49 protein-coding genes and 1 pseudogene (2 of these 50 running past the window's edge) are annotated in these 57,671 nt (G+C 66.4%); 32 read left to right on the top strand and 18 right to left on the bottom strand.

What is annotated here, in order from left to right; genetic code table 11:
• The 7 genes from hemN to V8J55_RS03415 form a co-directional block, all read left to right on the top strand.
• Positions 1–803 carry the 3' portion of an oxygen-independent coproporphyrinogen III oxidase gene (gene hemN, locus V8J55_RS03445; RefSeq protein WP_336444397.1) on the top strand. It extends 553 nt beyond the left edge of the window, so 803 of the gene's 1,356 nt are visible here — the last part of the coding sequence; its start codon lies beyond the left edge, outside the window; its stop codon occupies positions 801–803.
• Between the two features lie 127 nt (positions 804–930).
• The gene (hemA, locus tag V8J55_RS03440) at positions 931–2,145 is read left to right on the top strand and encodes a 5-aminolevulinate synthase (protein ID WP_062185498.1); all 1,215 of its coding nucleotides are present in this window, start codon (positions 931–933) and stop codon (positions 2,143–2,145) included.
• A gap of 626 nt (positions 2,146–2,771) precedes the next feature.
• Positions 2,772–3,152, top strand: a complete 381-nt coding sequence (locus V8J55_RS03435; protein ID WP_336444396.1) for an OsmC family protein — start codon at positions 2,772–2,774, stop codon at positions 3,150–3,152.
• 50 nt (positions 3,153–3,202) lie between these two features.
• Positions 3,203–3,823, top strand: coding sequence for a TetR/AcrR family transcriptional regulator (locus V8J55_RS03430; protein ID WP_336444395.1), 621 nt, complete (start codon positions 3,203–3,205; stop codon positions 3,821–3,823).
• A gap of 462 nt (positions 3,824–4,285) precedes the next feature.
• Positions 4,286–5,557, top strand: coding sequence for an efflux RND transporter periplasmic adaptor subunit (locus tag V8J55_RS03425; RefSeq protein ID WP_336444394.1), 1,272 nt, complete (start codon positions 4,286–4,288; stop codon positions 5,555–5,557).
• Positions 5,558–5,713: 156 nt separating this feature from the next.
• Positions 5,714–8,905, top strand: coding sequence for an efflux RND transporter permease subunit (locus V8J55_RS03420; protein WP_336444393.1), 3,192 nt, complete (start codon positions 5,714–5,716; stop codon positions 8,903–8,905).
• An 11-nt stretch (positions 8,906–8,916) separates the two neighbouring features.
• A complete protein-coding gene (locus tag V8J55_RS03415) occupies positions 8,917–10,326 on the top strand; it encodes a TolC family protein (RefSeq protein WP_336444392.1) in 1,410 nt (469 codons plus the stop codon).
• A 6-nt stretch (positions 10,327–10,332) separates the two neighbouring features.
• On the opposite strand, the gene V8J55_RS03410 is transcribed toward V8J55_RS03415, so the two are convergent.
• Positions 10,333–11,736, bottom strand: a complete 1,404-nt coding sequence (locus tag V8J55_RS03410; RefSeq protein ID WP_336444391.1) for an aminotransferase-like domain-containing protein — start codon at positions 11,734–11,736, stop codon at positions 10,333–10,335.
• Complete coding sequence (locus V8J55_RS03405) at positions 11,693–12,133, bottom strand: DUF983 domain-containing protein (protein ID WP_037516963.1); 441 nt, start codon at positions 12,131–12,133, stop codon at positions 11,693–11,695. The genes V8J55_RS03410 and V8J55_RS03405 overlap by 44 nt, the downstream gene beginning before the upstream one ends.
• A gap of 375 nt (positions 12,134–12,508) precedes the next feature.
• Here V8J55_RS03405 and V8J55_RS03400 point away from each other — a divergent pair, with 375 nt between their 5' ends.
• From V8J55_RS03400 to V8J55_RS03385, 4 genes are all read left to right on the top strand, one after another.
• Positions 12,509–13,852 (top strand): PAS domain-containing protein, encoded by a 1,344-nt coding sequence (locus V8J55_RS03400; RefSeq protein WP_443030784.1) that lies wholly within the window; start codon positions 12,509–12,511, stop codon positions 13,850–13,852.
• Positions 13,853–14,039: 187 nt separating this feature from the next.
• Positions 14,040–18,740 carry an NAD-glutamate dehydrogenase gene (locus V8J55_RS03395; RefSeq protein ID WP_336444389.1) on the top strand — a complete coding sequence of 1,567 codons (4,701 nt, stop codon included), beginning with the start codon at positions 14,040–14,042 and terminating at the stop codon, positions 18,738–18,740.
• Positions 18,741–19,601: an ATP-grasp domain-containing protein gene (locus V8J55_RS03390; RefSeq protein ID WP_336444388.1), complete on the top strand. Its 861-nt coding sequence runs from the start codon at positions 18,741–18,743 to the stop codon at positions 19,599–19,601.
• A gap of 8 nt (positions 19,602–19,609) precedes the next feature.
• Positions 19,610–19,918: a hypothetical protein gene (locus tag V8J55_RS03385; RefSeq protein ID WP_336444387.1), complete on the top strand. Its 309-nt coding sequence runs from the start codon at positions 19,610–19,612 to the stop codon at positions 19,916–19,918.
• On the opposite strand, the gene V8J55_RS03380 is transcribed toward V8J55_RS03385, so the two are convergent.
• Positions 19,915–20,169 (bottom strand): ribbon-helix-helix domain-containing protein, encoded by a 255-nt coding sequence (locus tag V8J55_RS03380; protein WP_336444386.1) that lies wholly within the window; start codon positions 20,167–20,169, stop codon positions 19,915–19,917. The two genes, V8J55_RS03385 and V8J55_RS03380, sit on opposite strands and share 4 nt — an antisense overlap.
• On the bottom strand, positions 20,166–20,708 hold the full coding sequence (locus tag V8J55_RS03375) for a DUF7010 family protein (protein WP_336444385.1): 543 nt from the start codon (positions 20,706–20,708) through the stop codon (positions 20,166–20,168). The genes V8J55_RS03380 and V8J55_RS03375 overlap by 4 nt, the downstream gene beginning before the upstream one ends.
• 74 nt (positions 20,709–20,782) lie before the next feature.
• Between V8J55_RS03375 and V8J55_RS03370 the strand changes: the two genes are divergently transcribed.
• On the top strand, positions 20,783–21,322 hold the full coding sequence (locus tag V8J55_RS03370) for a helix-turn-helix domain-containing protein (RefSeq protein WP_336444384.1): 540 nt from the start codon (positions 20,783–20,785) through the stop codon (positions 21,320–21,322).
• A gap of 12 nt (positions 21,323–21,334) precedes the next feature.
• Positions 21,335–21,619, top strand: a pseudogene (locus tag V8J55_RS03365) (DUF4019 domain-containing protein); the annotation flags it as partial.
• Between the two features lie 196 nt (positions 21,620–21,815).
• Here the strand turns inward: V8J55_RS03365 and phbB are convergent.
• From phbB to V8J55_RS03325, 8 genes are all read right to left on the bottom strand, one after another.
• On the bottom strand, positions 21,816–22,538 hold the full coding sequence (phbB, locus tag V8J55_RS03360) for an acetoacetyl-CoA reductase (RefSeq protein WP_336444383.1): 723 nt from the start codon (positions 22,536–22,538) through the stop codon (positions 21,816–21,818).
• Between the two features lie 105 nt (positions 22,539–22,643).
• Positions 22,644–24,188, bottom strand: a complete 1,545-nt coding sequence (locus V8J55_RS03355; protein WP_336444382.1) for a DUF1963 domain-containing protein — start codon at positions 24,186–24,188, stop codon at positions 22,644–22,646.
• 93 nt (positions 24,189–24,281) lie between these two features.
• Positions 24,282–25,253: a ferrochelatase gene (hemH, locus tag V8J55_RS03350; protein WP_336444381.1), complete on the bottom strand. Its 972-nt coding sequence runs from the start codon at positions 25,251–25,253 to the stop codon at positions 24,282–24,284.
• Positions 25,250–27,538, bottom strand: coding sequence for a xanthine dehydrogenase family protein molybdopterin-binding subunit (locus V8J55_RS03345; RefSeq protein ID WP_336444380.1), 2,289 nt, complete (start codon positions 27,536–27,538; stop codon positions 25,250–25,252). Before V8J55_RS03345 ends, hemH begins: the two co-directional genes overlap by 4 nt.
• A 75-nt stretch (positions 27,539–27,613) precedes the next feature.
• Entirely contained in the window at positions 27,614–28,327 is a 714-nt protein-coding gene (locus V8J55_RS03340; RefSeq protein WP_336444379.1) for an SIMPL domain-containing protein, read from the bottom strand.
• A gap of 51 nt (positions 28,328–28,378) precedes the next feature.
• Complete coding sequence (locus V8J55_RS03335) at positions 28,379–28,975, bottom strand: hypothetical protein (RefSeq protein WP_336444378.1); 597 nt, start codon at positions 28,973–28,975, stop codon at positions 28,379–28,381.
• On the bottom strand, positions 28,972–29,394 hold the full coding sequence (locus tag V8J55_RS03330; RefSeq protein WP_336444377.1) for a CoA-binding protein: 423 nt from the start codon (positions 29,392–29,394) through the stop codon (positions 28,972–28,974). Before V8J55_RS03330 ends, V8J55_RS03335 begins: the two co-directional genes overlap by 4 nt.
• The gene (locus V8J55_RS03325; protein ID WP_336444376.1) at positions 29,394–30,383 is read right to left on the bottom strand and encodes an Mrp/NBP35 family ATP-binding protein; all 990 of its coding nucleotides are present in this window, start codon (positions 30,381–30,383) and stop codon (positions 29,394–29,396) included. The genes V8J55_RS03330 and V8J55_RS03325 overlap by 1 nt, the downstream gene beginning before the upstream one ends.
• A 91-nt stretch (positions 30,384–30,474) precedes the next feature.
• Between V8J55_RS03325 and hflK the strand changes: the two genes are divergently transcribed.
• The 7 genes from hflK (at position 30,475) to V8J55_RS03290 (ending at position 37,179) form a co-directional block, all read left to right on the top strand.
• Positions 30,475–31,632, top strand: coding sequence for a protease modulator HflK (gene hflK / locus V8J55_RS03320; protein ID WP_336444375.1), 1,158 nt, complete (start codon positions 30,475–30,477; stop codon positions 31,630–31,632).
• Positions 31,632–32,483, top strand: a complete 852-nt coding sequence (gene hflC / locus V8J55_RS03315; RefSeq protein ID WP_336444374.1) for a protease modulator HflC — start codon at positions 31,632–31,634, stop codon at positions 32,481–32,483. The genes hflK and hflC overlap by 1 nt, the downstream gene beginning before the upstream one ends.
• Positions 32,484–32,610: 127 nt before the next feature.
• Complete coding sequence (locus V8J55_RS03310; RefSeq protein WP_336444373.1) at positions 32,611–34,104, top strand: trypsin-like peptidase domain-containing protein; 1,494 nt, start codon at positions 32,611–32,613, stop codon at positions 34,102–34,104.
• Positions 34,105–34,224: 120 nt separating this feature from the next.
• Positions 34,225–34,593: a VOC family protein gene (locus V8J55_RS03305; protein WP_336445699.1), complete on the top strand. Its 369-nt coding sequence runs from the start codon at positions 34,225–34,227 to the stop codon at positions 34,591–34,593.
• A gap of 57 nt (positions 34,594–34,650) precedes the next feature.
• Entirely contained in the window at positions 34,651–35,028 is a 378-nt protein-coding gene (locus tag V8J55_RS03300; RefSeq protein WP_336444372.1) for a RidA family protein, read from the top strand.
• A 106-nt stretch (positions 35,029–35,134) separates the two neighbouring features.
• A complete protein-coding gene (locus V8J55_RS03295) occupies positions 35,135–36,730 on the top strand; it encodes a helicase HerA-like domain-containing protein (RefSeq protein WP_443030783.1) in 1,596 nt (531 codons plus the stop codon).
• Positions 36,727–37,179 carry a hypothetical protein gene (locus V8J55_RS03290; RefSeq protein WP_336444371.1) on the top strand — a complete coding sequence of 151 codons (453 nt, stop codon included), beginning with the start codon at positions 36,727–36,729 and terminating at the stop codon, positions 37,177–37,179. The genes V8J55_RS03295 and V8J55_RS03290 overlap by 4 nt, the downstream gene beginning before the upstream one ends.
• Positions 37,180–37,197: 18 nt before the next feature.
• Here V8J55_RS03290 and V8J55_RS03285 read toward each other — a convergent pair whose 3' ends face one another.
• Positions 37,198–39,897, bottom strand: coding sequence for a M1 family metallopeptidase (locus tag V8J55_RS03285; RefSeq protein ID WP_336444370.1), 2,700 nt, complete (start codon positions 39,895–39,897; stop codon positions 37,198–37,200).
• 125 nt (positions 39,898–40,022) lie between these two features.
• On the opposite strand from V8J55_RS03285, the gene V8J55_RS03280 reads away from it, so the two are divergent.
• Complete coding sequence (locus tag V8J55_RS03280; protein ID WP_336444369.1) at positions 40,023–41,309, top strand: cytochrome P450; 1,287 nt, start codon at positions 40,023–40,025, stop codon at positions 41,307–41,309.
• Between the two features lie 78 nt (positions 41,310–41,387).
• Positions 41,388–41,624: a hypothetical protein gene (locus V8J55_RS03275; RefSeq protein WP_336444368.1), complete on the top strand. Its 237-nt coding sequence runs from the start codon at positions 41,388–41,390 to the stop codon at positions 41,622–41,624.
• A 137-nt stretch (positions 41,625–41,761) separates the two neighbouring features.
• Here the strand turns inward: V8J55_RS03275 and V8J55_RS03270 are convergent, their stop codons facing one another.
• The gene (locus V8J55_RS03270) at positions 41,762–42,172 is read right to left on the bottom strand and encodes an acyl-CoA thioesterase (protein WP_336444367.1); all 411 of its coding nucleotides are present in this window, start codon (positions 42,170–42,172) and stop codon (positions 41,762–41,764) included.
• A 46-nt stretch (positions 42,173–42,218) separates the two neighbouring features.
• On the bottom strand, positions 42,219–42,689 hold the full coding sequence (queF, locus tag V8J55_RS03265; protein ID WP_336444366.1) for a preQ(1) synthase: 471 nt from the start codon (positions 42,687–42,689) through the stop codon (positions 42,219–42,221).
• Between the two features lie 129 nt (positions 42,690–42,818).
• Between queF and V8J55_RS03260 the strand changes: the two genes are divergently transcribed.
• From V8J55_RS03260 to V8J55_RS03245, 4 genes are all read left to right on the top strand, one after another.
• On the top strand, positions 42,819–44,159 hold the full coding sequence (locus V8J55_RS03260; protein WP_336444365.1) for a hypothetical protein: 1,341 nt from the start codon (positions 42,819–42,821) through the stop codon (positions 44,157–44,159).
• Positions 44,160–44,346: 187 nt separating this feature from the next.
• Positions 44,347–45,189 (top strand): 3-mercaptopyruvate sulfurtransferase, encoded by an 843-nt coding sequence (gene sseA / locus V8J55_RS03255; RefSeq protein ID WP_336444364.1) that lies wholly within the window; start codon positions 44,347–44,349, stop codon positions 45,187–45,189.
• A 69-nt stretch (positions 45,190–45,258) separates the two neighbouring features.
• Positions 45,259–46,464, top strand: coding sequence for a cystathionine beta-lyase (metC, locus tag V8J55_RS03250; RefSeq protein ID WP_336444363.1), 1,206 nt, complete (start codon positions 45,259–45,261; stop codon positions 46,462–46,464).
• Positions 46,465–46,468: 4 nt separating this feature from the next.
• On the top strand, positions 46,469–47,401 hold the full coding sequence (locus V8J55_RS03245) for a mechanosensitive ion channel family protein (RefSeq protein ID WP_336444362.1): 933 nt from the start codon (positions 46,469–46,471) through the stop codon (positions 47,399–47,401).
• Here the strand turns inward: V8J55_RS03245 and ppa are convergent.
• Positions 47,398–47,934: an inorganic diphosphatase gene (gene ppa, locus V8J55_RS03240; RefSeq protein WP_037516908.1), complete on the bottom strand. Its 537-nt coding sequence runs from the start codon at positions 47,932–47,934 to the stop codon at positions 47,398–47,400. The genes V8J55_RS03245 and ppa overlap by 4 nt on opposite strands.
• 211 nt (positions 47,935–48,145) lie before the next feature.
• Positions 48,146–50,080, bottom strand: coding sequence for a M61 family metallopeptidase (locus tag V8J55_RS03235; protein WP_336444361.1), 1,935 nt, complete (start codon positions 50,078–50,080; stop codon positions 48,146–48,148).
• 95 nt (positions 50,081–50,175) lie between these two features.
• Here V8J55_RS03235 and hisS point away from each other — a divergent pair, with 95 nt between their 5' ends.
• From hisS to V8J55_RS03205, 6 genes are all read left to right on the top strand, one after another.
• Positions 50,176–51,423, top strand: a complete 1,248-nt coding sequence (gene hisS, locus V8J55_RS03230) for a histidine--tRNA ligase (protein WP_336444360.1) — start codon at positions 50,176–50,178, stop codon at positions 51,421–51,423.
• Positions 51,423–52,490, top strand: coding sequence for a peptide chain release factor 1 (gene prfA, locus V8J55_RS03225; protein ID WP_336444359.1), 1,068 nt, complete (start codon positions 51,423–51,425; stop codon positions 52,488–52,490). Before hisS ends, prfA begins: the two co-directional genes overlap by 1 nt.
• Positions 52,483–53,307 (top strand): peptide chain release factor N(5)-glutamine methyltransferase, encoded by an 825-nt coding sequence (gene prmC, locus V8J55_RS03220; protein WP_336444358.1) that lies wholly within the window; start codon positions 52,483–52,485, stop codon positions 53,305–53,307. Before prfA ends, prmC begins: the two co-directional genes overlap by 8 nt.
• 276 nt (positions 53,308–53,583) lie before the next feature.
• Complete coding sequence (locus tag V8J55_RS03215) at positions 53,584–54,498, top strand: DUF4167 domain-containing protein (protein WP_443030810.1); 915 nt, start codon at positions 53,584–53,586, stop codon at positions 54,496–54,498.
• Between the two features lie 76 nt (positions 54,499–54,574).
• The gene (locus V8J55_RS03210; RefSeq protein ID WP_336444356.1) at positions 54,575–55,960 is read left to right on the top strand and encodes a DUF4139 domain-containing protein; all 1,386 of its coding nucleotides are present in this window, start codon (positions 54,575–54,577) and stop codon (positions 55,958–55,960) included.
• A 10-nt stretch (positions 55,961–55,970) separates the two neighbouring features.
• The gene (locus V8J55_RS03205) at positions 55,971–57,551 is read left to right on the top strand and encodes a DUF4139 domain-containing protein (RefSeq protein ID WP_336444355.1); all 1,581 of its coding nucleotides are present in this window, start codon (positions 55,971–55,973) and stop codon (positions 57,549–57,551) included.
• Positions 57,552–57,559: 8 nt separating this feature from the next.
• On the opposite strand, the gene V8J55_RS03200 is transcribed toward V8J55_RS03205, so the two are convergent.
• A protein-coding gene (locus tag V8J55_RS03200; protein ID WP_336444354.1) for an acyl-CoA thioesterase crosses the window boundary here: on the bottom strand, positions 57,560–57,671 show its end. 278 nt of this gene lie beyond the right edge of the window; only the last 112 of its 390 coding nucleotides appear in the window; the start codon falls outside the window, past its right edge; its stop codon occupies positions 57,560–57,562.

Genomic DNA, 57,671 nt, shown 5'->3' with positions numbered 1-57,671 from the left:
TCGAACGCGTCGTGGCCGGGCTTCGGCTGCGCGATATCGACGCCATCAATTTCGATCTGATGTACGGCCTGCCGGGTCAGACCCTCGCCGATCTCGATGAGACGCTCGAGGAAACGATCCGTCTCGCGCCGAGCCGGATATCGCTTTTCGGCTATGCGCATCTCCCGAACATGATTCCGCGCCAGCGCCAGATCGACGCCAGCAATCTGCCCGACCATGAATTGCGCTTCGAGCAGGCCCGGCGCGGGTATGAGCGCCTCACCGATGCGGGCTATGTTCCCGTCGGATTCGATCATTTCGCGCTGCCTTCCGATCCGCTTGCCGACGCCGCGCGCGACGGGCGGGTGAGCCGCAATTTTCAGGGTTTTACCGAGGACGACAGCCCGGTTCTGATCGGCATCGGTGCCAGTGCGATCAGCCGGTTTCCCGATCTCATCGTCCAGAATGAAAAACGCGCGGGCGTCTATCGTGACCTCATCGCGGCCGATCAGTTGTCCGCCGTTCGGGGCGTTGCGATCGACGCCGATGACCGCGAGCGCGGGCGGCTCATCAAGGAGTTGCTGTGCCACGGGACCGCTTGCCTCGACGCGCGCTGGCTAAAGTCTGCGCGGGCCGCGCTTGCGCCCTTCGAGCGCCTGAATATCCTTCGCTGGGAGGGTGAAAGGCTCGTCGTCGAGGACCATGGCCTGCCCTACGCCCGACTGGTCGCCGCGCAATTCGACCGTCATCGCGGCGCGATCACTCGTGAGGACCTCGAGCCTATGTTTTCCAATTGCGCAGATAGGACAGCAAGCAGGGCATGATATAAATCCTCCGCTAACTGCAGAAATCTGCAGCTTACCTGTACGTGTTATTCCTAATGGGAAGCGTATCCGCCCTGACAGATAGAAGCCTCATATCCCGGCTATTTCAACCTTTAGGGGCAGGCTCATGCGCTACGACCAGATTTTCAGCGATGCGATCGCGCGCCTGCACGACGAGGGACGCTATCGGGTGTTCGTCGATATCCTGCGGGACCGCGGCGCCTACCCCGGCGCGCGCTGCTTCGATGCCGATGGGGAAGCGAGGCCGATCACCGTCTGGTGTTCGAACGACTATCTCGGCATGGGGCAGCACCCGGCGGTCCTCGATGCAATGGAAGCCGCAATCGCTGATGTCGGTGCGGGCTCGGGCGGCACACGGAATATCAGCGGCAACACCCATTATCATATCGAACTCGAGCGCGAGCTTGCCGATCTCCATGGCAAGGAGAGTGCGCTCCTCTTTACGTCGGGCTATGTGTCGAACGACGCCACGCTCGCGACGCTGGGCAAGCTCCTGCCCAGCTGCGTGATATTTTCGGACGAGCTAAATCACGCAAGCATGATTGCCGGCATTCGCAATGCGGGATGCGAGCGGAAGATCTTTCGCCACAATGATCTGGCGCATCTCGAGGCACTGCTTGCCGAAACCGACCCCGCGCGGGCCAAGCTCATCGCCTTCGAGAGTGTGTATTCGATGGACGGCGACGTCGCGCCGATCGCCGCGATCTGCGATCTGGCCGATCGCTATCAGGCCCTCACCTATCTCGATGAAGTCCACGCCGTCGGCATGTACGGCTCGCGCGGTGGCGGTATATCGGAGCGCGATGAAGTGGCGCACCGCGTCAGCGTGATCGAGGGCACGCTCGCCAAGGCCTTCGGGGTCATGGGCGGTTATATCGCCGCGGACCGCGCAGTCATTGACTGCATTCGCAGCTATGCACCAGGCTTCATCTTCACGACCTCGCTGTCACCTGTTCTCGCCGCCGGCGCGCTCGCAAGCGTTCGCCACCTGAAAGTGTCGACATCTGAACGCGAAGGACAGCGGGCCGCTGCTCAGCGGCTCAAGTCGCTGTTTCGGGCCGCAGGGTTGCCGGTCTTGCCGAGCGACACGCACATCGTCCCGCTCCTCGTGGGCGACCCTGTCCGCGCCAAGGCCCTCAGCGACCATCTGCTCACCGAGCATGGCGCCTATGTTCAGCCGATCAACTATCCAACGGTACCGCGCGGAACCGAGCGGCTTCGCTTCACGCCGGGTCCGCTGCATGGCGAGGAGGAAATGAAGGCACTGACGGCGGCGCTTGCCGCTTGGTATTTCCCATATCGCATGCCGATTGCCGCGTGACGAACTGAGTGGGAATCGGCACGATTAGGGTACGCAGCCGGCCAAAAATCCGATGTAATCCAGTGGTCTAAGATTAATTTGGGGCCTTTTTGGGGGCACTGGACGATTTGCGAATAGAGGAATATCCCGGAAAACTGCCAATTTTTTCGCGTAATTAGATTCCGGCTCGGCCTCCAAACTTTTCCCAAAGTTGCGAAATCAGACTTCGCTTGCGTCGGTCCCATGGCGTCGCCCCTATCGCGCAATCTGTAGCGCCGGTTTCTGACGGTAACCTGACGACGCGCGACCGTGCGGCCGCCCCAAGGACAAAGGGCTGCCCCTTTCGGAGCAGCCCTTCCATTGTCGTGCCTGTTCGCGGACGATTATCCGAGCCGGACCCCCGCGAGGAAGGTCATGCTCAAATCTGCCGCATGCGGCGCGTGACAATGAGACATTCGACCACCTCCTTTCGCTTGTTGACGATGAAATCAATGTAGGATTCTTGGCGGCCGGTTCAAGATGTTTGCAGCGCCGGGCGCGCGGCGGACGATATGGAGCTTGTGAGTCCTCCAGTATTTCCGCTTGCCGTTTGCGCGTCGCGCCGGGACAGAAGTTTCTGTCGGACCCGTTTGATGAAGGACAGCAGCATGGCCCATGGCACCGCCCGCATCGGCAAGGATCATTATCGCACCGAGATCAATGTCGGCGGCCATGAGCTGATCGGCGACGAGGGGCCGGGGCTGGGCGGGCAGAATCTGGGGCCGGCGCCTTATGATTTCCTGCTCGCGGGCCTCGGCGCGTGCACCGCGATCACCTTGCGCATGTACGCCGACCGCAAGGGGTGGCCGCTCGAATCGGTCGAAGTGGGCTTGCGGCTCATCAACCAGGACGGCCTCCGGGTTGACCGGGTGCTGACGATCGCGGGGCTCGACGACGAACAGAAGGCGCGGCTCGCCGACATTGCCGAGCGAACGCCGGTGACGCTGACGCTGAAGGGCGGACTGCCGATCGACACGCGGCTCGCGTGAACGGCGCGCCACTGGACAAGTTGCGATCTACCACTTATATACCAGCCGTTATGGAAATCGAAACCGCCACCGCTGCCACCCCCCACAAGGGCCGTCCGCGCGAATTTTGCGTCGACATGGCGCTCGCGGCGGCGCTGCGCGTCTTCTGGTCGAAGGGCTATGAGGGCGCGTCGATGGCCGATTTGACCGAGGCGATGGGGATTACCAAGCCGAGTTTGTACGCGGCCTTCGGCAACAAGGAAGCGCTCTTCAACAAGGCGCTCGATCTCTATGAGCGCGAAAAAGCCGACTATATGCATGCGGCGCTCGAAGCGCCGACCGCGCGCGGCGTCGCCGAGCGGCTGATGTACGGCGCGCTCGACATGTACACCTGCCCCGAGAATCCGAACGGCTGCCTGGGCGTGATCACCTCGGTCGCGTGCGGCGCGGAAGCCGAATGTATTCGCCAGGCCGTGCTCGAACGCGGCGCGGCGGCGAAACGCGCGATGCTCGAACGCTTCGCGCGCGCCAAGGAAGAGGGCGATTTCCCGCCCGACACCGATGCCGCAGGCCTTGCCGCTTTCCTGACCGCGGTGAACCAGGGCATGTCGGTGCAGGCTGGCGCCGGTGCGACGCGCGCCGAACTCGAACGGCTCGTCGAAACCAGCCTGAAGCTGTGGCCCGGGCGTTGATCTGAGCATTTGCCGGCCGAAAATCCGGCGCCCATTTTTTCGGTAAGTGCCCTGAAAGAAAAATCTTACTGCCCGGTACAGAATGGTGTTGACGCAGCGCAACATGACTTATATACCACATAGTACACAACGATAGGCTCTCCCCCGAGACCGGCTGCGGCGTGACAAAGATCATGCTGCGGCCGGAAGTTTCACCATCGAATATTTCCCGGGAGCGGGTCTTGCTCCGGTCGGGCGCCCAAAGGCGCTTGCCCGCAAGATATAAACAGGGACCCCGCGCGCGCATGGGATGCGCGTGACGGGACAGGGCGGCCGTCCTCTTCGATGAGGGCCCTCTGGCAACAAGGACCATTTGCGACATCAGCCGGAGGCATGCGCTTCCGGCGCCGGCCGCCTGCGCCTCCCTCCCCCTCCCCCGGGGGCGCAGGCGGCCAAAACGAACGAAGAGAAGAGGGCATATCCATGACCGTCCACACCCCCATCGAAAAGATCGACCCCGCCGACGCGAAGGTCCGCCGCGAACTCAAGACCTTGCTCCACCCGGGCCGGGGCCGCCGCGCCGCGTGGATCGGTGCATTCCTCGTGCTCATTGTCGGCGCCTGGTGGCTGCTCCGCGACGGTCCGCCGCAGGCCGCCGCGGCGCCCGCGCCCGTGCTCACCGTCGCGACGCCGATCGCGCGCGATGTAACGCTGTGGGACGAATATATCGGCCGCTTCGAGGCGTCGAAAGCGGTCGAAGTGCGCCCGCGCGTTTCGGGTGCGATCACGGGCATCCACTTCACCGACGGCCAGATCGTGCGTCAGGGGCAGCCGCTCTTCACCATCGATCCGCGCCCCTATCGCGCCGCGCTCGCCGAAGCGCGCGCGTCGGCTGCCAGCGCGCGCAGCGACCTGGCGCTCGCACGCCTCGAACTCGAACGCGCCGGGCGGCTCGTCGATGTCGAGGCGGTGTCGCAGAGCGAGATCGATCGCCTCCGTGCGCGCGTCAACGCTGCGAATGCCGCGCTGGCCGGGGCCGATGCCCGCATCGCGGCGCGTTCGCTCGACGTCGAATTCACGACCGTCCGTGCGCCCTTGAGTGGCCGCATTTCGGACCGCCAGATCGACGCGGGCAACCTCGTGTCGGCGGGCGATGCCGGCGGCACGTTGCTGACGACGATCAATGCGCTCGATCCCGTGTACTTCACCTTCCAGGGATCCGAAGCTTTGTTCCTCAAGACCAAGCGCGAGGGCGGCGACAAGGGCGCGGCGGTCGAAGTCCGCTTGCAGGACGAAAGCGATTATCGCTGGAAGGGGCAGCTCGACTTTACCGACAACGGCCTCGACCCGCGTTCGGGCACGATCCGCGCCCGCGCCAGCTTCAGTAATCCCGAGATGTTCCTGACCCCCGGCATGTTCGGCAATATGCGCCTGACGACCGGCCAGACGGCGCGCGCGCTGCTGATCCCCGCCGCCGCGGTGCAGACCGATCAAGCGCGCAAGATCGTTTATGTCGTCGGCAAGGACGGGATGGTCGCGGCGAAGCCGGTCGAGCTTGGCCCCGAAGTCGATGGCCTGCGCGTCATCCGTTCGGGCCTGACGCCGACCGACCGCGTCGTCATCAACGGCTATCAGTTCGCGCGTCCCGGCGAAAAGGCGGTGGCTAAGGCCGGGAAGATCGTCGCCACGGCACCCCCCAAGGGTGCGGCCGCCGCGGTCGAACCGGTGTCGGCGCAGGCGACGTTCGCGAAGTGATCACTCTCCCCTCCCGCTTGCGGGAGGGGTCGGGGGAGGGGCTGTGACGTTCCACGGCCCTCCCCGCTGCGACTAGCGAGCAAAGCTCGCAGTCTCGCTACCCCTCCCGCAGGCGGGAGGGGATGACCAGAACCGTTTCCAGACAGGGGCTCTCCCATGCGCCTATCCCGCTTTTTCATCGACCGGCCGATCTTTGCCGCCGTGCTCGCTGTCATCATCACCATCATCGGTGCGGTCGCCTATATCGGGCTTCCCGTGTCGCAATATCCCGACATCGTCCCGCCAACGGTGACCGTGACCGCAACCTATCCGGGCGCGTCGGCTGAAACCGTCGCCGATACGGTGGCGGCGCCGATCGAGCAGGAAATCAACGGCGTCGACAATATGCTCTATATGAGCAGCCAGTCGACCGGCGACGGCGTCGTCACGATCACCGTGACGTTCAAGATCGGCACCGACCTCGATGCCGCGCAGGTCTTGGTGCAGAACCGCGTCGCGATCGCGACCCCGCGCCTGCCCGAGACGGTGCAGCGGCTGGGCGTCGTGACGCGCAAGACTTCGCCCGACTTCCTGTTGATCGTGAACCTCGTGTCGCCCGACAAGTCGCTCGATCGCGCCTATATCTCCAACTATGCGCTGACCCAGCTGCGCGATCGCCTCAGCCGCATCGACGGCGTCGGCGACGTGCGCCTGTTCGGCAGCCGCGACTATGCGATGCGCGTGTGGATCGATCCCGGCCGTGCCGCCGCGCTCGACCTGACCGCGGGCGAGATCGTGACCGCGCTGCGCCGCGAAAATGTGCAGGTTGCCGCGGGTTCGCTCGGCCAGCCGCCGCATGCCAACGGCAGCAGTTTCCAGCTGAGCGTCGAAACGCAGGGGCGCCTGACCGACCCCAAGGACTTCGCCAACATCGTCATCCGTACCGATGCCGACGGGCGACAGGTCCGCGTCTCCGACGTCGCGCGCGTCGAGCTCGGCGCATCGGATTATAATTCGAACACCTATTTGTCGGGCGACCCGACGGTCATCCTCGCGACCTTCCAGCGCCCGGGTTCGAACGCGCTCGCCGCGGCGCAGGCGGTCGAGGCCGAAATGGCGGCGGCATCGAAAAGCTTCCCCAAGGGACTCGAATATCGCGTCATCTATAACCCCACCGAGTTCATCGCCCAGTCGATCGACGCGGTGATGGAAACGCTGTTCGAAGCCGTCATCCTCGTCGTCATCGTCATCCTCGTTTTCCTCCAGAAATGGCGCGCGGCGATCATTCCGGTGCTCGCGATCCCGGTGTCGCTGATCGGCACCTTCGTGGTGCTCGCGGCGTTCGGGTACAGCCTCAACAACCTCTCGCTGTTCGGGCTGGTGCTCGCGATCGGTATCGTCGTCGATGACGCGATCGTCGTCGTCGAAAATGTCGAGCGCAACCTCGAAAAAGGGATGAGCGCGCTCGAAGCCGCGCGGACGTCGATGGACGAAGTGTCGGGCGCACTGGTGGCCATCGTGCTCGTGCTCTGCGCGGTGTTCGTACCGACCCTGTTCCTCACCGGCCTGTCGGGTGCCTTCTACCAGCAGTTTGCGGTCACCATCTCGACCGCGACGATCATCTCGCTCGTCCTCTCGCTCACGCTGTCGCCCGCGCTTGCGGCGATCCTGCTCAAGCCGCATGCCCCCGCGCAGGCCGACGGATGGCTGATGGCGCGTATCCACCGTGCCGGCGAACGCTTCAATGAGGGCTTCGAACGGCTCAGCAACGGCTATGCCTCGCTGACCGACCGGCTGGTGCGTGCGCCGAAGAAGATGATGGTCACCTATGCCGGGTTGATCGCCGCGACCGCGGGCCTGTTCTGGGCGACGCCGACCGGCTTCATCCCCGCGCAGGATCAGGGCTATTTCCTCGTCGTCGCCAAGCTGCCCTCGGGCGCTTCGGTCGAACGCACCGACGCAGTGCTGAAGAAGGTTGCCGCGCGCGTGCTGCCGATCGAGGGCGTCCTCGGCTCGGTGATGCTCGCGGGCTTCGACGGCCCGTCGCAGACGCTCGCGCCGAACTCGGCCGCCGCTTACTTCCCGCTCAAGTCGTTCGAGGAACGCGGGAAGCTCGGGGTCAATTTCGAGGACATCATGAACCAGGCGCGTGCAAACACCGCCGACATCACCGAGGCGCAGATCGTGATCATCCCGCCGCCGCTGATCCAGGGCATCGGCTCGGCGGGCGGTTACCGGATGATCGTGCAGGATCGCGGCGGGAACGGCTATGCCGCGCTCGCGAACGAGACGAACAATCTGATTGGCAAGGCGAACCAGACCCCGGGTCTCGCGAACGTCTTCACCTTCTTTGATCCGTCGAACCCGCGCGTCTATGCCGATATCGACCGCGCGAAGGCGAATATGCTCGGCGTGCCGCCCGAACGCGTGTTCGAGGCGTTGCAGGTCTATCTCGGCTCGGCGTTCGTCAACGACTTCAACTTGCTCGGCCGCACCTATCGCGTCACCGCACAGGCCGATGCGCCCTATCGCCAGACGGTCGCCGATATCGCGAACCTTCGCACTCGGTCGGACTCGGGCGCGATGGTGCCGATCGGGTCGGTTGCGAACTTCGAGGACCGCACGGGGCCGTATCGCGTCACGCGCTACAACCTCTTCCCCGCGGTCGAGATCGATGGCGACACCGCTCCGGGCTCGTCGTCGGGCGCGTCGCTGACGACGATGGAAAAGCTCGCGGCGGACTCGCTGCCTGCGGGTTACGGCACCGAATGGACGGGCATCGCCTTCCAGCAAAAGGCGGCGGCGAACACCGCGGGCATCGTCTTCGCGCTCGCGGTAGTCTTCGTCTTCCTCGTGTTGGCGGCGCAATATGAAAGCCTGATGCTGCCATTGGCGATCATCTTCATCGTGCCGATGTGTCTGCTCGCGGCGATGGTCGGCGTGAATTTGCGCGGCATGGACAATAATGTGCTGACGCAGATCGGACTCGTCGTGCTCATCGCGCTCGCCGCGAAGAATGCGATCCTGATCGTCGAATTCGCCAAGCAGGCCGAGGAAGAGGATGGGCTGTCGCCGATCGAAGCCGCGGTGCGCGCCGCGCGCGACCGTCTGCGCCCGATCCTGATGACCAGCTTTGCCTTCATCCTCGGCGCGGTGCCGCTGTTGATCGCAAGCGGGGCGGGCGCGGAGCTGCGGCAGGCGCTCGGCACCGCGGTCTTCTTCGGAATGCTCGGCGTGACGGCGTTCGGCCTCATCTTCACCCCGACCTTCTACGTCGTCGCCCGCGCGCTCAGCCACTGGTCGGCTGAGCGGCGCGCGCGGCGCGGGTCGGACGACCACGGGACCGCGCTGCCGGTCCCGGCGGAATAGGGAACAAGAATATGATCCTTCGCAATATCCTCACCGCGGCTTCGGCGCTGGCGCTCGCCGCCTGTGCGGTCGGCCCCAACTATGCCGAGCCCAAATCGGCGTCGGCGCCCGTCGCGACCGGGCCGTTCGTTTCGGCGAACAGTCCCGCGGTGTCGCTCGCGCCGGTCGCGGGCGACTGGTGGCGCCTCTATGACGATCCCGTGCTCGACGGGCTCGTCGGCGATGCGCTGGCGAACAACACCGACGTTCGCGTCGCGGTGGCAAATATCGCCCGCGCTCGCGCATCCTTGCGCGGCGCGCGCGCCGACCGGCTGCCGCAGGGCGAGATCGGCGCCGGCGCCAATTACGGCCGCAGCCCCGAAGGCCAGCGTCTGCCCGGTGCCGACCGCGAGGATTGGGCGGTCGATGTCGGGCTGAATGTCTCGTACGAGGTCGACCTGTTCGGCCGCGTCAGCCGCTCGATCGAGGCCGCGCGCGGCGACACCGCCGCTGCCGAAGCGAATGCCGACGCGGTGCGCGTGATCGTCGCCGCCGACACGACGCAGGCTTATGCCGATGCGGCGTCGGGCGCGGCGCGGCTCGACGTCGCACGGCGTATCGTCGGACTGCTCGATCAACAGGTAAAACTCACCGAACGCCGCAAGGAGGTCGGGATGGCGACGGGGCTCGACCTTGCGCGCATCACGACGCTGCGCGACCAGCGTTCGGCCGACATCCCTTCTATCGAGGCCGAGCGGCAGGCGGCTTTGTTCCGCCTCGCGACTCTGACCGGTCGTGCCCCCGCTGCGCTCCCCGCGATTGCGGCGGACCGCAACATCAGCCTCGAAATCACCGACCCCATCCCGGTCGGTGATGGGGCGGCGCTGCTCAAGCGCCGTCCCGACATTCGCGCCGCCGAGCGCCGCCTGGCCGCCGACACCGCGCGCATCGGCGTCGCGACGGCGGATCTTTATCCGCGCATCACCTTGGGCGGTTCGGCCGGGTCTACGGGCGCGGGCTTTGGCGATGTGTTCGGCGGCGGGCCGCTGCGCTGGCTGCTCGGGCCGCTGCTCAACTGGGCTTTCCCCAATCAGGAACCCGCGCGCGCGCGGATCGCGGCGGCCGAGGCCGATACGCAGGCATCGCTCGCCGAATTCGACGGCACGGTGCTGCGCGCGCTCGAGGAAACCGAGACGGCGCTGTCGTCCTACGCCCGTTCGCTCGAACAAAGGCAGGCGCTGCGCGCCGCGCGCGATCAGGCCGAACGCGCGGCGCGCATCGTGCGCGCGAAGCGGCAGGAAGGCGCGTCCGACTCGCTCGAATGGCTCGATGCCGAACGGACCTTCGCCGAGACCGAAGCGGTCCTCGCCGCGCAGGACGGGCAGATTTCGCGGCGGCAGATCGCGCTGTTCCGCGCGCTCGCGGGCGGCTGGTCGACCTAGGACCCGTTAGACGATATGGCTCGCCGCGCCGCCGGGCGTCCATAGCTGTGCCGCGAGCCGATGCAGCGCGCGCGAAAGCCCGCGGCGGTCGATCGTACCGCCGAGCGAGATACGCATCGCCCCCGGCGCGTCGGCCGCAACCGCGAAGCGGTCCGATGGCACCGCCGACAGCCCGTCGAGCGCGAGCGCGGCGGCGAGCGTGTCGGGTTGGCTGTCGCCCGCCAGTGGCAGCCAGAAGTGATAGCCTTGCGGGTGCGCGGCGTGACGCCCGTCGCCGAGCACGCTGTGTGCCAGCCGCTGCCGCCAGCTCGCCTCTTTGCGCACGGCGTCGATCAGCGTGTCGAGCGTTCCGTCGGCCAGCCATAGCGACACCATCGCGACGTTGAGCGGCGGCGCCATCACCGCGCTTTCATGCTGGCACGCCGCGATTTGCATGGCTTCGACCACCCCCGGCGCTCGGACAAAGCCGACGCGCAGCGCGGGTGAGACGATTTTGGCCATGCTTGTGACATACCAGCCGACCCCCGGCGCGAAGCTTGCGATCGCGGGGATCGGCGCGTCGGGGAGCAGGCCATAGGCGTCATCCTCGATAATCTGGACCCCCGTTTCCTCGGCCCACACGGCGATGGCGCGCCGGTCCTCGATCCCGATCGTCGCGGTGGTCGGATTGTCGTTGGTCGGCACGACGTAGAGCGCGCGCAGCGCCGCCGCCGCGTGCGCCGCCTCCAGCGCGTCGGCGGTCATTTCGGCGAGCGGAACGAGTGTGACCCCCATACGCCGCGCGATTGCGGCGAAGCCGGGATAGACGAAGCGCCCGCACGCAACGCGGTCGCCCGGCTTCAGGATCGTCGCGGCAACGGCGTGCAGGCCATTCTGTCCGCCGGCGGTGACGACGATCTGTTCGACCGAAGACGACAGGCCGGCGCGGCCAAGCAGTTCGGCGCCGCTTTCGCGATCCGCCGCGGCGCCGCCCGGCCGTTGGTAGTGCAGCCGCGCGAGGCCGTCGACGCGCCCCAGCTTGCCCAGCGCCGATGCCATCGCGTCGGTCAACCGGCTCTCGATCGGGATCGGCGGGCTGTTCATCGCGATGTCGCTCTGCGCTGCGGTTGCCACCTCGCCGGTCCGCACATCCTCGCTGATAAAGCTGCCCGCGCGGCCGCGCGCGACGATCAGGCCGCGCTGGCGCGCGAGGTCATAGGCTTTGGTCACCGTGGTGAGATCGATGCCGAGTTTCGCGGCGAGATCGCGCTGCGGCGGCAGGCGGTCGCCGTGGCGAAGCTCGCCGCGCGCGACCGCCGCCGATATCGCCGCGGTCACTGCCTTATATTTGGGACCTGCCGTGCCCGCGATGTCGGGCAGCCACGCGTCACCCGCCACGCCGTTCGTCCGCTTCGTGTTTCTCGCGCGCATTCAGCTTCGCCCACAGATGCTCGGTCCCCGATTCCTGCGCCTTGTTCACATATTGCGAGGCGACCAGCCAGCCCTTGATCGGGCGCAGCGGCAGCACGCAGCCGATGACCATGATCGGGATCGAAAAGACCAAGTGGACCCACAGCGGCGGGCTGTAGGCGATCTGCAGCCACACGATCACGAAGGTCAGCGGGAACGCCACGATGCATTGCGAGAAAAAGGCGGGGCCGTCGTCGGGCGCCGCAAAGCTGAAGTCGAGCCCGCAATTCTCGCAGCGGTCGGCAAGTTTCAGCCACGAGCGGAACATATGTCCCTTGCCGCATTCGGGGCATTTGCCGTGCCAGCCCGCCCACAGGATCCAGCGCAGCTTTTCGTTGCCAACATCACCGCTCGTCATATCCGACTCCAACAGAAGGCATTTCGAATGCCATGCAAGGGGCATATGGTGCGGAAGAGCGGACAAATGAATATGTAAGTTAAACATTTGAAATAGAACAGACATCGTTCTTGCGGGATTTATAGCATGGGGGTTTTCGATATTGAATCCATGCATGATGATGGAATTTCAGGTCGAAATCGCATTTGGATCCGCTTTTTGCCGGACAATCGCTCTGGCACTTAATGCGGCGCGTGCTTGCGGCCAAAGCCGGCGGGAGGAATGGAGAATATAGGGGCGGTCCGCTGGGCTTCGGGCCATCGCAGCCATCGTTTACGCCGCTTTTACCAGTCCCGGTGCATAAGATTTACCGATGTTTGCGACTGGGGACAAATGATGGACAGCATGCGCGGACTGCTTTCGGGCAGCCACGACCAGGATGATGGGGCGATCGATGCGCCCGCGTCCGTCGGCGTCGACGAACGGCGGATGCAGGTTCGGGCCTATAATTACTGGGCCTCGCTGCTCGCCGACCGCGCCTATCCGTCGGTCGAGGACCTCGATCTCGACGGAGCCGATTTCGGTTCGCACTCGGTCTTGCTCGACTTCACCGCGGGGGTCGAAAACCCCGGGCTCGCTTACCTCGGCGACACGCTGCGCGAAGAGTCGCAGATCGAGGAGGACGTCCACTATATCAGCCAGATTCCGGGCCGATCCTTGCTGTCGCGCCTCACCGACCATTATCTCCAGATCATCGCCAACCGCGCGCCGATCGGCTTCGAGGCCGAGTTCGTCAACGATCGCGGCACGACGATCATGTACCGCGGCATCTTGCTGCCCTTTTCGTCCGACGACGACACGATCGATTTCATCATGGGCGTGATCAACTGGAAAGAGGTGGTCACCGCCGACCAGGCCGAGGAATTGCAGCTTTCGGTCGAACAGGCGCTGCGCAGTGCCGCGCCGCTGACCGCGCCGGTGCCCGTGTGGGCCGACGGCCCCGACTCGGAGCATCTCGACGACGATGTCGTGGTCGATGCCGCCCCCGGTTTCGCCGCGCTGGGCAAGGATGACGAGCTTTTGCTGGATGCCGAGGTCGGCGCGGACGAGGGCGAGGTGTCGGCCGATCCGGGGCAGGATGCCGAACTCGCCGACTGGCTCGCGCTCGCACGCGAAACCGCCGAGCGCGCGATCGCGGCCGACAGCCGCAGTCGCGGTGCGCTCTATCAGGCGGTCGGCAAGGCATGGGATTTCGCGCTCGCCGCCGAGGAACAGCCCGAAGAATTTGCCGCGCTGCTCGACGACGCCGGGCTGGCGGTGCAAGACCGTGCGCCGATGACCCCGGTCGTGAAGCTGGTTTTCGGCGCGACCTATGACAAGACACGCCTCGCCGAATATGCCTGCGTGCTCGGTCATGCCAAGGACGAGGGCGTCGGGCGCGGCGAACTCAGCGCGTATCTCGATCGCTATCCGGGTGGGCTCAAGGGGCTGGTCAAGGATGCGCGCGCGCGCCGCAAGCCGGCCGACGCCGCCGAACGCTCCGACGACAAGCTCGACGCATTGCGCCGCGCGCATCCCGCGCTCATCCTCGAACATGATGCCGGCGACGCCGAATTCGTCGTGCTGATTGCGCGCGCGATGCCGGGCGGGCACATCGGGATCGTTGCCAAGGCGGCCGACGATCCGGCGTTGGTGGCGAAGCTGGCGAAGAAGGCAGTCCCGATCACGCCCGGCGGTTAGGTACTGACCCTAGGGGCCGACTGATAGCGCTCACGTAACAGAAAATCCGAAAATTGAAATTTTTTAACGTCGGCGCGCGAACGAGGTCTTGAGCCGCGCGCCGCTGAGGCGCATAGGGGGCGGCAGCGAACGGGCCCCCGCCGATCGTCGGCTGGGATCCCCTCTTTGGTTCGGGATGCTGCACTTTATGTCTCAGAATTTGTCCGACACGCCGGAAACGGACACCACCACCTCCACCGCCAAAATTCCTTCGAAAATCGCCGCCGCCTATCTGGCGGCGCTGCGTGGCAGCGCGCTGCCGGGCGAGGGCGACGATATGGACAAGGCTGCGCTTGCCGATGCGAGCCAGTTCGCCGCGCGCGCCGCGCTCGATCGTGCGCCCGAAACGCCGTCGCTGCTGCTCGAACCGATCGCTGCCGACGGCACCGACCGCCGGATGCGGCTGGTCATCATTAACGACGACATGCCCTTCCTCGTCGATTCGACGTCGCAGGCGGTCGCCGCGCAGGGGCTGTCGGTTCACCGCATCCTTCACCCCGTCGTCGCGGTGAAGCGCGATGCCAAGGGGCATCTGCAGGAAGCGGGCGACGGCGGAACCCGCGAATCGGTCATCTATATCGAACTCGAACGCGGCGACGCGCGCGCCCGCCGCCGCCTGCTCGACGGGCTCGAAGCCGCGCTGCGCGACGTCCGCGCGGCGGTACGCGACTGGCGCGCGATGCGCGCCGCGATGCTCGCCGACGCCGCGATGCGCGTCGAGGGCGAAGCCGCCGAACTGCTGCGCTGGTTCGAGGGCGGGTCGATGACCCAGCTTGGCCACGAATGGCGGACGCGCGATGGCAAGGTTCAGGATTCGCTGGGGATCAGCGAGAGCAGCGAAAGCCAGCTGCTGTCGCCCGCGGCGCTCGAAGCCGCTTTTGCTTGGTTCGACAAGGGAGGCCATGCTCCGCTATTGATCAAGTCGAACCGCTTATCGGCGGTGCACCGCCGCGTGCTGCTCGACCTCGTGATCGTGCCCGAAGTGAAGGGCAAGAAGGTCGAGCGCCTGTCGATCCATGCCGGCCTGTGGACGAGTCAGGCGCTGTCGGCGCCGCCCGCGAAGGTGCCAATGTTGCGCGCGCAGCTCGAAGCACTGATGGCGAAGTTCGGTTTCGATCCCACGGGCCATGCGGGCAAGGCACTCGCGCATGCACTGACCGCGCTGCCGCACGACCTGCTGATCGCGTTCGACGCCGCCTCGCTCGAAGAGCTGGTGCTGACTTCGATGTCGATCACCGACCGGCCGCGGCCGAAGGTGGTGACGGTGCAGAGCGCGCTGGGCCGCCACCTGTTCGCCTTTGTCTGGTTGCCGCGCGACGAAGTGTCGACCGGCCGCCGCCTCGCGGTCGAATCGCTGCTGGTGCGCGAAGCGAAAGCCGGCGTGATCGGCTGGACGATGGTGCTCGAAGACGGCGGCGCGGCGCTGCTGCGCTACACGCTCGACCTGCGCAGCGGCGGCGTTGTTCCCGATACCGAGGCGCTCAACGCGCAGCTCGAACAGATGGTGCGCGGCTGGCAGCCCGAGGTTGAGGCGGCGCTGGCGAAGCGCGGCGACCCGGGCCGCGCGGCGGCGCTTGCGGCGCGCTTTGCGCCGACCTTCCCGCCCAATTACCGCAACCTTTACAATCCCGAGGAAGCCGCGCGCGACATTCTGCGCCTGCGCGATCTCGACGCCGCCAACCCGCGCAGCGTCCGCCTTGCGCGCAAGAGCCTCGACGGCGACGACCGGCTGCGGCTCAAAGTCTATAGCGCGGCCGGCCCGCTCGCGCTGTCCGCGGTGGTCCCCGCGCTCGAACATTTCGGCTTCGAGGTGCTCGAGGAAATCCCGACCGCGCTGCAGAGCCGCGCCCCCGGCGCCGAGGGCGAAGACGAACAGGCGATCGTGATCCACGATTTTACGCTGCGGCTGCCCGCCAATGTCGACGAGCTCGCGCTGCTTCCCTATGCCGAAGTGATCGAGGGCGCGATCGCGGCGGTGCTCGACGGGCGCGCCGAGAATGACGCGTTCAACGAACTCGTGCTCACCAACCAGACCGATCCGCGCGCGATCGTGTGGCTGCGCGCCTGGTTCCGCTATCTGCGCCAGGGCGGTTCGGCTTACGGCATGGACACGGTCGTCAGCGCGCTGCGCCACGCGCCCACGCTGACCGCCGCGCTGATCGAGCGTTTCCGTGCTCTTCACGATCCCAAGGCGCGCGATGCGAAGCGCGCCGAGGCGCTCGAAGCCGACATCATGGCGGGCTTTGCCGACATCAAGTCGATCGACGAGGATCGCATCCTCCGCCTCTTCCACGCGGTGATCGGCGCGACGCTGCGCACCAACGCCTTCGCGCCCGCGGCCGAGGAAGCGCTCGCGTTCAAGATCGATAGCGCGCAGGTTCCCGGCCTGCCCAAGCCGCTGCCCTGGCGCGAAGTGTGGGTCTATTCGCCGCGCGTCGAGGGCATTCACCTCCGCGCCGGTCCGGTCGCGCGCGGCGGGCTACGCTGGTCTGATCGCCGCGACGACTTCCGTACCGAAATCCTCGGGCTGATGAAGGCGCAGCGCGTCAAGAACGCGGTGATCGTGCCGACCGGCGCGAAGGGCGGATTCTATCCCAAGGCGCTGCCCGACGTGTCGCTCGACCGCGATGCGTGGTTCGCCGAGGGCACCGAATGCTATCGCATCTTCATCCGCTCGCTTCTGTCGATCACCGACAATCTGGTCGCGGGCAAGGTCGTGCATCCGAAGGGCGTCGTGATCCACGACGGCGACGATCCTTACTTCGTCGTCGCCGCCGACAAGGGCACCGCGACCTTCTCCGACGTCGCCAATGGGCTCGCGATGGAGCGCGACTTCTGGCTTGGCGACGCGTTCGCGAGCGGCGGGTCGAAGGGTTATGACCATAAGGCGATGGGTATCACCGCCAAGGGCGCGTGGCTCTCGGTCCGGCGCCACTTCGCCGAAATGGGCGTCGATGTGCAGAGTGACACGATCCGCGTCGCCGGCTGCGGCGACATGTCGGGCGACGTGTTCGGCAACGGCATGCTGCTTTCGAAGGCGATCCAGCTGACCGCAGCGTTCGACCATCGCCACATCTTCCTCGACCCCAATCCCGATCCGGCGAAGAGCTGGAAGGAACGCGAGCGGATGTTCAACCTGCCGCGGTCGAGCTGGGCGGACTATAACGAGAAGCTCATCTCGAAGGGCGGCGGCATCTTCCCGCGCAGCCAGAAGAGCATTCCGCTGACCCCTGAAGTGCAGGCGTTGCTCGGGCTGTCGGTGTCCGAAATCGACCCCATTTCGCTGATCTCGGCGATCCTCAAGGCGCCGGTCGACCTGCTGTGGTTCGGCGGCATCGGCACCTATGTGAAGGCCGCGAGTCAGAATAATGCCGAGGTCGGTGACCCCGCGAACGACGCGCTGCGCGTCGATGCCGAGGATCTGCGCGTCAAGGCGGTCGGCGAGGGCGCGAACCTCGGCACGACGCAGGCCGCGCGCATCGCCTTCTCGGCGAAGGGCGGGCGGATCAACACCGACTTCATCGACAATAGTGCGGGCGTCGACTGCTCGGATAATGAGGTCAACATCAAGATCGCGCTGAACCGCGAGATGGCCGAAGGGCGCCTCAGCCAAGACGACCGCGACGCGCTGCTCGTGCGCATGACCGACAATGTTTCGGAACTGGTGCTCGAGGATAACCGGCTGCAGGCGCTGGCGCTGTCGATCGCCGAAAAGGGCGGCTCGGCGGCGGTGCCGTCGCTCGTCCGGCTGATGGAGACGTTCGAGGCATCGGGCCGGCTCGACCGCAAGGTCGAAGGGCTCGCCGCGAACGACGAATTGCTCCGCCGCGCCGCCGAAGGCCGCGGGCTGACGCGCCCCGAACTCGCCGTGCTGCTGTCGACCGCGAAGCTCGCGCTGCAGGATGCGATCGAGAACAGCGACCTGCCGGATGACCCGGCGCTCGGCAGCGACCTCGCCGCCGCCTTCCCCGACGAGATGCAGCGCGATTTTGCGGCTGCGATCGCCGATCATCAGCTGCGCCGCGAAATCATCGCGACGAAGATCGCGAACCGCATCATTAACCGCATGGGCATCGTCCATCCCTTCGAACTCGTTGAAGAGGAAGGCTGCGCGCTCGGCGACATCGCGGCGGCCTTCGTCGCGGTCGAACGGCTGCTCGAAATGCCGGCGATCTGGGACGCGCTCGACGCGGCGAAGATCGACGAAAGCATCCGCCTATCGCTGTTCGCGCAGGCGGCGTCGGCGATGACCTCGCAAATGGCCGACCTGTTGCGCGTGACGCAGACCTTGTCGCAGCCGGGGCCCGTCGTCGCGCGGCTGGAACCCGGTGTCGACCGCCTCAACGCGAGCGTCGACGCGCTGCTCAGCCCCTCGGTCAAGCATCAGTGGGACATGCTGACGCGGCAATTGCTCGACGCGGGCGCGCCCGAGGCGCTGACCGCGTCGGTCGTGCGGCTGTTCAAGACCGACGGTGCGATCGGCATCGTCGACCTTGCCGAACGGCGCGGCGACGACGAGGTCGCGGTGACCAGCGCGTTCACACATCTCGGCGAAGCCTTGGGGCTCGACTGGGCACAGACGCTGGCGGCGCATATGAGCCCCGCCGATCCGTGGGAACGCCTGCTCGTCAACAGCCTTGCGCGCGATTTCCAGCAGATGCGCCTGACCTTCCTCGCCGGGCTGCCGAAGGGCGATCTCGACGCGGCGGTGACCAAATGGCTCGCCGATCACGCGCCGCGCGTCGAGCAGTTCCGCGCGACGGTCGACCGGGCGCGGATGATCCCGAGCCCGAACGGCGCGATGCTGTCGCACATCGCGGGGCAGGCGCGCGGGCTCTTGGGAAGGTAGATGCCGTTCCAGCCCCGCGTCGCGATCCTCGTCCCGGCGCCCGACTATTATGAAAAATGGCAGCCCGCCTTTGCCCGCAAGGCGGCGGCGCTGACCGCGGCCGGGCTGATCGTCGAACAGCGCGTGTGGACTGACCCCGGCGACCTCGCGGGTTATGATCTGGTGCTGCCGCTCTTCGCGTGGGGCTATCAGCGCGACGTCGCGGGCTGGTACGCGCTGCTCGACCGACTGGAGGAAGCGCGCCTGCCGGTGGCCAATCCGGTGGCGGTGCTGCGTTGGAACAGTGACAAAGCCTATCTCGGCGAACTCGGAGCAAAGGGTGTCGCGGTTGTGCCGACGGTCGAGGTTGCGGCGCTCGACGACGCGAGCCTCACCGAAGCGATGTCCGAGCTCGCGACCGACGAGGTCGTGATCAAGCCGGCGATCTCGGGCGGCGCCGACGGAACGCATCGCATCGCGCCCGGCGCACCGATTCCTGCCGACGCAATGGGCGCGCGGCGGCTGGTCCAGCCGCTGATGCCCGGCATCCTGACCGAGGGCGAATATTCGCTCTTCTTCTTCGCCGGCAAGTTCAGCCACGCGATCGTCAAGCGGCCCGCCGCGGGCGACTTTCGCGTCCAGGAGCAGTTCGGCGGGCGCGAAGAGCCGTGCGAGGCGAGCGACCCCGCGCAGGCTCTTGCTGCGCAGGCGTTGGCGGCTGCCCCGGCGCCGCCGGTTTACGCGCGCGTCGACATGGTCGGCGATGCCGCGGGCAAGCTCCACATCATGGAACTCGAACTGATCGAGCCGTCGCTGTTCCTGCATCACGCGCCCGACAAGGGGGTGGCGTTCGGGCTGGCGGTGGCGCAGGCTCTGATCTAGCGGCGCCGATGAAGGATCTCATCAATAGGTGGATCAAAAGCGAAGATGCTGCAAACCGGAAGCAGTTTCGCGGAAAGACGATCAACACGCGTTTTCAGGGCTTGTGGCAGCCCGAGCGGAATCAGGCAAAGTTCATGCTCGTCGCCACGGTGCCTGTGTTGGCCATATCTCCCTTTGTGTCCAAATGGTCGGATGCCTCGCTGGTCGAGAGGGCCGCCCTGCTCGTTACCGGAACGTGGGCGGTTGTCGTTACGTGCGGCGGAACCTTTCTGGCTATCCGGTCCATCTATCGCGGCGTGAAAAAGCCCGGCGGCTAAGGGCTCTCTGATCGGGGAGCGGCGCTCCGCTCCCGCCACAGCCATTGCCGGATCGCCGAGGTCAGGTTCGGCGGATCGTCGGCCTCCATCCGCTCGACGTCGATCCGCGCGACGAGCGCGTTGACGGGCAGTGCCCGCCGCGCCGCTTCGGCCTCCAGTGCGTCCCAGAACATCGGTTCGAGGCTGATCGAGGTCGGATGGCCGGCGATCGTCACCGAGCGTTTGACCGGGGGGTGCAAGGGCGCGCTCAACGGCGGGCGCGCCAGCGCCGCAGGATGAGCGCGGCGGCGATCAGTTCGACGATGCCGACGAGGAAGCCGAGGTTGAGCGGAAGGCCGATGCCGAACAGCGCGAGCGCGGCGATGAGCAGGATCGCGCCGCCGAGCGCCCAATAGGCGATCTCGCCATACATCGTCCGGAAGAGGAAATAGCGCGCGCCGACGATCGCGGCAAAGACGGGGATCGCGAGATCGGGCGCGCGGACCAGCAATACCCATGTGATCAGGACGCCGGTGAACAGCGGGATCGTCGCTTCAATCGCCAGCGTTTCGAGCGGCTTGCCGATGGTCGCCTTGGGCGCTTTGAACGCGGCGCGCTCGATCAGGACTCCCAGCGGATGGATCGCCATGCCGCCGAAGAACAGCGTGGCGAAGGCGGCCGTGGTGCCGTGAAGCTGCCACACCGTCCCCGCGATCAGCCAGACGAGGCCCGAGACGAGCACGCCGGGAGCGCCGCCGGCATAAGCGCGCGAGAGGTCGTGCTGGGCGGCGGCGAGCGAGGCTTCGGTCATTCTTCGGGGTGTAGCGGCTTGATTCGCGGCGGCAAGGCCACGGCTGCGCCGTCCACAATCGAGGTACGATTTATTTGGGGTGGCACGCCATTTCGGCGCTCTGTAAACCGGCCCGCCGATCCGGCGCGAATGCAGACAGGCTTATGACAGGACTTCAGGCGCTCACCGAAAAAGAAAAAGAGACGTTGCGCCTGCTGGTCGATGGCCATGACGCAAAATCGATGGCGCGGCATCTGGGGCTGTCGGTCCATACGATCAACGAACGGCTGCGCGATGCGCGGCGAAAGATGTCGGCGTCGAGCAGCCGCGAGGCCGCCCGGCAACTGCGCGAGATCGAAAGACAGGACCCCCAATTTCTTGCGGACAGCGGTTTGGGGGATGGGGCCGCCGCCACCGGTATGGGAGAGCTTCGGGCACCGGCCGGGACGCGGCGCATGTTGCGCGGCTTCGGCTGGATAGCCGGAGGAGTATTCATGTCGATCAGCCTTGCCCTTTTTGCCCTTTCGTCCCTGTCCGGAACCACGCCGACACCGGCGTCCGCACCCGCCACGCTGCCAACCGAGACGCTCTCGGCGCCCGCGTCCGAAACCGCCGCAGTTCGGTCGGCGCGGTAGTGGCTCGCGCTCGTCGACAGGGGCGACTGGAACGGCAGTTGGAACGCCACTGGCCAGGCGTTCAAGTCGCTCAACACCAGCGACCGATGGGCCGACGTGTCGAAGGCGGTTCGCACCCCGCTCGGTGCGGTCGTGTCGCGCGAGTTGATCGGCGAGGAAAATGTACCCGCGCCGCCCTATGGCTATCAGGTCGTCAAATTCCGGACGAGCTATGCGAACAAGGCCGGGGCGATCGAAACGCTGTCGCTGGTTCGCGAGGGCGGTGAATGGCGCGTGGTGGGCTGTACGATCGACTAGGGGGAATGCGGGCGGCTTGGTGGGCGACGGCAAAGCCGCCGCCTGAGCCTGCCCCCGCGAAAGCGGGGGTCAGACGGGTTCGGCGATCTTTCGGGATCGCCGCCCCGCTGGCCGTGCCGATGGCTGCCGCTTTGCGGCACCGGCGCCTAACCTTGCCGTTCGCTTCGCGAACGTCTCGGTTATGCGCCTGCCATCGTCAGTACATATGCTGTCCGCCATTGATGCTCATCGTCGACCCGGTCACAAAACCCGCATCCTCGCTGCACAGGAACGCGACACCGCGTGCGATCTCGTCGGCTTGGCCGAGACGGCCTACAGGGATCTTTGCGACGATCTTTTCCAGCACCTGCGGCGGGACCGCGGCGACCATGTCGGTGTCGATATAGCCCGGCGCGATCGCGTTGACCGTCACGCCCTTTTTGGCGCCTTCCTGCGCCAGCGCCTTGGTAAAGCCGTGGATGCCCGATTTCGCGGCGGCATAGTTGACCTGGCCATATTGCCCTGCCTGGCCGTTGATCGACCCGATGTTGACGATGCGGCCCCAGCCGCGCTCGACCATGCCGCCAAAGGTCGCCTTCGCCATGTTGAAGCAGCCGCCGAGGTTGACGCGCATCACGTCGTCCCAGTCGTCGTAGCTCATGCGCGCGAGCGTGCCGTCGCGGGTGATGCCGGCATTGTTGACGACGATATCGATGGGGCCGAATTCCTCGGCGATCCGCGCGCAGCTGTCGAGGCACGCCTGATGATCGCCGACGTCCCATTTGATCGCCGCGATGCCGGTGCGGTCGGTGAATTCGCGCGCCTTTTCGTCATTTCCGCCATAGTTGGCGACGACGGTGACGCCCTGTTCCTTCAGTTTCAGGGAAATCGCTTCCCCGATGCCGCGGCTGCCACCGGTAACGATTGCTACGCGTGTCATAAATCCAGCTCTCCCACAGAGTTATGGTTCCATGACTAGGCCGCGCAAGCGGCGGCCGCAAGTTTACCGGAACGTCAATCGCAAAGCTATTCAAGGGGTAGGGGTTTAGCTGCTCACCTGTACGCGCAGTTTCGAAAAGTCGCCGACCGCAAGGTCTGCCTTGTCGATCGTCACCACCAGATTGTCGCCGTCACCAAAGATGCGGCTCATCAATCCGCTGGTCGGCAGTTCGAGCAAGACCGCGTCGCGTTCCTCGTCATAATCGGGGACGTGGCGAAAGGGCTCGTGCCCCATCGCCGCCATTTCGCGCTCGGCCAGCGTGCGCCACCAGGGCTCGAAAAGCGCGCGCGCCGGCGCTGACAGATTGTCGGGATTGGCGCACCAGGCATGCTTCGCGCGATCGAACAGGATCGTCTGATAATCGTGAACCCACAGATTCGCATCGGCGCGGTGCGTCGTCAGCGGCAGGGTGATCGTCTCGATCTGCTCGGCGCCCGTTTCGGGGTCGGCCGAGCGGATCACCTTGACCCAGCGGATGGCGTGCAGCCCCGCCATCACCGCGGTTGCGTCGCTGGCCGAGAAATCGGCGCGCGCCGCGCTGTCGCGGACAATCGCGATAATCTCTTCCGCGCGCGCGCGGGCTTCGCGGTTGAGCGCGGCGCATTGTTCCATTTCGCCGGGATTGTCGGCGTCGGCCCCGGGAGGCGCTTCGGTCATCAGCCGGTCGAGCCGCTGCTCGAGCAGCGCGACCATCGCGGTCATGCTGCCCCAATCGAAGGGATGGAAGGCGGGGTCGGCGATGTCGTAGCCGCGATCATGGAGCGCGGCGCCGGGCTCGTTCGGATCGCCTTCGCTGCGCGGATCGGCATCGCCGGGGCGGATGGCGACGAGGTCGACGGGCCATTCGGGAAAGGCGCGCACGGCGAAGGCGCCGAGATCGCCCGAAGCGAGGCCGCCATGCGGGCCAAACCAGCCCTCGGGATCGTTGAGCGTGAAGGGCGGCGCGACGGGCATGCCGGTATCGCGCAGGTGCAGGACGCGCAGCTCATGCTTGCGGCGGTGAATGAAGAAGGCGAGCGCGCCATCGCGCGGCCCCAGCCCGCCCCACAGATCGTGCGGCAGGTCGGCGCAGCCGATTTGCGCCAGAAAATCCGCCGGCTGATCGTCGATCCTTGGCCATTCCATGCCGGCGGGGAGCCGCGGACGGCCACCGAGCCAGCTGTTCGTCGATATGGCATCGCGCGGCGGGATCTGGGGAACGAGGCGAAGCGTCACCTCTTCGACGTCGGCTTTCTCGATCCGATACGCTTCTTCCTCGACCCCGGAAATCATTGCTTCGAGCGTGGCCTCGACGGGTTCGGCAGCAGCGACGGGCTCGGGCTCGGCTTCATATTCGGGCTCGGCCGGTATTTCGAGCGGCTCCTTGCGGCTGATCCGCGCGAGCCGCGAGGGGGAGATTTCGACCTCCTCAACTTCGGGTGCGGCCTTGCGCGCGAGTTTGGGCAGGCGGATTTCGCGCGGTCCGCGCGGGGCTCGCGGCGCGGCGGGTGCGGTGCGCGGTCGCCGCGACCACCAGATGGCGAAGACGATCGCCAACAGGGCCAGCGTCACTCCGGCGAGCATCAGTGCCGCCGATTCGACCTCGTTCATCGCGAATCTCCAAAATGGCGCGGTTCATAGCTTTTCGGCGCCGCGTCGGACCAATTTAGGGCATCGATCTAAACAGTTGGTAAGCGGCGGGTATCAAAGCCAGCCCGCGAGCTCGCGGCGGACCAGCGTCTCCAGCATCGCCATGCCGGGCGCATCGGCGTTGAGGCAGGGGAGATAAGCGAAATTTTTGCCGCCCGCATCTTCGAACTGCTGTTTGCCGCGAATCGCGAGCTCTTCGAGCGTTTCGAGGCAATCGGCCGCAAAGCCGGGCGCGAAGATCGCGACGCTGCGGCCGTCGCGGCCGAGCTGTTCGAGACGCGTATCGGTTGCGGGTTCGAGCCATTTGGCGCGCCCGAAACGCGACTGGAAGGCGACCTCGACCGGCCTGCCGAGTGCGTCCGAAAGCCGGTGCGCGGTCGCCTGGCACTGGTCGTGATAGGGATCGCCGAGCGTCCGCGTGCGCTCGGGCATGCCGTGGAAGCTGGCGAGCAGAATGTCGGGGGTGAAGTCGAGCGCGGCCAGTCCCTCCTCTGCCGAAGTCTTCAATGCGCCAAGATAGGCGCTGTCGGCATGATAGGGCGGAAGGAACCGAATCGTCGGTTGCCAGCGCAGTGCTTGCAAATGCTTGCCGACGGCATCGACGACGGTTGCGGTCGTAGCGGCGCAATATTGCGGATAAAGCGGCGCTATGAGGATGCGGTCGCATCCCGCCGCCTTCAGCGCATCGATTGCCGCGCCGATCGCGGGTTCGCCATAGCGCATCGCATAAGCGACCCGCACTGTTTCACCGAACGCCGCCTGCAAGGCTTCGGCCTGACGGCGCGTGATCGCGGCGAGCGGCGAGCCTTCGTTGGTCCATACTTGCGCGTAGGCATGCGCCGACTTTTTCGGCCGTGTGGTCAGGATGATCCCGCGCAGGATCGGTTGCCACAGGATTTGCGGGATTTCGACGACGCGGGGGTCGGACAGGAATTCGGCGAGATAGCGCCGCACCGATCGCGCGTCGGGCGCGCCGGGGGTGCCGAGGTTGACCAGCAGCACCCCGATTTGCGGCGGCGCGCTCACAGCGGATGCGCCGAAAGCGGGATACGGCGGATGCGGCGGCCCGTCGCGGCGAACATCGCATTGGCGATGGCGGGGGCGACGACGGGAACGCCGATTTCGCCGAGGCCGCCGGGCTCGCGGTCGCTTTCGACGAACTCGACCAATATCTGCGGGGTCTGCGACAGGTCGGGCAGGCCGAGCTGGCCCAGCTTGCGCGCGGTCGCGAGGCCGCCTTCATAGTCGGTCGTCGCGCCGACCGCGGCGGCGAGGCCGAAGATCAGCCCGCCCTCGATCTGTTGCCGCGCGATCGTCGGGTTCACGAGGCGCCCGGCATCGACCACCGCGACCAATTGCTCGACCTGCAGCCCGCGCTCGCTTGGCCGCGCGGTCGCCATCAGCGCGATATGGCTGCCGCGCATGGCATGGCACGCGAGCCCCTGCGCGGTCCCCGACAATCCGCCCTCCCAGCCGCCAAGGCTGGTCGCGGTGAGCAGGCAGCGCGCGAGCAGCGGCGCATTGCCGAGCATCGCCATGCGATAGGATAGCGCGTCGGTCCCGGCGCGCGCCGCCATTTCGTCGACGAAACATTCGGTGAAAAAGGCGGTGTAGCTGTCGGCGTTGCCGCGCCAGCGCCCCGTCGGCAGGCCGATATCGGCGGGGCAATGGTCGACCGCGATGTGCGGGATCGCATAGCCGCTCGCCGCGCCTTCGACCGCGGCGGCATCGGCGCTGCCCGCCGCCGCGCGCTGCGCGACGTCCGCCGGCGTGTTATCGAACAGCCGGTCGCGAAATTCATGGTTGGTCGAGGGGACCGCGATGCGCGTCACCAGCGCGTCGATCCCGCCCGCCGCATTGAGCGTCGCGGTCAGCTTGGCGCGCGCGGGGGCGCGCGGCGGCAGGCGCATAATCTCTTCGGCGCGCGACCAGGCGAGCTGGACCGGGCGCTTGACCTGAAGCGCGATGATCGCCGCCTGCACCGCGGCGCTGTGGTCGAGGCACGCGTCGAACGATCCGCCCGCCATCATCGGGAACAGCGTGACATTCGCCGGCGCCAGCCCGGTCGCGCGCGCGACCGCGTCGCGGCACTGCGTCGGCGCCTGCGTCGCGACCCAGACGCGCAGGCCGCCGCGATCGGGCGCAGCGGTCGCGGTGCGCGTTTCGATGGCGGCGTGGAGCGCGGGGGCGACGGCATATTCGGCCGCGACTTTTTGCCGTCCTTCCATCGCCTCGGCGACGTCGCCCTCGCTCGCGATGCGATAGCCGTCGTCTTTCAGCGCGGCTTTCAATGCCTTGTCGATCCGGTCGGTCGAAATCGGCGTGCCTTCGGTTTCGAAGGTGGGCGCGAAGCGGTCGAGCGCGCGGTTCGCGGCCCACCAGTTGCGCGCCACCGCCGCGACCCAGCGTTCGTGCGTGACGACATGCAACAGGCCGGGCGAGGCGAGTCCCTTTTTACGGTCGATGCTTTTCAGCCGCGTCGCACCGAGCGGGCCCTGGCGGATCGCCGCGAACACCATGTCGGGCAGGCGAATGTCGCCGGCGTAATTGGCCGACCCGTCGATCTTGGCAGGCAGGTCGAGCCGGGTCAGTTCCTTGCCGTAAAGCGGGTCCGAACTGCTGGCGCGATAGACGGGCTCGGCGGGCGGTTCGAGCAGCGCCGCGGCCGCCGCGACGTCGCCAAAGCGCAGGCGCTTCTTGCCATGGATGACAAAGCCGTCCTGCGTGTCGCATTCTTCCCAGTCGGCGTCCCAGCGATTGGCGGCGGCCATCATCAGCAGCGCGCGCGCCTGCGCCGCCGCCGCGCGGCACGGCGCTTCGAACATACGCACCGACGAGCTGTTCGCCGTCAGCATCACCGCGTGGCGCACCGCCCATTCGCGGCGCGCCCAGCTGCGCACGTCGGACACGAAATCGGGAACACCGGCGCGCGGGGTAAAGACCGCGCTATCTTCGTCGACGAGCAGCGTGTTGGTATAAAGCGGGTTGATCGGCGCGCTCTCGACCGCGATCGTGCGCCAGTCGGCGCCGAGTTCGTCGGCCATGATCTGCGGCAGCAGCGTCGTCACACCCTGTCCCATCTCGCATTGCGGGACGATCGCGCTGATGTGGCCGTCATCGCCGATCTTGAGGAAGGCGTTGAAGATATGTTCGTCGGGGGCGGCGCTAAGGTTCGGCTGATAGTCGCGCGGCCACAGGCTCCACGCAATGGCCAGCCCACCCGCCGCGGTCGCGCCGACCAGCAGCGAACGGCGGCTGACGTGCGGCATGCGCGATTTATTTTTCCCCACGATGTCGCGAATGCCGGCCATGCCCGCTGCTGATAGTCAGGGGTGCGAATCGGCGCAAAGAAAATCGGCCTTTCGCGCGGCCGCCAGTGTTGCGCGCTATTTCTCCGACAAAGCGAAGTCGACGCGCACCGAAACCTGCGATTCGCTGACGCCCGGATTGAACGGCGGGGCGGCGTTGGCCGACTGTGCCGCTGTCTCATAAGCGACCCCGCCGGCATAAGGCATTGGCGGCGCGCTGTCGCCGCCGTCACGGATCGTCAGCACACGGTCGATCTTGAGCCCCGCGGCGCCGGCATAGGCGTCGGCGCGGGCGCGGGCGGCGCGATAGGCGGCGGCATAGGCCGATTTGGTCGCGGCTTCCTGATCGGCGACACGCAGCGTCGGCCCCGACAGGACATTGGCGCCCGCCTCTGTGGTCGCGGCGACGGCCTCGCCGGCCTTGTCGACCGCGCGCATGCGGACCTCGACCTGATTGACGGCTTCAAACTTGCCCTTGTTCGCGCCCCAGTCGATCCGGTTGACGGTCAGCTGGCGCGTCTGCAGATCCTTGCCCGCGACGCCAAAGGCTTTGAGCGCCTCGGTCACCTTGGTCATCGTTTCATTGTTGCGCTGCGTCGCGGCCTCGGCCGATGCGGCGATCGTGCTCACGCCGGCGGTGAAGCGCGCCTCGTCGGGCCGCGTTTCGGAGCGGCCGGTCGCCGAGACCGAGAGCAGGGTTTCGTCGTGCCCGACGCCGCGCGGGTCGGGCGCCTTTTCGCTGCACGCGCCGAGTGCGAGCAGGGGGACCAGCATAAGGGTCTGGGTACGCATATATTTTCTCCCGTTCGATGCGACCTAGCGCATGGCGGGTGAATCGGTTCCCTACCAACCCCAGGGCGCGGGCGGCGGCGTCACCGGTTTCGCATAATCGAAGACGACGCGGAAATGGCGTCCCTGTCGGTCGAGGCCATAGGTGAAGCCCGCGTCGGTCGTTTCGGCCGACCAGATGTTGCTATTCGAAACGCTGCGGCCGGTTGCCGTGAACATCGCGATCGATTCGGCGTCGACGGGGAAGGTCTGGCGCATCGCCGTTCCGGTATCGGCGGTGTCGCCACCATAGAGGGTGGCGGCGTCGGGCTTGCCGTCGGCATGACGGTGATCGTGCTTGAGGCGGAGGCCCGCCGGCGTCCGGCTGATGATCCACGTCCGCGACCGGTCCCAGCCGCCGTCTTCGGCCAATCCCTCGATGTGAAAGGGAATTTCGATCCGGTCGGGTGTGCAATGGCGGATGTGCATCACCATCGCCTTGCCCCGCATCTCGGCATCGGCCTCCTGATCGCTCGCGAGGCGGCCGGCATAAGCCTCGCCGCAGCGCGCGGCGAGGGCATCGAAGAAGGCATGTTGCGGGTTCCTGCTTGCCGTCGTGGTCGCGCATCCCGCGAGCGTGGCAACCATGAGCAGCGGCAGTGCGGCCTTCACTTCAGCAGGCCGAGTCGCGGCATCTCGACCTTGGGGCAGCGGTCCATGACCACGGTCAGTCCCGCGGCTTCGGCGCGTTTCGCCGCGGCCTCGTCGATGACGCCGATCTGCATCCACACCGCCTTCGCGCCATGAACGATCGCCTCGTCGACCGCTGTGCCGGCGTCGGCGCTGTTGCGGAAGATGTCGACGAGCTCGGCGGGCGGCTCGACATCGGCGAGCGTCGCGACGACGGGCGCGCCGTGGATCGTCTTGCCGGCATGGCCGGGGTTCACCGCGATCACATCATGGCCTTGGCCCACGAGAAAGGCGAGGACTCCGTTCGACGGGCGTGCCGGGTTGGGCGATGCGCCAACAACGGCGATGCGGCGTTTCTGCCCGAGCAGTTCGCGGATTTCGCCTTCATCGTTGATCGCCATCATCGCCCCTTTCGCGTGTTCAGCCAGTCGGCGACCTTCGCCGCTATCGCATGGAATGGCTCGCCCGCGGGATCGGTTCCCGCCGCGGGCGGAACCCCGCCGTCGCTCGCGAGGCGGATGCCCATCGACAGCGGCACGCGGCCGAGGAAGTCGAGCCCCATCGTTCCCGCCGCCGCTTCGGCGCCGCCGCACCCGAACGGGTCGCTGACCTCGCCGCAATGCGGGCAGGCATAGCCCGCCATATTCTCGACAAGCCCGATGATCGGCACATCGGCCTGTTCGAACAGGCTGACCGCACGCGTCGCGTCCATCAGCGCGAGATCCTGCGGGGTCGATACGATCACCGCGCCCGCGGGCTTGTGCCGCTGGATCATCGTCAGCTGGACGTCGCCGGTGCCCGGCGGCAGGTCGACGACGAGCGTGTCGATGTCGCCCCAGCTCGCATCGACGAGCTGTTCGAGCGCCTTGCCCGCCATCGGCCCGCGCCACGCGATCGCTTGCCCCGGCGCGGCGATCTGGCCGGTCGAGAGCATCGGCACGCCATAGGCGTTGGGGACGGGGGCCAGCTTCGACCCGCGCGCTTCGGGCTTCACGCCCTCGCTGTCCATCAATCGGGGTTGGGAAGGCCCGTAGATGTCGGCGTCGACCAGCCCGACCTTCACGCCGAGACGGCGCAGCGCGACCGCGAGATTCGCGGCGAGGGTCGATTTGCCGACCCCGCCCTTGCCGCTGCCGACCGCGATGATCGTCATCGCCTTCTTCTCGGCGGTCATCGCGATGCGGACCTCGCGCACGCTCGCATCGGCGAGCAGGCCGGCGCGGAGCTTGTCCTCGAGCGGCTGGCGCTCTTCGACGGCAAGCCCCGACACATCGAGCACCACCGCGAGCAATCCTGAATCGTCGAGCATTCGCAGGCCTGACGACCGTCCTCCACTGAGGTCGGCGGCGGCGGCGGTCAGGCGGGCGATATCGGCGCTTTGTTCGGTCATGTCCGCGCCAGATAGGCATGATCGGTCGGTTTGCCAGCCATTTTCGCGCGCACCCCCTGTTAATCGCGCCCGCCGACCCTATAAAAGCCTTATGAACGACAAGATTGACGGCAGCATGGGACGCCGCAGCCCGAGAGGATTGCGGCATTTTTTCCATCAGATCAGCCAGATGGCCAACAGTCCGTGGGGCAGTGGGCCGGGCAAGGGGGATGACGACGGAAAGGGCGACGGCAAAAAGCCCGGTCCGCGCAATCCGTGGGTTACCCCCGATCCCACCGACCAGCGGCGCGCGCAAAAGCCGCGCGGCCCCTCGGCGCTCGACGAATTGCTGCGCAAGGGGCGCGGCGGTTTCGGCGGCGGCGGCTCGGGCGGCGGCAGCCAGTTCAATTTCGGCGATTCGGCGAAGCTCTGGAAATGGGTGGTGCTCGCGCTCGTCGCCGCGTGGGTGCTTTTCTCCTCCTTCCACATCGTGCCGCCCGAAAAGGAAGGCGTCGTCACGCGCCTCGGCAGCTATTCGCGCACTGTCGGGCCCGGCGTGAAACTCACCTGGCCGGCGCCGGTCGAGCGCATCCGGCTCGAAGACGTCCGCGCGATCCGCACGATGGCGGTCGGCTCGCCGAACGCGACCGACGAGAATTTCGTGCTGACGCGCGACCAGAGCATCGTCGACCTCGCCTATGAGGTCCGCTGGTCGGTGCGCGATCCCGAGCTTTTCTTCTTCCAGCTCGCCGATCCCGAAGGCACGATCCGCGAAGTCGCCGAAAGCGCGATGCGCGCGACGGTCGCGAACTTCGACCTCGTCCAGGCGATCGGCCCCGGCCGCGTCGAGATCGAGGCGCAGGTCCAGCAGCGCATGCAGGAATTGCTCAACCAATATCGCGCGGGCGTGATGATCCAGGGCATCGCGATCCGCCAGGCCGATCCGCCGAACCAGGTCGACGAGGCGTTCAAGGAAGTCACCGCGTCGCGCCAGGAGCGCGAATCGGCGATCAACCTGGCGCGCGCGTACCAGCAGCAGGTGCTCGAACGTGCGCGCGGCGATACCGCGGCGTTCGACAAGATTTACGAGCAGTATAAGCTGGCACCGGCGGTGACCCGCCAGCGCCTCTATTATGAAACGATGGAGACGGTGTTGTCGAACGTCGACAAGACGATTGTCGAAGCGCGCGGGGTGACCCCCTATCTGCCGCTCAACGAGGTGCAGAAGCGGCTCAAGGCGCCCGAAGCCACCACGAAGGGAGGCGAATGATGTTCAATTCGCTGTTCCAGAACCCGATGCGGCTGCTGTTTGGCGTCGTTGTTGTGCTCGTCATCCTGTCGCAGTCGCTCGCGATCGTGCCCGAGGACAAGCAGGCGCTGATCCTGCGCTTCGGCGAGATCGAGCGCACGGTGAACCGCTATAAGCCGAACGAGGAATTCGGGCGTTCGGGCGCGGGGCTTGTCCTGCGCGTGCCGTTCACGGACGGCATCGAATATATCGACAAGCGCATCCTCGGCGTGAACATGGAGCGTCAGCAGGTGCTCTCGACCGACCAGCAGCGGCTGCAGGTCGACGCCTTCGCGCGCTTCCGCATCACCAACCCGGTGCGCATGTACACCGCGATCCGGACCGAGGATAAGTTGCAGGCGCAGCTTGCGACCATCCTCGGCTCGTCGCTGCGCAACGAACTCGGCAAGCGGACCTTTGCGACCTTGCTTTCGGCCGAACGCGGCGCGGTGATGGACAATATCCAGGTCGCGCTGAACCGCGAGGCGAATAAATATGGCGCCGAGATCATCGACGTCCGGATCAAGCGCGCCGACCTTCCCGAAGGCGCGACGCTCGAGGCGGCGTATAATCGCATGCGCACCGCGCGCCAGCAGGAAGCGATCTCGATCCGCGCCGAAGGGCAGAAGGAAGCGCAGATCATCCGCGGCAGCGCCGATGGTGAAGCGGCGCGTATCTATGCCGCCAGCTTTGGCAAGGACCCGGAGTTTTACGATTTCTACCGCGCGATGCAGAGCTATCGGCAGACCTTCCTGGGTGAAAACAACACGGGCGGGACGTCGATCATCATGTCGCCCGACAATGAATATCTGAAACGGTTCAGCGGCGGTTGATGCGGGCCGTCTGCCGGTTGAACGGAACTTGCAGCGCTTGTTCATGTTCAAATGGCGTTCAGCCTCCGCGACGCAGATAGCCGCGGCCGGGGTCTGAGAGTTTTTCGTAAGAAGAGGATTTACGATCGTGCGTTATGTTTATGGCATCACTTCGGCCTTGCTGGCGGGTGGCACCGCGCTGGCGCTGGTCACCCAGTCCCCCGTCGGCGCGCAGGTCGCGCAGAATGAGAAGAGCGAAATCGCCAAGGTCGTTCCGCGTTCGGGTGCACCCGAAAGCTTCGCCGACCTGGTCGAGCAGCTGCAGCCCGCGGTCGTCAACATCTCGACCAAGCAGGAAGTCACGCTCGGCGTCCGGCTGAACCCCTTCGCCGGGACGCGTGAGCCGATCACGCAGGAACAGCAGGGCGGCGGCTCGGGCTTCCTGATTTCGGCCGACGGCTATATCGTCACGAATAACCACGTCATCTCGGGCGGTCCGCGCGGCGAGGCGGTGAACCAGGTGACGGTGACGCTGACCAACCAGAAGGAATATCGCGCGACGATCGTCGGCCGCGATGCCGCGTCCGACCTCGCGCTGCTCAAGATCGACGCGACCGGCCTGCCGTTCGTGAAGTTCGCCGACGGCGGCACCGCGCGCGTCGGCGACTGGGTCGTCGCGATCGGCAACCCGCTCGGGCTCGGTTCGACGGTGACCGCGGGCATCATCTCGGCGGTCCAGCGCAACATCGGGCAGGGCGGTGCCTATGACCGCTATATCCAGACCGATACCGCGATCAACCGCGGCAACTCGGGCGGCCCGCTGTTCGACCTCCAGGGCAATGTCGTCGGCATCAACAACATGCTGATCTCGCCCGTCGGCGCGAACATCGGCGTCAATTTCGCGATCCCCGCCGATGCGGCGATCCCGGTGATCAACGCGCTGCGCGCGGGCGAGAAGGTCCAGCGCGGCTATCTCGGCATCGGCATCGCGCCGGTCGACGAGGATCTGGCCGCGGCGCTCGGCCTGCCCAAGGATCGCGGCGAGTTCATCCAGCGCGTTGAACCCGCGCAGGCGGGCGAAAAGGCCGGGCTGAAGCGCGGCGACGTGGTGACCAAGGTCAACGGCAAGGACGTCACGCCGCAGCAGACGCTGTCGTACATCGTCTCGAACACCAAGCCGGGCACGCGCATCCCGCTGGAGATCATCCGCGACGGCAAGGCGATGACGCTCAATGTCCTGGTCGGCACGCGTCCGCCCGAGGAAGAGCTGGCGGGCGCCAATTTCGATCCCGAGGCCGAGCAGGCAGAGCCCGAGGATCCGACGGGTGCGGCCGACAAGGCGATCCAGGACGAGCTCGGCCTGTCGGTGCAGGTGGTGACCCCCGATATCGCGCGCGCGGTGGGTGTCGATGCCGGAACCAAGGGTCTGGTGATCGGCGCCGCATCGGCGAACAGCGACGCGGGCCGCAAGGGCCTGCGCCGCGGCGACGTGATCCTGAGTGCGAACCGCACCCCGGTGACGACGAGCGAGGCGCTCGCCAAGACCATCGCCGATGCGAAGAAGGCGGGCCGCGATGCGGTGCTGCTCGAAATCCAGCGCCGCGGCCAGCCGTCGGCCTTTATCGCGATTCGCGTGAAATAGGCTTCGGCTTCGCAGCTATCAATCGGGGCGCCGCACCTTCGGGTCCGGCGCCCTTTTTGTTTGCGCGCCGCGCCTTTCGTTCATATTATGTTCTCATAATAACGAGTCGGGAGAAAGATGATGATTGGCTATGTGACGCTGGGAACGAAGGATATGGCGAAGGCAGCGGCCTTCTATGACGCGATTGCCGCCGAACTCGAAACGCCGCGGATGATGGAATATGAAACGTTCATCGCGTGGGGCAAGCCGGGCGGCGGCGCGGGCATCGGCCTGACCAAGCCGTTCGACGGCAATGAAGCGACCGTCGGCAACGGCGTGATGGTCGCGCTGCAGGCGAAGGACCAGGACCAGGTCCACCGCCTCTATGACATCGCGCTCGCCAACGGCGGAACGTGCGAAGGCCCGCCGGGACCGCGCGGCGAGGGATTTTACGCCGGATATTTCCGCGATCCCGACGGCAACAAGCTCAACGCCTTCATCATGGGGTGATGGGCGACGGACGCCAGCCGTGATATTGCGCGCCGCATCCTGTTTGGAGAGTGGTGGATGGAATCACAAAAGGCTGGCGGACCGCATTATTCGCCCTTCGTTGTCGGCAATGGTTTCATTTTCGTGTCGGGGCAGCTCCCGCTGCTGCCCGGGCGCGACACGTCGCTGGCGGCCGCCCCCTTCGCGTCGCAAGCCGAGCAGGCGCTCTGCAACCTGAAAGCCGTGCTTGCAGATGCAGGTGCCGGCCTGGAGCAGGTGGTCAAGACGACGGTCTATCTCGCCGACATCGACGATTGGGGCGAACTCGATGCGGTCTATGGCCGTTTTTTTGGTGTCGCGCGTCCGGCACGGACCGTGGTGCCCTCGGGGCCACTGCATTTCGGCTTTCGCATCGAGATCGACGCGATTGCGCTGGCGGCGGGGGCAAGACCCTAGCCGCTATGGCGATCGGTGGGCGATCGGTGGCGGAGGGGGGTTTGCCGATTGCCTGACCTGCCCCGCCGCTCTAACCTCCTCCCGACGTATCAATGGAGGACAGCGGGTGAGCGACGGCAGCACGGCAAGCGAAATCTATATCGGCCTTGGCGGGGGCGGCGCGCCCGATGGCCCGCGCCAGTCGCTCGTGCTGAAACGTGCGAACCGCCACGGGTTGATCGCGGGTGCGACGGGCACCGGCAAGACGGTGACCTTGCAGGGGCTTGCCGAGGGCTTTTCGGCGGTCGGCGTTCCGGTGTTTGTCGCCGATGTGAAGGGCGACCTCGCCGGCATGGCGATGGCGGGTAGCCCGACGTCGAAAATGCACGAGATTTTCGCCGCGCGCGCCGCCGAGATCGGCGACAGCGAATGGGCGTACCGCGACAATCCGGTGATGTTCTGGGACCTGTTCGGCGAACAGGGCCACCCTGTGCGCACGACGATTTCCGAAATGGGCCCGCTGCTGCTCGCGCGGCTGATGGGGCTCAACGAGGTGCAGGAGGGCGTGCTCGCGATCGCGTTCCGCGTCGCCGACGAACAGAATCTGCTGCTGCTCGACCTCGGCGATTTGCAGGCGATGCTGTCGTGGTGCGCCGAGAATGCCGATGAGCTTACGACCAAATATGGCAATGTGTCGAAGGCGACCGTCGGCACGATCCAGCGCCAATTGCTCACGCTCGAAAGCCAGGGCGGCGCCAATTTCTTTGGCGAGCCCGCACTCGACATCCACGACATGATCCGCACCGATGAAAATGGGCGCGGTTATGTGAACATCCTCGCCGCCGACAAGCTGATGGCGAGCCCCAAGCTCTACGCAACCTTCCTCCTCTGGATGCTTAGCGAGATGTTCGAGACGCTTCCCGAGGTCGGCGACCCCGACAAGCCGAAGCTCGTCTTCTTCTTCGACGAGGCGCATCTGCTGTTCGATGACGCGCCGCCCGCGCTCGCCGAAAAGATCGAGCAGGTCGTGCGCCTGATCCGCTCGAAGGGCGTTGGCGTCTATTTCGTCACGCAGAACCCGATCGACATTCCCGAGGATGTCGCGGGCCAGCTTGGCAACCGTGTCCAGCACGCGCTGCGTGCCTTCACTCCGCGCGACCAGAAAGCGGTGAAAGCGGCGGCCGAAACCTTCCGCCCCAATCCCAAGGTCGATGTTGCGCGCGAGATCACCGAGCTGAAGGTCGGCGAGGCGCTGGTGTCGCTGCTCATGGCCGACGGCGCGCCGTCGCCGGTCGAACGCACCTTGATCAAGCCGCCCTGCTCGCGCGCGGGGCCGCTCGACGCCAAGGAGCGCGCGATCATCAAGTCGATCTCGCCCGTCGAGGGCAAATATGACACCGCGGTCGACCGCGAGAGCGCCGAGGAACTGCTCGCCGTCAAGGCCGAGCAGGCGCAGGCGGCCGCGATCGAGGCGAAGGCGCAGGTCGAGGCCGACAAGCAGGCCGCGATCGCCGCGAAGGAAGAGGCGAAGCGCAAGGCCGCCGAGGAGCGCGAGCGGCTGCGTCTCGAAAAGGCCGCAGCGCGCGAAGCCGCCAAGCCGTCGATGACCGAAAAAATGGTCCAGTCGGCGGCGCGCTCGGCGGCGACCAGCCTCGGGCGGCAGGTTGCGGGCAAGTTCGGCGGCCAGCTGATGCGCGGGATATTGGGCAGCCTGTTCAAGTGAGCGAAGCCGATGCGATGCTGATGGAGGCGAGCCTGACGGCCGTCGCCGACGCCGGCATCGACATCCGCCACGCGCTGTTCGACCGCTTTTTCGCCGCCTTCCCCGAGCGCCGCGCGAGCTTCATGGTCGTCGATGCCTCGTCGCGGCGGATGACCGACGAGACGCTGCAGATGATGTTCGGGCTGGCGAAGGGCGAACGCTGGGTGTGGCCGCTCGTCGCCGAGCTTGTCTTCACCCACCGCGCCTATGGGCCGCTGCCGATCGCCGAATATGACGCCTTCATCGACATGACGGTCGCCGAACTGGGCGCAGCTGCTGGCGGGGCATGGGGCACTGAGGCGGCGACCGCGTGGCAGCGCCATGCCGAAGCGCTCAAGGCGATGATCCGGCGCGCGCGCGCCGAATGGGAAAGCGCGATGCCGGTCGGAACGCCGCAGCCGGCCGACTGACCGGCTGCGGCCTTTCCGCTATTTCGCCTTCAGCCATGCGGCGATTTCTCCTTTGATGCGTGGGCGGCTGACGCTGCGCTCCTTCAGGCTCGCCAGCGTCTTGTCATAGGGCTTGCGCACGTCGGCGGGTAGCGGCGCGGCGATCCGCTCGAGCTTCGCGATCATCGCGGGATCGTTCGACGAAGCCGCCAGTCCCGCGAGGAACCGTGCGCGCGCCGAGGCATCGATCAGCCGGTCGACCGCGGCCTGATTCGCCTGCGCGAAATCGACCGCCAGCTCGGGATGGCCCCGCGCAACCGCATCGATGATCCCGGCGCTGACTGTCTTGCCCGGCTCGTCGGTGAGCGCGAGGGCGAGCGCGCGCTTGGCAAGGACGTCGTCCTTCGCCGATCCGAGCAGCGTATAGAAGGCGATCCGCTCGACCGCCGATTTCGATGCCTTGGCCATCGTCCGTAGCCTGGTCCATTCGGCGTCGCTCGCATTCGCCGCGACGATGCCGAGCCAGCGCGACTTTAGCGGGCCGTCGAGCGCAGCGGGATTGCGGTCGAGCAGCGCGAAGCGCCGCCGTGCCTCGGCGAGCAGTTTCGCATCGCCGAGCGTCCCGAGCGCCTTGAGCAGATCGGAGCGGAGGATGCTGTCGAGCGCGGGCTCGCCCGCGCGCGCGTCGAAGCCGAGCCGCTGCATCGCCGGGCCGAGCGCAGCGGTGCCGCGCGCGGCGATCTGTTTCTGTACTGCCGCCTGGTCGTTGAACATGTCGTAAAGCGCCGCATAACGCCCCGCGACATCGCCGAGAAGCTTCTGGTTCGCATTCAGCGGCGCAGCGGAGAGCATGTCGAGCGCGGCGCCCATCGGCTGGTAACCGGCATAAGCGAGCGCGAAATTGTCGCCGAGCAGCCCAAGCTGGTCGATCGGGGCCAGCTTTGCGAAATCACCGCGGAGTGCGGCGAGCGCTGCGGGCGAATAGAGGGTGCGATAATAGCCCGCCTGGCCGGCGTTGAGCAGCACTGCGCCGCAGCCGGGCAGCGCCAGCGTGCCGGCGCCGCCCGCGATCACCTGCCGCGCTACCGCGCCTTTGCCGGCGCGCGCGAGCACGGGCACCTGCCAGCGGCGGCCTGTGGCATCGATACTCTGCTTGCGATCGCGCGAAAATTCGCCCTGCGTCAGCGCGACGGTCGTGTTGCCGCCCGCGCAGGTCACGGCGCCGACGCGGAGCAGCGGGATTCCCGGCTGGTTCGTGAAATCATGGGCGATCGCGGTCAGCCCCTTCGCGCCCGCCGCCTCGACCGCGTTCCATAGATCGTCGGTGCGGGTGTTCGCATATTTATGCTTGGCCATGTAGCTCTGCAGCCCGCCGCGCCACACATCCTCGCCGGCATAGGCTTCGAGCATCGTGATCACCGCCTCGCCCTTCTGGTAGGTGATCGCGTCGAACGCCTGATTGGTATCCTCGACGGTGCGGATCGTCTGGACGATCGGGTGCGTCGTCGCAAAGGCGTCGAGCCCCATCGCGCGTTCGCGGCCGTCGACGCGGTCGAGCAAAGGCTGCCAGTCGGGGTGGAAATGGTCGCTCGCCTTGGTTTCGATCCAGCTCGCGAAGCCTTCGTTGAGCCAGAGGTCGTCCCACCACGCCATCGTGACGAGATCGCCGAACCATTGGTGCGCGACCTCGTGCGCCTGCGTCGAGTAGATTTGCTGGCGCGTCGCATCGCTGGTGATCTTCGGATCGTCGAGCAGGATGCGTTCGAAGGTGAAGATCGCGCCCCAATTTTCCATCGCGCCGAAGAATTGCGACTGGCCGGGCCCTGCGACATTGTCGAGCTTGGGCAGCGGGTAGGGCTGGCCGAAATAGTCGCTGAAATAGCCGAGCAGGGGGCCGAGGCTGTCGAGCGCGAAGCGCGCCTGCTCGCCCGATCCCTTGGGCGATACGATGCCGACCTCGGCGCCGCTTTCGCTCTTCGCCGCGATCCGCTCGAAATCGCCCGTCGCGAAGAAGAGGAGATAGGACGACATTTTGGGCGAGATCTGGAAACTCACCTTCTTCTTGCCGCCCGCGACGGGGGTTTCGCTCGCCACGGGCATGTTGCTCACCGCGAGATCGCCCGCGGGAACGGTCGCCGCGAGGGTGAAGGTCGCCTTGTAGCTTGGCTCGTCGAAGCTCGGGACGAAGCGCCGCGCGTCGGGCGCCTCGAACTGGGTGAACAGCCCGCGCACCTCATTACCGGTGACCTTGTCGGGATAGTCGAGCGCGAAAAGCCCGTTCGCCTGCGTGTTGATCGCCCCGGTGTAGCGGGTGGCCAGACGATATTTGCCGGGTGCGAGCGGACCGGGGGCGGTGAAGCTCGCGGTCTGCGTGGCGGCGTCGATCGCGACGGTCAGCGGAATCGCTTTGCCGTCGGCGCCGGTCAGGCTCGCGCTCGCGAAGCTGAGGTCGAGCGCGTTCAGCGTCAGCGTTGCCGAAGGCTCATAGAGTTCAAGGTCGATCCCCGCCTCGCCGGTAAAGGTCAGCGCCTTGGCGTCGGGGGCAATGCTGATGTCATAATGCACCGGCCGCGCGATCCGCGGCAGCTGGCTCGGCACGCCCGAATCGAGCGGCGCACCGGTGAGCGCGGGCGTCGCGGCGACGGGTGCCGGGGATTCGATCCCCGGCTGCGCAGCGCAGGCGGCAAGGCTGAGCGACGAGACGGCGGCAACAAGCAAATGGCGAGTCGAATATTTCATGATTGCGATCCCCGGTTTGATTTGCGGTCCGGGCTAGGCGCATGCGCCAGCCCCCGCAACGCCCCCTTTCGGCAGGCGGTCGTCGAGGCTCGACAGACGGCACGCGATCAGGCAGCTTTGGTTGCATGACAAAACCTATATTGCCTGGAGAGGTAGCCGCCGCCGTCGTCGACCCCGTCGCATATGGCAATTGGGATCCGCTGCACGAACAGCTCGCCTGGGCGCGCGCGAACATGCCGCTTGGCGTCGCCGAGAATCACGATCACGACCCTTTCTGGCTGGTGACGCGGCACGCCGATATCATGGCGATCAGCCGCGATCCGCAGCGTTTCGCGAACGGCATCCGCCCGACGGTGCTGACCAATCGCGACGGCGAGGCGCTGGCGCGCGCGGCGACCCCCAACAACGACGGGCACCTCATTCGTTCGCTGGTCCAGATGGATGCCCCCGACCATATGAAATACCGGCTGCTGACGCAGAGCTGGTTCATGCCCAAGAATCTGAAGATTGTCGAAGATCGCATCCGCCAACTGGCGCGCGAAACCGTCGATCATATGCTCGAAACGGGCGGAGAATGCGATTTCGCGCGCGACGTCGCGGCGCATTATCCACTGCGCGTGATCATGGACATTTTGGGCGTCCCGCCCGAAGACGAGCCGCGCATGCTGATGTTGACGCAGCAATTGTTCGGCCCGACCGATCCCGAACTCAACCGCAGCCGCGAGGCGATCACCAGCGCCGAACAGGCGATCGCGATGCTTAACTATGTCATCGCCGATTTCGAAAATTATTTCGGCGCGCTCACCGCCGAACGCCGCGCCAATCCGCGCGAGGATATTGCGACGGTGATCGCCAATGCGACAATCAATGGCGAGCAGATTCCCGACCGCGAACTCGCCGGCTATTATATGATCGTCGCGACCGCGGGGCACGACACGACGAGCGCGTCGACCGCGGGCACGATGATGGAGCTGGCGAAGAACCCGGCGTTGTTCGACCGCTTCCGCGCCGCCGACAGCGACAAGGCGGGGCTGGTCGAGGAAGCGATCCGCTGGACGACGCCGGTCCAGCATTTCATGCGCAGCGCCAGGGAAGACGTCGAGATCGGCGGCCAGACGATTCGCGAGGGCGACTGGTTGATGCTCAATTATGTTTCGGGCAACCGCGACGAGGCGGTGTTCGGCGACCCCTTCGCTTTCGATCCCGACCGTGAAAAGAACCAGCAGATCGCCTTCGGGTTCGGCGCGCATGTCTGCCTTGGCCAGCATCTCGCGCGCATGGAGATGCGTATATTGATGGAAGAGCTTTTGCCGCGGCTCAAAAGCCTCGAACTGGCCGGCGAGCCCGCGCGCGTCGAATCGGTGTTCGTCGGCGGATTGAAGCGCCTGCCGATCCGGTTCACCGCCGCCTAGCTCCGATCCGGCACGGCAAACGTAATGGAACCAAAGCCTGTCAGCGGCGTTTCAAGCCCGCTAAAAAAGGAGTTTGCGATGAATCTCTGGAAAAAGGCCGCGGTCTCAATCGCCGCGACATCGATAGTCCTTGCGCCGGTGGCTGCGTCGGCGGCGCCCGCACTGGACGCTGCCCGCGCGGCCTCTGTCACCGAGGGTCAGAATGAACTCGAAGGCGCGAGCTGGGTTGCGATCGTGCTCGGACTTGCAATCGTCGCCGGCGGTATCTGGCTGGTCATCGATGGCAACGACGACGACGATCCGGTAAGCCCGTAAATTCGCTGCGCGGCCGAACGATCCGGCCCCGCGCTGGGGCAATCATTCGCGTTGCGTAGCAGTTTCTTCGTCCAAATTTGAAAAGGCCCTCTCCCGCAAAGGAGGGGGCCTTTTCACATCCGACGACTTTTTTCGGGTTAGACCTTCTCGGCCGGAAAGAAGCGCGCGACGACCTCGCTCGCGAGCCGCGCGGGACGCAGCGTTTCGGCGTCGATGCAGCACCATGAGGATTTGACCTCGGCCAGCACATCCTCCCCACGCTTGATGATCGTTTCGTAAAAGGCGCGCGCACCCTGCACCTTTTCGAGGATGACGGTCGCGATGACCTGATCGTCGAGGAACGCAGGACGGCGATAGGTGATCTCGTGCTTCAGCGCGACCCACAGATGCGCCGCGACCGCGTCGGGCGGCGCGATATGGCGCCAGTGCGACAGCACCGCTTCCTGCACCCAGCTCAAATAGTGGGCGTTGTTCACATGACCCATGAAATCGATCTGGTCGGCACCAACGGCGATCGCATGGTCGTGTGGAAGGGAAGCGGCGGTCATATCGCTGACACTAATGTCAATATTTTGTGACGGAAAGATGAATCTTTCATCCCCGGCCGCGATAGGGCGCGACGCCCTGGTCGGGGAGCCACAGGTCGGCGGGCGGCGCGCTCGATTGCCAGAAGACGTCGATCGGGATGCCGCCGCGCGGATACCAGTAACCGCCGATCCGCAGCCAGCGGGGCTGCATTTCGTCGAACAGGCGGCGGCCGATGCCGACGGTGCAATCCTCGTGAAAGCCCGCGTGATTGCGGAAACTGCCGAGAAACAGCTTCAGGCTCTTCGATTCGACGATCGTTTCGCCGGGCGCATAATCGATCACGAGATGCGCGAAATCGGGCTGGCCGGTCACTGGGCAGAGCGAGGTGAACTCGGGCGCGGCGAAACGGACGAGATAGAGCTCGCTGGCGCGCGGATTGGGGACATAGTCGAGAACCGCGGCCTCGGGCGAGGCAGGAAGTTCGCTGGACTGGCCGAGATGTTTCGGCGCGAGCGGGGTAGGGGTGGAATCGGTCATGGAAAGGCTCTAGTGCGCAGCGGCGCCGATGTCATCCGGACCAATTGTCCTGGGAGATGACGGGCCGCAGGGTTCAGCGCCGATTCAGCGGCGTGTGCGAGATATGGGTAGTGTGGGATCGCGGACAAGATGACGGTGCGTAACTTCGGGCGAGAACAGGTGGCGACGTTCGCGCTGGTGGCGGCGATGCTGAGCGCGGCGATGCCCGCGCGCGCGCAGGACACCACAACCTCGCCCCGCCCGATCGACTTCCGCCTGCCCCCGCCCGCCGATGACGGCCGTACGCCGGGTGTGCAGGGTCCCTCGGACAATGGCCTGCCGCCGGTCGCGCCGGGCGAGCGGCGCGGCCAGCCGACGCCGACCCCCGCGCCGACGCCGACGCAGCCCGTGGCGCCGCCGCGCGTTGCCCCGACCCAGCCCGCGACGGCCACCCCGACACCCGCGCCGGCACCGACACGGCGCGATACCCCCGCGATCGCGGCTCCGCGTACGACCGCACCGGAAACCGCAAGCCCGGCGGCGCCCGCCACGACCGACAATCCGGCGTTGCCGCCGCTTGAGACGGCCACGCCGCCCCCTGCCACGGCGGCGGACGCCGCACCCGTCGCCGCCGACGAAACGCCGGTTGCAGCAGCTCCCGCGGATGCGCCGTCGGGCACGCCGATCTGGGCGTGGGTGCTTGCCTTACTGGCAGCCGCGGGCGCCGGTTTCTGGTACTGGCGCCGCCGCGCCGCGCCCGCCGGTCCCACCATCGACGAAGCGCCCGAGACGCCGCGCCCGGCCCCGACACCGCCCGTCCAGCGCGCCGCGCCGCCGGCTTCACCAAAGCCCGCCGCGCCGAAGCCAATGCAGCCGGTGGCGCCGCGCCCGGCCGCACGCCAGCCCGCGCGCGCGCCGCTTGCGCCGCCCGAGCGGCCCGCGCCTTCGCCGCTTGTCACGCGTCCCGCGGCCGAAAAGCGTGCGATCATCGGCATGGCGCTCGACATCCGCAGTATCCGCTTCGCCGCCGACCATGTGGCGGTCGGATTTGCGCTCCACCTTATGAATCAGGGGCCGACCGCGGCGACCGGCCTGATGGTCCGCATCGCGCTCAATCAGGGATCGGCGATGACCGAACCGGTGCTCGCGCGCTTCTTCGACGGTGCAGGCGGCAGCATACTGCGCGACGATATGATGCTCGCGCCCGGTGCGGGGGAGGAATTGTCGACCGAAGTCATGCTGCCGCGCGCCGCGATCGAGCCGCTGATGATCGGCGGCAAGCCGATGCTCGTCCCCGTCATCGCGTTCGACGTGACCTATCATTGGGATGGCGAGGGCGACGCCTTCGGCCAGAATGCCGGCAGCTTTGTGCTCGGCCGCGAACAGGGTGCGAGCGGGAGCGAAAAGCTCGCGCCGCTGCCGCTCGACCGCGCATCCTATACGGTCGATCGGCCCGCGGCGCGCTCGACCGCCGTCAAGCGCGCTCAATAGTCTGGCTCAAAACGGTACTGGTTTTTTGTTGCGGTGCAGCATCGGCTGGGGCAGGATCGACTGCGCTTGAAAAAGCGCAGGTGGGGGCATAGGCTGACTATTCCCCAGAAAAGAACAGAGCCACAGCAGGATGGCCGGTGAGGGACAGGAAAAACAGGTTCCCGGCCGGTCGCAACAGGAGCATGACATGGACGCCTTGGTCTCAACCGACTGGCTGGAACGCGAACTGGGGGCATCGGACCTGCGGGTCGTCGATGCGACGAAATTCCTTGCCGACGAGGGACGCGACGCGCGCGCCGAATATGAAGCGGGCCACATCCCCGGCGCAGTATTCATGGACCTCGCCGAACTGACCGATCCGTCGAGCGACGTCGACAATATGGCGCCGCAGGCCGAGAAATTTGCGAGCCGCATGCAGTCGCTCGGTCTCGGCGATGGCAGCCGCATCGTGCTTTACGACGACAGCCCGCTCAAGAGCGCGGCGCGCGGCTGGTGGCTGCTCAAGCTGTTCGGCGCGCATGACGTCGCGCTGCTCGACGGCGGCCTCGCGAAGTGGAAGGCCGAAGGCCGCGGGCTCGAAATGGGCAAGCAGACGCTGCGCCACCGCCACTTCACCGTGTGGCGCGATGCGAAGGCGGTGCGCACCAAGGACCAGATGCTGGCGAACCTCGACAGCGGCGCCGAACAGGTCGTCGATGCGCGTCCCGTGGCGCGCTTCACCGGTGAGGAGCGCGACCCGCGTCCGGGCGTCGCGCCGGGCCATATTCCGAATTCGCGCAGCCTGCCGCACGGCGAGCTGTTCAACGCCGACGGCACGTGGAAGCGCGGCGACGATCTGAAGGCCGCGTTCGACGCCGCCGGGGTCGATCTCGACAAGCCGCTCATCACCACCTGCGGCAGCGGCATGACCGCGACCGTCGTCGCCTTCGGCGCGCACCTGCTCGGCAAGGATGACGTAGCGGTTTACGACGGCAGCTGGGTCGAATGGGGCGCCGACCCCGCGACGCCCAAGGCGACCGGCGCGGCCTGACGCGCCCGGCCCGGACATCCTTCGTCCCGAAGGGTGGATTTTGGCCGGTGCTCCGCTAACAAGGCGGGGATGAGCAACAGCGACGATGATAGCCTCCGCCCTGCGACGAAACTCGTGCAGGGCGGACGGCGCCCCGAATGGACCGGCGACCCGCGGCTCGGCGGTGGCGTCGTCAATCCGCCGGTGTGGCGCGCCTCGACGATCCTCTACGACAATATCGCCGATCTGAAGGCGCGCGGTCACGCGACGCACGACAGGCTGTATTATGGCCGCCGCGGGACGCCCACGGTGTGGGCGCTCGCCGATGCGTTGACCGGGATGGAGCCGGGGGCCGAGGGCACCTTGCTCTATCCGTCGGGGGTCGCGGCCAATTCGGCGGGCCTGCTCGCGCTGCTGTCGCCGGGCGATCACCTACTGATGGTCGACAGCGCGTACGAACCGACGCGCGCCTTCTGCAACGGCATGCTTGCGCGGCTCGGTATCGAGACGAGCTATTACGATCCGCTCGCCGGCGCGGGGATTGCCGAGCTGATCCGGCCCGAGACGAAGCTGATCTTTCTCGAATCGCCGGGCAGTCTGACCTTCGAGGTGCAGGATATTCCCGCGATCACCCGCATTGCGCGGGCGCGCGGCGTGCTGACGATGCTCGACAATACCTGGGCGACGCCGTTGCTGTTTCCGGCGCTGGCGCACGGTGTCGACGTGACGATGATGAGCCTCACCAAATATGTCGGCGGGCACAGCGACGCGATGATGGGCTCGCTGACCGCGACGAAGGCGGTGTGGCCGCGGCTGCGGCAGGCGGCGTATCAGCTTGGGCAGGCGGTTTCGCCCGACGATTGCGCGCTGATGCTGCGCGGGCTGCGCACGCTCGACGTGCGGATGCAGCGCCACGGCGCGAACGGGCTGGCGGTCGCGAACTGGCTCGCCGCGCGCCCGGAAGTCGGCCGTGTGCTCCATCCCGCGCTTCCGGGCGATCCCGGCCATGCGATCTGGGCGCGCGATTTCGCGGGCACGAGCGGGTTGTTCGGCTTCACGCTGAAGGGCGTCGATGAAGCCGCGCGGACGCGTTTCATCGATTCGCTCGTCCATTTCGGCATCGGGTTCAGCTGGGGCGGCTATGAAAGCCTGGTCGTACCGAGCGATCCGCCGTCGATCCGCACCGCGACCACATGGACCGATCCCGACCCGCTCGTCCGCCTGTCGATCGGGCTCGAGGATCCGGCCGACCTGATCGCCGATCTCCAACGCGGCTTTGCCGCGATGGCGGGATAAGCCGATGGACGGGCTGTCCGGGGGCGTTCTCCGCACGATCGAGGCGCTGAAGGCGATCGGCATCGATGTCGGCTCGTACCGGCTGTCGCTCTATGGGCTGTTTTCGACGATCGTCGTCGCGGTGCTGCTGTATCTGGCTGTGCGAATCATCCTGCGCTCGATCAAATGGCTGCTCCGTCGCAATACCCAGATCGATGCGACGCAGCGGCTGCTCGCCGAAAAGCTGATCGCGATCGCGCTGTTCGTCTTTGCGCTGCTCTTTGGCATCGACCTGCTCGGCATCGACTTGACCGCGCTGGCGGTCTTCTCAGGCGCGGCGGGCCTCGCGATCGGTTTCGGGCTGCAAAAGACCGTCGGCAATCTGATCGCGGGGATCATCCTGCTGATGGACCGGTCGATCAAGCCGGGCGACATCATCGTCGTCGGCGACGGGAGTTCGATGGGCGGATCGGCGCTACCCGGCGGAGTGCCCAATGTCGGCCGCGTTGCCAAGATCGGCGTGCGCGCGGTCAATGTCGTCACCCGCGACGGCAAGAAACATCTGATCCCGAACGAATTGTTGATGACGCAGCCGGTCGAGAACTGGAGCTATGCGAGCCCCGAGGTGCGCGTGCGGATGCGCGTGCCGGTTCCCTATGACTGCGACCTCAGGCGCGCGCAGCGGCTGATCGTCGAAACCGCCATGACGAACCCGCGCATCCTGAACGAGCCCGAACCGGCGGTGTGGATCACGGCATTTGGAGAACGCGCGGTCGAGCACGAGCTGCGCTATTGGATTTCGGATCCCGAGGCGGGACTCGGCAATATCCAGGGCGAGGTGTTCCTGGGAATCTGGGACCGCTTCAAGGAAGCGGGAATTCGCATCCCCTATCCGCGGCAGGACGTGCAGATTATCGGGGCGCCGGAAACGGACCCGGCGCCCACGGACAAGAATTAGAAACCGATCTTCTTCGCGCGCTCGATGCACTCGACGATGATGCGCTTCGCCTCGTTCACATCGCCCCAACCATTGAGCTTCGCCCATTTGCCGGGTTCGAGGTCCTTATAGTGGGTGAAGAAATGCTCGATCTGCTGCAGCACGATCGGCGGCATGTCGGTGTAGCTCGCGACATCGGCATAATAAGGGAAGGTCTTGTTGACGGGCACGCAGAGCAGTTTCTCGTCGCCGCCGGCATCGTCTTCCATCATCAGCACGCCGATCGGGCGGCACTTCACCACCGCGCCCGCGACGATCGGCGAACGCGCGACGACGAGCGCATCGAGCGGATCGCCGTCTTCGCCCAGCGTGTGCGGCACGAAGCCATAATTGGCGGGATAGCGCATCGGGGTGTGGAGGAAGCGGTCGACGAACAGCGCGCCGCTTGCCTTGTCGAATTCATATTTCACCGGCTCGCCGCCGATCGGAACTTCGATCAGGACGTTGAGGCTGTCGGGCGGGCTGTCGCCGGCGGGAATCAGGTCGATGCGCATGGGAGATCCTTTTGTGTTTTTGAATCGCGCGCGCCTTTAGCGCCGGAAAGAGCCAAAAGTCGAGGGGCGAAGGGCGTGCAAGATCCTCCCTGTGCCGCAGGCATGGGGAGGTGGCAGCGCGAAGCGCTGACGGAGGGGGTATGGCGCCGACCCCTCCACCATTCGCTTCGCGAACGGTCCCCCTCCCCACCGCTGCGCGGCAGGGAGGATTTTAGAGTTGGCGCTTCGCCGCCAGCAGCCGGTCGAACCAGTCGGGGCCAGCGGCGGTCTTTTCGAGATGCGGCCAGCGCAGCCCGGCGTGATAGTCGATCTCGATATTGCGATAGCGCCCGCCGCGCTCGACGAGCAGGCGTACGGGGGTCTTGGCGTCGGTCGCGGCGCGAATCGCGGCTTCGATCCGCTCGCGGCTATAGCTCAGCCCGTCGACCGCGACGATCTTCGTTCCGTTGACGATGTCGGCCTTGAATGCCGGGCCGTCCCACAGGATGCCGGTCGCGACGCCGTCCTTGTCGATCGTCATCCCCAGCGAATGGGTGAGGTCGGCGTTTTTCGCCTGCGCCATGCGGTCGCGGTCATAGACATTGGGCGCGTCGCGCCAGACGAGGCGGTATCCCGCGCGCTCGATCCCGCCGGTGGGCGCCGTCCGCCCGCTTGCCTGCATGCGTTCGCGCAGGAAGCTTGCCCAGTCATAAGGATGGACGGCGTTCAGCGCCGCGACGACATCGTCGAAATCATAGGTGTCCTGCCCCCAGTCGCCCTCGCGCCCGCCGAAAAAAGCACGCGCGAAATCGTCGAGGCTCTTGGCGTTGTTCGTCGCCTGGCGGATCAGCATGTCGGCGTCGAGCCACATCAGCGATCCTTCGTTGTAATAATCCTCGCTGCGCGACCAGCTCGCAAAGGGCTTGGCCTTGCGCGCCGCGATGATCGGGTCGAGCGTCGTGTCCTCGACCGAACGCCACTGGCGCCCCGGCTGGACGCTGTAATTGCCGGCGTTCGTCGCCCATTCGGCGAGGACCATCTCCTTCGACTGCATCCCCGACCGGCCGGCGAGGACGAGGTCCCAGAAGCTCGTCTGGCCTTCATAAACCCAGAGCAGATTGTCCTGCATCGGGGTGCGATAGTCGGGGGTCCACATCTTGTCGGGGCGGCGGTATTTGCCGTTCCAGCTGTGCGTCAGCTCGTGCGGCAGCAGCCCGCGTTCGCTGTCATTGTCGTTCCATTTGGTGAAATAGTCGGTCGCGCGGCTGTTCTCGCTGCTGCGATGATGCTCGAGCCCGATGCCGCCGAGTTCTTCGGTGAGCGCGAGCAGGAATTCATAGCGGTCGAAATGCCGCACCCCGAACAATGCGATCGCTTCGGACACCAGCGCGGCGTGGCGCGCGATATGATCAGGGCTCGCCTCGAGATATTTGGGCTCGTCGGCGACGACGTTGAGCGTCACCTTGTTGCCGAGGTCCCATTTGCGGAAAAATTTCCCCGCGAACATCGGGCTGTCGATCAGCACCTCGTAATTGGTCGGCGCGAAGCTGTAGCGGTTGCCTGAAACCTTGAGCCCGTCGAGCGCCGACGCGCCGGTCCAGCCATCAGGCAGCGTGACTTCGAGCTGCACCGGGATCGCGCGGGTGAAATAGCCCGCAGGATAGAGGCTGACCTGTTCCCATTGCAGGTTCATCATCGCCGGGGTGACGACGACGCGGCCTTCGCTTGTGCGCGTCGGCGACAGGAAATCGAAGGTGACGTCGATGCTCTTCGTGCCCGCGGGCACGTCCACGTCGAAGGCGTAGACATCGGTCGGCTGGCGCGTCCAGCTCAGCGGCTTGCCGCCCGCGCTCGCCTTGAACCCCGCCATCTCGGCGATCGCGCCGCGCGGCGCGTGCTTGCCGGGCAACCATTCGGGGTAGAGCAGCGTCAGCTTGCCCGCCTTCGCGACGGGGATCGTCTGGCGCACATGAAAGATGCCGCGCGCAAAGTCGGTCGCGTCGACCTTGAGCTGCATTATGCCCGGATAGGGCTTGTCGGCGGGCAGCGGGATCGTCAGCGGCTGGACGACCGGCTGGGGGCGGCTGTTGCCGTCCTGGGCGCTGGCGGGCGAAAAGGCGATGGGTGCGGCGATGACCGCCGCTGCGACGAACAGTGCTTTTTTCATGGGCAGCACCTCTGCCGCGAAACGTGGGCGAGGTCCAGCGGCGGCTCTGCAAGCGCACTTTGCCTTTCGACGAAAAACCATTAGATGCGCCGCGCATGAGCAAGGACAAAAGCGCGAAAATCCCGACGCCGCAGGCTGTGCGCGGCACCCAGGACATGCTCGGCGATTTCGCCGACCGTTTCGCGCATGTCGTCGAGACGTTCGAACGCGTGCGCCGCCTCTATGGCTACAAGCGCGTCGAGGTGCCGGTGATCGAGCCGACCGCGGTGTTCGCGCGCTCGCTGGGCGAGACGACCGATGTCGTGTCGAAGGAAATGTATTCGTTCGAGGATCGCGGCGGCGAATCGATCACGCTGCGCCCCGAATTCACCGCGGGGATCGCGCGCGCCTATATCACCAACGGCTGGCAGCAGTTCGCGCCGCTGAAGGTCGCGACGCAAGGCCCGCTGTTCCGTTACGAGCGCCCGCAAAAGGGGCGTTATCGTCAGTTCCACCAGCTCGACGCCGAAGTGCTCGGCAGCGACAGCCCGCTGGCAGATGCCGAACTGCTGGTGTTCGCCGACCAGCTTCTGAAAGAGCTCGGCATATCCGAAGGCGTCACGCTGACGCTCAACACGCTCGGCGATGCGGCGAGCCGCGACGGCTGGCGCGCGGCGCTGGTCGAGCATTTCGAAGCGCATCGCGGTGAGCTGTCGGAAGACAGTCTCGCGCGGCTCGACAAGAACCCGCTGCGCATCCTCGACAGCAAGGATCCGAAGGACCGCCCGATCGCCGACAGCGCGCCCGACATCGACGCGTTCCTCACGAGCGAAGCGCAGGATTTCTTTGGCGCGGTGACCGCCGGCCTCGACGCCGCGGGCGTTGCGTGGGAGCGCAACGCGCGGCTGGTGCGCGGGCTCGACTATTATCGCCACACGGCGTTCGAATTCGTCACCGATCGCTTGGGGGCGCAGGGCACTGTGCTCGGCGGCGGGCGTTATGACGGGCTGATCGAGAATCTCGGTGGGCCGCCGACCCCCGCGGTCGGCTGGGCGGCCGGGATCGAGCGGCTGGCGATGCTGCTTGCCGACGATGTGATCGACACCCAGCTCGACGCGGTCATCGCGGTCGAGGACGATAGTCTGCTTCCCTACGCGATGAAAATTCTCGCCGCGATGCGGAGTAAGGGACTTGCAACTGAAATCGTCGCGACCGGTTCGCCGCGCAAACGCTTCGACAAGGCTGGGAAGATTCCGGCGCGCGCCCTGATTGCTATCGGTACGCGCGACGGCGAGACTTACACGAACATTCGCGGCGACAGCGAGCTGACGATAAAGGTCGACGCGATTATTCGCGCACTCTGATGGCCAACGTTTCCGAAAGACAGATCGACGCCATCATCGAGCGTCATGCCGCGTTGCAGGCGCGCATGGCGACGGGCGATATGGCGCCTGCCGATTTCGTCGCGGCATCGAAGGAGTTCGCCGAGCTCGAACCCGTCGCGACCGCGGCGCGCGAGGTTGTGCGGCTGCGCGGCGAAATCGTCTCACTGAACGAGATGCTCGCCGATCCCGAAATGAAGGCGATGGCGGCCGAAGAGCTTGCCGCGGTCGAAGAGGCTTTGCCCGCCGCCGAGCATGATCTTGCGATCAGGCTGCTCCCCAAGGACGTCGCCGACGCGCGCGCGTCGATGCTCGAAATCCGCGCTGGGACCGGCGGCGACGAGGCGGCGCTGTTCGCGGGCGACCTGCTGCGCATGTACAGCCGCTACGCCGACGGGCAGGGCTGGAAGGTCGAAGTGATCTCGGCGAACGAGGCCGAAATGGGCGGCTACAAGGAAGTCGTCGCGTCGGTGACGGGGCAGGGCGTGTTCGCGAAGCTCAAGTTCGAAAGCGGCGTCCACCGCGTCCAGCGCGTCCCCGCGACCGAAAGCCAGGGGCGCATCCACACCAGCGCCGCGACCGTCGCGGTGCTGCCCGAGGCCGAGGAAGTCGACGTCGCGATCAACGACAGTGACCTCAAGATCGATATATACCGCGCATCGGGCGCCGGCGGCCAGCACGTCAACACCACCGACTCGGCGATCCGCATCACGCATATCCCGTCGGGGCTCGTCGTGATCCAGCAGGACCAGCGCAGCCAGCACAAGAATCGCGCCAAGGCGATGCAGGTTCTGCGCGCACGGCTCTATGATCTGGAACGCGAGAAGATCCACAGCGCCGAGGCGTCGGCGCGCAAGTCGATGGTCGGGTCGGGCGACCGCTCCGAACGCATCCGCACCTATAATTTCCCGCAGGGGCGCGTGACCGACCACCGCATCAACCTGACGCTCCACCGCCTGCCCGAGATCATCGAGGGCGCGATGGACGAGCTGATCGACGCGCTGATCGCCGAGGATCAGGCGCAGCGGCTGGCGGGATTGGGTGACTGACTTCGCGTCCGCGCTGCGCGATGCGGCGCAGCGGCTGGCGGCGGTGTCCGACACCCCGCGCCTTGATGCCGAACTGTTGATGGCGCATGCGCTGGGCGTCGAGCGGCAGGCGTTGCTGCTCGACCCGGCGCGTTTTGCCGTGCCCGAGCGTTTCGCGGCGCTAATCGAACGGCGGCTGCGGCACGAGCCGGTCGCCTATATCGTCGGCTACCGCGATTTCTGGACGATTCGGCTGGCGGTTGGCGCCGGCGTGCTGATTCCGCGACCGGATAGCGAGACGCTGATCGAAGCGGCGGCCCGGCATTTCGGAGATGGCGCGCCGCGCCATGTGCTCGATCTGGGCACCGGACCCGGAACCCTGCTCCATGCGGCGCTGGCCGAATGGCCGCGCGCGACGGGGCTGGGGATCGACGCGAGCGAGGTGGCGCTGACTTATGCGCGCGCCAATGCCGATGCGCTGGGTTTGGCGGATCGCAGCGAATTCCGGGTCGGCGATTGGGGCGCGGGAATCGATGGCCAGTTCGACCTCATCCTCTGCAACCCACCCTATATTGCCGATTCCGAAGCCCTGATGCCCGACGTCGCCGGTCACGAGCCCGCTGGCGCGCTTTTCGCCGGCGCCGACGGACTCGACGACTATCGGCGGATCATTCCCGATTTGCCGCGCCTTTTGGCGCCCGGCGGCCTCGCGGCCCTTGAAATCGGGCACACGCAACATATCTCGGTTCGTGAGCTCGCCGAAACCGCGGGGTTCAAGGTCGCCTGCAGACAGGATCTGGGCGGCCGCGACAGGGCGCTTTTGCTGACCCGCGCCTGACGGCCCTACAAGAATTTGCTTGGTTTCCGCTAAAAAGCGCGGTAGGGGCGGGCTCACAGACCTGATCGGGGTCCCTTTGGCGATGCGAACAGCATCGATACTGGTCCGGCTGGTCTGCTTCCCACTTACGATGCTGGCGCGGGACCGTGGGGTCCGGTGCAAGCGGTAAAGGGCAAGAACCGCGCAAGGAGCGCGGGCACGACGCGCGGGTGGCGCGGTCGGCCAAAAGGGGTTGGCGTAGCTTATTAGCTTATCGACAGGATGTCTCAGTTGAACATGAACAACCGACAGAACGGTCGCCGTCGCGGCCGTAACAACAACAGCAACAACAATAATCGGCCGCAGTCGGGTGGGCGCGGCGGTGTCGACCAGGCCAACCGCATCGACAGCCGCGCGCGCGGCAACGGCGCCCAGATGATCGAGAAGTACCGCAACCTCGCGCGCGACGCGCAGCTTGCCGGCGACCGGGTCCAGACCGAATATTATCTGCAGTTCGCCGACCATTATTTCCGCGTCGTGAGCGACTTCCGCGCCCGCCAGGAAGAAAAGGCCGCGGCGAACGGACAGGAACGCAGCCACGACCGCAGCCGCGAGATTCGCGGCGTCGAGGATTTCGACGGCCACGACGATACCGACGGCGATTTCGAAGCCGACACCGGCCGCGACGACAGCGACAATGGCGACGACCGCGGCGAGCGGAACGATCGTGGTAACGATCGGGGCGACCGCAACGATCGGGGTGACCGCGGTCAGCGCGACAATCGCGGCAACCGCGAACCGCGCGGCGACCGTGACGACGACAATCGCGGCAATCGCGAACCGCGCGGCAACCGCGACGATGACAATCGCGGCAACCGCCAGCCGGCCCGCGCCCGCCCCGTCCGCAACCGCGATGAGGACGAAGCGCAGGGCGATCGCAATGATCGCAGCGAAGCTCCCGCCGTGCGCGAAGAAGCCGCCGAGCAGGAACCCGCTCCGCGTCCCGCGCGCCGCCCGGCCCGCCGTCCGCGTCAGGAAGACAGCGGCGACAATGGTGGTGCCGGGATCGACACCGCCGTCCTGCCGCCCGCGATCGGTCGCCCCGAACGCGCCGCCGAAAGCGATGCCGCGGACGAAGCGCCCGCCGCCAAGCCGCGCCGCACGCGCCGCACGCTGGCGACGCGCAACACCGACGTCGAAGCGGCCGAATAAGCCAGCGATTTCACGCTGGTTTTTCCGATTCGCATGACATAGCCTCCCCGCGGGATATCCTGCGGGGAGGTTTTTTATGCGCGTGTTGGCCCTGGCCTGTTTGCCGCTGCTCGTCGGCGGGACGTCGACCGCCCTTTTTGCGCAGGACGCCGCGACGGGCAACGCGCAGGGCGACGTCGCGGTCACCATCTATAATAATGGCCAGTCGCTCGTGCAGGACGACCGCCAGCTCAGCGTCACCGCTGGGCGCAACCGCATCGAATTCCCCGACGTGTCGGCGCGCATCCGCCCCGAAACGGTGACGCTGTCGGGTCCCGGCATCGGGATCGTCGAACAGAATTTCGATTTCGACCTGCTCACCCCCGACAAGTTGATGGACAAGGCGGTCGGCCAGTCGATCACGCTCGTCCGCACAAACCCCGCGACGGGCGCCGAGCGCACCGAGCGCGCAAAGGTGCTCGCCGCGAACGGCGGCATCGTGCTTCAGATCGGCGAACGGATCGAGGTGCTGCGCGACGACGGCTTACCGGTGCGTGCGGTATTCGACCGGTTGCCGCCCAATTTGCGCGCGCGCCCGACGCTGTCGGTGACGGTCGATGCCGCCAATGGCGGCACCGTCCCGGCGCGGCTGTCCTATCTCACCCCGAACCTTGGCTGGACCGCCGACTATGTCGCGCTGTTCGACGCCGCAAAGGGCGCGATGGATATTCAGGGCTGGGTGACGCTGACCAACAGCACGGGCACAACCTTCAGCAATGCACGCACCTTGCTTGTCGCGGGCAGTCCGGGCGGCGGTGGCGGTTTCCGCCAGATGTCGGGCGCGATGGATTCGGCGGGCACCGAATCGAACGACCGCGAACGGCTCGGCGACTATTATCTCTATCCGCTCGCGCAGCGGACGACGATCGCCAACGCGCAGCAGAAGCAGGTGAGTTTCCTCGATGTGAAGGGCGCGCCCGCGCGCTCGACCTATGAATATGTCAATCGCTGGCTCGGCAGCAACAACGAGCCGGTGAGCACCGCGAGCGTGCTGCGCTTCTCGACCTCACGGCAGGGCGGGCTCGGCGACCAGCTGCCTGCGGGCACGATTCGCGTCTATATGCGCGACGCGCGCGGCGACCCGCAGTTCATCGGCGAAAACCAGATCGGTCATACCCCGATGGGCTCGGCCATGTCGCTGCGCACCGGCGATGCCTTCGACGTGAAGGTCCAGCCCACCGTCGTGTCGCGCACGCGCAAGGGCGATTCGCGCTGGGTGACCAAGATGAAGTACATCGTCAGCAACGCGCGGCCTTCGCCGGTGACCGTGCTGCTTGCACAGGACGGGCTTTATGGCGACGTCCGCATCAGCGACGAAAGCCTGAAGGGCGAGCGCATTTCGGCCGATCGGATCGAATGGCAGGTGCCGGTGCCCGCGAACGGCAAGGTCGATCTGACCGTAACATTCGATTCGCGGTACTGAGGTCCAAGCGATGCGGGCCTGGCCGCTGCTGCTGTGGGTCGCGGGGCTGCTGACGCCGGCGCCCGCGCTTGCCCAGGCTTCGGCGCCGGTCACCGTGTCGACCAAAATCGACGATGCCGCGGTCACCGTCTATCGCGCGCCGTCGCGCGGCGGCGGGCCGATCGACCCGAACTGGCCGCAGGGCTTCGCCTTCATCACCGAAACGCGCACCGTCACACTGCCCGCCGGGATGTCGGTGCTGCGATTCGAAGGCGTGGCCGAGGGGTTGCTGCCCGAAACCGCGGTGCTCAGCGGCTTGCTCGAAGGCGTCGTTGAAAAGAATCGCGATGCGCGGTTGCTGTCGCCCGCCGGACTCGTCGATGCCTATCTCAAACGCAGCGTCACCTTGCGGCGCACTAGCCTCGCCACCGGAAAGGTGGTCGAACAGGACGCGGTGATCCAGTCGGGGCCGAACGGCGGGGTGATCGTCCAGACGGCCGCCGGAGTCGAGGCGCTCGCCTGTTCGGGCCTGCCCGAGCGGATGCTCTATCCTCGCGTGCCCAAGGATCTTTCGGCCAAGCCGACGCTGTCGGTGCTCGTCGAGAGCAAGGCGGCGCGGACGGTGAAGGTGCAACTCCTCTATCTCGCTGAAGGGTTCGACTGGGCCGCCAATTATGTCGCCGATCGCGGTACCGACGGAAAGACGCTGGGACTGACCGGCTGGATCACCGTCGCGAACGGCGGGGTGACGAGTTTCCCGGGCGCGCAGCTCAACGTGATCGCGGGGCGCCTCAACAAGATGTACAGCCCGCCGCTGCCGCGCAGCACCCCGGGGCCGCTGGTGCTCAAGTGCTGGCCGATGGACATCACGAGCACGCATCCCCTGTGGGAGCTGCCGCCGATCATCGAGTTCGAGCAGAGCTATGATGAGAGTGCCGCCGCTGAGGTGATCGTGACGGCGCAGCGCCGCGATCGCGGGATGCCTCCACCGCCGATGATGGCCGCCCCGGCGCCGCCTCCACCACCCCCGCCGCCGGCCGAGGATCTGGGCGATCTCAAATTTTATCGCATCCCCTTTCGCGTCGATGTGTCGGCGAAGGGGCAGAAGCAGGTCGCGCTGCTCGCGAAGGACAAGGTTGCGGTCGAGCAGCTTTATGCGGCGACGCTTTATGATTTCATGGCGAACCGGCTTCAGCCGCTCTCCATGCAATTGCGTGTCCAGAACCGCGAGTCCGATGGGTTGGGCCTCGCGCTGCCCGCCGGTGCGGTGACGGTTTTTGAGACGATCGGCGGGCGACGCCTGCTCGTCGGTGAGGCAAAGATCGGCGACAAGGCAAAGGACGAACGCGTCGATTATGACCTCGGTCTAAGTCCGGCGGTGCAATATCTGACCGTTGTGAAGAACGATGCCGATCCGGATTACAAGCTCTGGCAGGTCAAGATAACCAACGCCCGGCCCTTCGATGCGGAGATCGAGATGCTGATTCCCTTCGCGCTCGATCCCGCGCCCGAAGGGTGGGAACGGCGGGGCAGCAGCTGGGTGTGGCGCGTGCGCGTTCCCGCGAACGACAGCCTCGTTCAGACTTTCCGGCAAAAGATGAAAGGCGGCTGAGCCGCCCGTCAGACCGGCGGCAGCGCGCGCGGCCGGTGATTCTCGTCGAGCGCGACGAAGGTGAACAGCCCCTCGGTCACGCGCTCCTCGGTCCGGCCGCCGTCGCGCGTCGCTATCACC

It is taken from the genome of Sphingopyxis sp. CCNWLW2, from assembly GCF_037095755.1.
Classification (GTDB): domain Bacteria; phylum Pseudomonadota; class Alphaproteobacteria; order Sphingomonadales; family Sphingomonadaceae; genus Sphingopyxis.
This window is presented reverse-complemented; position numbering and strand designations above follow the sequence as displayed.

Coding starts and splice junctions, on each gene's coding strand:
- hemA (WP_062185498.1), top strand. CDS start 931: ATGCGCTACGACCAGATTTTCAGCGATGCGATCGCGCGCCTGCACGAC.
- V8J55_RS03435 (WP_336444396.1), top strand. CDS start 2,772: ATGGCCCATGGCACCGCCCGCATCGGCAAGGATCATTATCGCACCGAG.
- V8J55_RS03430 (WP_336444395.1), top strand. CDS start 3,203: ATGGAAATCGAAACCGCCACCGCTGCCACCCCCCACAAGGGCCGTCCG.
- V8J55_RS03425 (WP_336444394.1), top strand. CDS start 4,286: ATGACCGTCCACACCCCCATCGAAAAGATCGACCCCGCCGACGCGAAG.
- V8J55_RS03420 (WP_336444393.1), top strand. CDS start 5,714: ATGCGCCTATCCCGCTTTTTCATCGACCGGCCGATCTTTGCCGCCGTG.
- V8J55_RS03415 (WP_336444392.1), top strand. CDS start 8,917: ATGATCCTTCGCAATATCCTCACCGCGGCTTCGGCGCTGGCGCTCGCC.
- V8J55_RS03410 (WP_336444391.1), bottom strand. CDS start 11,736: ATGCGCGCGAGAAACACGAAGCGGACGAACGGCGTGGCGGGTGACGCG.
- V8J55_RS03405 (WP_037516963.1), bottom strand. CDS start 12,133: ATGACGAGCGGTGATGTTGGCAACGAAAAGCTGCGCTGGATCCTGTGG.
- V8J55_RS03400 (WP_443030784.1), top strand. CDS start 12,509: ATGGACAGCATGCGCGGACTGCTTTCGGGCAGCCACGACCAGGATGAT.
- V8J55_RS03395 (WP_336444389.1), top strand. CDS start 14,040: ATGTCTCAGAATTTGTCCGACACGCCGGAAACGGACACCACCACCTCC.
- V8J55_RS03390 (WP_336444388.1), top strand. CDS start 18,741: ATGCCGTTCCAGCCCCGCGTCGCGATCCTCGTCCCGGCGCCCGACTAT.
- V8J55_RS03385 (WP_336444387.1), top strand. CDS start 19,610: ATGAAGGATCTCATCAATAGGTGGATCAAAAGCGAAGATGCTGCAAAC.
- V8J55_RS03375 (WP_336444385.1), bottom strand. CDS start 20,708: ATGACCGAAGCCTCGCTCGCCGCCGCCCAGCACGACCTCTCGCGCGCT.
- phbB (WP_336444383.1), bottom strand. CDS start 22,538: ATGACACGCGTAGCAATCGTTACCGGTGGCAGCCGCGGCATCGGGGAA.
- V8J55_RS03355 (WP_336444382.1), bottom strand. CDS start 24,188: ATGAACGAGGTCGAATCGGCGGCACTGATGCTCGCCGGAGTGACGCTG.
- V8J55_RS03345 (WP_336444380.1), bottom strand. CDS start 27,538: ATGGCCGGCATTCGCGACATCGTGGGGAAAAATAAATCGCGCATGCCG.
- V8J55_RS03340 (WP_336444379.1), bottom strand. CDS start 28,327: ATGCGTACCCAGACCCTTATGCTGGTCCCCCTGCTCGCACTCGGCGCG.
- V8J55_RS03330 (WP_336444377.1), bottom strand. CDS start 29,394: ATGGCGATCAACGATGAAGGCGAAATCCGCGAACTGCTCGGGCAGAAA.
- V8J55_RS03325 (WP_336444376.1), bottom strand. CDS start 30,383: ATGACCGAACAAAGCGCCGATATCGCCCGCCTGACCGCCGCCGCCGCC.
- hflK (WP_336444375.1), top strand. CDS start 30,475: ATGAACGACAAGATTGACGGCAGCATGGGACGCCGCAGCCCGAGAGGA.
- hflC (WP_336444374.1), top strand. CDS start 31,632: ATGTTCAATTCGCTGTTCCAGAACCCGATGCGGCTGCTGTTTGGCGTC.
- V8J55_RS03305 (WP_336445699.1), top strand. CDS start 34,225: ATGATTGGCTATGTGACGCTGGGAACGAAGGATATGGCGAAGGCAGCG.
- V8J55_RS03300 (WP_336444372.1), top strand. CDS start 34,651: ATGGAATCACAAAAGGCTGGCGGACCGCATTATTCGCCCTTCGTTGTC.
- V8J55_RS03285 (WP_336444370.1), bottom strand. CDS start 39,897: ATGAAATATTCGACTCGCCATTTGCTTGTTGCCGCCGTCTCGTCGCTC.
- V8J55_RS03280 (WP_336444369.1), top strand. CDS start 40,023: ATGACAAAACCTATATTGCCTGGAGAGGTAGCCGCCGCCGTCGTCGAC.
- V8J55_RS03275 (WP_336444368.1), top strand. CDS start 41,388: ATGAATCTCTGGAAAAAGGCCGCGGTCTCAATCGCCGCGACATCGATA.
- V8J55_RS03270 (WP_336444367.1), bottom strand. CDS start 42,172: ATGACCGCCGCTTCCCTTCCACACGACCATGCGATCGCCGTTGGTGCC.
- queF (WP_336444366.1), bottom strand. CDS start 42,689: ATGACCGATTCCACCCCTACCCCGCTCGCGCCGAAACATCTCGGCCAG.
- V8J55_RS03260 (WP_336444365.1), top strand. CDS start 42,819: ATGACGGTGCGTAACTTCGGGCGAGAACAGGTGGCGACGTTCGCGCTG.
- sseA (WP_336444364.1), top strand. CDS start 44,347: ATGGACGCCTTGGTCTCAACCGACTGGCTGGAACGCGAACTGGGGGCA.
- metC (WP_336444363.1), top strand. CDS start 45,259: ATGAGCAACAGCGACGATGATAGCCTCCGCCCTGCGACGAAACTCGTG.
- V8J55_RS03245 (WP_336444362.1), top strand. CDS start 46,469: ATGGACGGGCTGTCCGGGGGCGTTCTCCGCACGATCGAGGCGCTGAAG.
- ppa (WP_037516908.1), bottom strand. CDS start 47,934: ATGCGCATCGACCTGATTCCCGCCGGCGACAGCCCGCCCGACAGCCTC.
- V8J55_RS03235 (WP_336444361.1), bottom strand. CDS start 50,080: ATGAAAAAAGCACTGTTCGTCGCAGCGGCGGTCATCGCCGCACCCATC.
- hisS (WP_336444360.1), top strand. CDS start 50,176: ATGAGCAAGGACAAAAGCGCGAAAATCCCGACGCCGCAGGCTGTGCGC.
- prfA (WP_336444359.1), top strand. CDS start 51,423: ATGGCCAACGTTTCCGAAAGACAGATCGACGCCATCATCGAGCGTCAT.
- V8J55_RS03215 (WP_443030810.1), top strand. CDS start 53,584: ATGAACAACCGACAGAACGGTCGCCGTCGCGGCCGTAACAACAACAGC.
- V8J55_RS03210 (WP_336444356.1), top strand. CDS start 54,575: ATGCGCGTGTTGGCCCTGGCCTGTTTGCCGCTGCTCGTCGGCGGGACG.
- V8J55_RS03205 (WP_336444355.1), top strand. CDS start 55,971: ATGCGGGCCTGGCCGCTGCTGCTGTGGGTCGCGGGGCTGCTGACGCCG.